The 56,991-nt window shown below is 41.2% G+C and carries 60 protein-coding genes, 1 pseudogene and 3 riboswitches (1 of these 64 cut by a window edge); of the genes and pseudogenes, 42 read left to right on the forward strand and 19 right to left on the reverse strand.

Annotation, left to right across the window (positions count from 1 at the left end; genetic code table 11):
- The 9 genes and pseudogenes from B5354_RS01540 to uvsE form a co-directional block, all read left to right on the forward strand.
- On the forward strand, positions 1 to 162 hold the 3' portion of the coding sequence (locus B5354_RS01540) for a YuzB family protein (protein WP_079525283.1). It extends 66 nt beyond the left edge of the window; only the last 162 of its 228 coding nucleotides appear in the window; its start codon lies beyond the left edge, outside the window; its stop codon occupies positions 160 to 162.
- A gap of 257 nt (positions 163 to 419) precedes the next feature.
- Positions 420 to 1,361 carry a nuclease-related domain-containing protein gene (locus B5354_RS01545; RefSeq protein ID WP_079525285.1) on the forward strand — a complete coding sequence of 314 codons (942 nt, stop codon included), beginning with the start codon at positions 420 to 422 and terminating at the stop codon, positions 1,359 to 1,361.
- Positions 1,362 to 1,610: 249 nt separating this feature from the next.
- Positions 1,611 to 2,435 carry an aldo/keto reductase gene (locus tag B5354_RS01550; RefSeq protein ID WP_079525287.1) on the forward strand — a complete coding sequence of 275 codons (825 nt, stop codon included), beginning with the start codon at positions 1,611 to 1,613 and terminating at the stop codon, positions 2,433 to 2,435.
- A 126-nt stretch (positions 2,436 to 2,561) separates the two neighbouring features.
- Positions 2,562 to 3,164 (forward strand): biotin transporter BioY, encoded by a 603-nt coding sequence (locus B5354_RS01555; RefSeq protein WP_079525289.1) that lies wholly within the window; start codon positions 2,562 to 2,564, stop codon positions 3,162 to 3,164.
- A 12-nt stretch (positions 3,165 to 3,176) separates the two neighbouring features.
- The gene (gene bioB / locus B5354_RS01560) at positions 3,177 to 4,169 is read left to right on the forward strand and encodes a biotin synthase BioB (RefSeq protein ID WP_079525291.1); all 993 of its coding nucleotides are present in this window, start codon (positions 3,177 to 3,179) and stop codon (positions 4,167 to 4,169) included.
- A gap of 22 nt (positions 4,170 to 4,191) precedes the next feature.
- Positions 4,192 to 4,383, forward strand: a pseudogene (locus tag B5354_RS01565) (ABC transporter); the annotation flags it as partial.
- A gap of 133 nt (positions 4,384 to 4,516) precedes the next feature.
- Complete coding sequence (locus tag B5354_RS01570; protein WP_176142377.1) at positions 4,517 to 5,467, forward strand: nuclease-related domain-containing protein; 951 nt, start codon at positions 4,517 to 4,519, stop codon at positions 5,465 to 5,467.
- A 22-nt stretch (positions 5,468 to 5,489) separates the two neighbouring features.
- Complete coding sequence (locus tag B5354_RS01575) at positions 5,490 to 5,999, forward strand: GNAT family N-acetyltransferase (protein ID WP_079525297.1); 510 nt, start codon at positions 5,490 to 5,492, stop codon at positions 5,997 to 5,999.
- A 43-nt stretch (positions 6,000 to 6,042) separates the two neighbouring features.
- Positions 6,043 to 6,999, forward strand: a complete 957-nt coding sequence (uvsE, locus tag B5354_RS01580) for a UV DNA damage repair endonuclease UvsE (protein ID WP_079525299.1) — start codon at positions 6,043 to 6,045, stop codon at positions 6,997 to 6,999.
- A 99-nt stretch (positions 7,000 to 7,098) separates the two neighbouring features.
- Here uvsE and B5354_RS01585 read toward each other — a convergent pair whose 3' ends face one another.
- A complete protein-coding gene (locus tag B5354_RS01585; protein ID WP_079525301.1) occupies positions 7,099 to 7,629 on the reverse strand; it encodes a YceI family protein in 531 nt (176 codons plus the stop codon).
- 350 nt (positions 7,630 to 7,979) lie between these two features.
- Here B5354_RS01585 and B5354_RS01590 point away from each other — a divergent pair, with 350 nt between their 5' ends.
- A complete protein-coding gene (locus B5354_RS01590; RefSeq protein WP_079525303.1) occupies positions 7,980 to 8,555 on the forward strand; it encodes a cell wall hydrolase in 576 nt (191 codons plus the stop codon).
- A gap of 53 nt (positions 8,556 to 8,608) precedes the next feature.
- On the opposite strand, the gene B5354_RS01595 is transcribed toward B5354_RS01590, so the two are convergent.
- The 3 genes from B5354_RS01595 to B5354_RS01605 form a co-directional block, all read right to left on the reverse strand.
- The gene (locus B5354_RS01595; RefSeq protein ID WP_079525305.1) at positions 8,609 to 9,436 is read right to left on the reverse strand and encodes a 5'-methylthioadenosine/adenosylhomocysteine nucleosidase; all 828 of its coding nucleotides are present in this window, start codon (positions 9,434 to 9,436) and stop codon (positions 8,609 to 8,611) included.
- 77 nt (positions 9,437 to 9,513) lie between these two features.
- Positions 9,514 to 11,253 (reverse strand): adenine deaminase, encoded by a 1,740-nt coding sequence (ade, locus tag B5354_RS01600; protein ID WP_079525307.1) that lies wholly within the window; start codon positions 11,251 to 11,253, stop codon positions 9,514 to 9,516.
- An 89-nt stretch (positions 11,254 to 11,342) separates the two neighbouring features.
- Positions 11,343 to 11,444: riboswitch (purine riboswitch) on the reverse strand.
- A gap of 89 nt (positions 11,445 to 11,533) precedes the next feature.
- The gene (locus tag B5354_RS01605; protein WP_079525309.1) at positions 11,534 to 11,944 is read right to left on the reverse strand and encodes an RDD family protein; all 411 of its coding nucleotides are present in this window, start codon (positions 11,942 to 11,944) and stop codon (positions 11,534 to 11,536) included.
- Between the two features lie 125 nt (positions 11,945 to 12,069).
- On the opposite strand from B5354_RS01605, the gene B5354_RS01610 reads away from it, so the two are divergent.
- The 6 genes from B5354_RS01610 (at position 12,070) to B5354_RS20365 (ending at position 16,118) form a co-directional block, all read left to right on the forward strand.
- Positions 12,070 to 12,873 (forward strand): SDR family NAD(P)-dependent oxidoreductase, encoded by an 804-nt coding sequence (locus tag B5354_RS01610; protein WP_245804686.1) that lies wholly within the window; start codon positions 12,070 to 12,072, stop codon positions 12,871 to 12,873.
- An 84-nt stretch (positions 12,874 to 12,957) separates the two neighbouring features.
- Positions 12,958 to 13,060, forward strand: a riboswitch (TPP riboswitch).
- Between the two features lie 127 nt (positions 13,061 to 13,187).
- Positions 13,188 to 13,976, forward strand: a complete 789-nt coding sequence (locus B5354_RS01615) for a thiazole synthase (RefSeq protein WP_079525313.1) — start codon at positions 13,188 to 13,190, stop codon at positions 13,974 to 13,976.
- A complete protein-coding gene (thiH, locus tag B5354_RS01620; RefSeq protein ID WP_079525315.1) occupies positions 13,973 to 15,076 on the forward strand; it encodes a 2-iminoacetate synthase ThiH in 1,104 nt (367 codons plus the stop codon). The genes B5354_RS01615 and thiH overlap by 4 nt, the downstream gene beginning before the upstream one ends.
- Before the next feature lie 14 nt (positions 15,077 to 15,090).
- Entirely contained in the window at positions 15,091 to 15,675 is a 585-nt protein-coding gene (locus B5354_RS01625) for a thiamine phosphate synthase (protein WP_176142378.1), read from the forward strand.
- A complete protein-coding gene (gene thiS / locus B5354_RS01630; RefSeq protein ID WP_079525319.1) occupies positions 15,672 to 15,875 on the forward strand; it encodes a sulfur carrier protein ThiS in 204 nt (67 codons plus the stop codon). Before B5354_RS01625 ends, thiS begins: the two co-directional genes overlap by 4 nt.
- A gap of 90 nt (positions 15,876 to 15,965) precedes the next feature.
- Positions 15,966 to 16,118 carry a hypothetical protein gene (locus B5354_RS20365; protein WP_176142379.1) on the forward strand — a complete coding sequence of 51 codons (153 nt, stop codon included), beginning with the start codon at positions 15,966 to 15,968 and terminating at the stop codon, positions 16,116 to 16,118.
- A 46-nt stretch (positions 16,119 to 16,164) separates the two neighbouring features.
- On the opposite strand, the gene B5354_RS01635 is transcribed toward B5354_RS20365, so the two are convergent.
- Together B5354_RS01635 and B5354_RS01640 are read right to left on the reverse strand one after the other, a co-directional pair.
- The gene (locus B5354_RS01635) at positions 16,165 to 16,746 is read right to left on the reverse strand and encodes a CDP-alcohol phosphatidyltransferase family protein (protein WP_079525320.1); all 582 of its coding nucleotides are present in this window, start codon (positions 16,744 to 16,746) and stop codon (positions 16,165 to 16,167) included.
- Positions 16,747 to 16,966: 220 nt separating this feature from the next.
- Positions 16,967 to 18,373: an alanine/glycine:cation symporter family protein gene (locus B5354_RS01640; protein ID WP_079525322.1), complete on the reverse strand. Its 1,407-nt coding sequence runs from the start codon at positions 18,371 to 18,373 to the stop codon at positions 16,967 to 16,969.
- A gap of 177 nt (positions 18,374 to 18,550) precedes the next feature.
- Here B5354_RS01640 and B5354_RS01645 point away from each other — a divergent pair, with 177 nt between their 5' ends.
- The 5 genes from B5354_RS01645 to B5354_RS01665 all read left to right on the forward strand — a co-directional run bounded on the left by B5354_RS01645 (position 18,551) and on the right by B5354_RS01665 (position 23,064).
- Positions 18,551 to 19,150 carry a flavin reductase family protein gene (locus B5354_RS01645; RefSeq protein ID WP_079525324.1) on the forward strand — a complete coding sequence of 200 codons (600 nt, stop codon included), beginning with the start codon at positions 18,551 to 18,553 and terminating at the stop codon, positions 19,148 to 19,150.
- Between the two features lie 163 nt (positions 19,151 to 19,313).
- Complete coding sequence (locus tag B5354_RS01650) at positions 19,314 to 19,691, forward strand: GntR family transcriptional regulator (RefSeq protein ID WP_079525326.1); 378 nt, start codon at positions 19,314 to 19,316, stop codon at positions 19,689 to 19,691.
- Positions 19,684 to 20,583, forward strand: a complete 900-nt coding sequence (locus tag B5354_RS01655; protein WP_079525328.1) for an ABC transporter ATP-binding protein — start codon at positions 19,684 to 19,686, stop codon at positions 20,581 to 20,583. Before B5354_RS01650 ends, B5354_RS01655 begins: the two co-directional genes overlap by 8 nt.
- A complete protein-coding gene (locus B5354_RS01660) occupies positions 20,558 to 22,513 on the forward strand; it encodes a DUF6449 domain-containing protein (RefSeq protein ID WP_079525330.1) in 1,956 nt (651 codons plus the stop codon). Before B5354_RS01655 ends, B5354_RS01660 begins: the two co-directional genes overlap by 26 nt.
- 23 nt (positions 22,514 to 22,536) lie before the next feature.
- A complete protein-coding gene (locus tag B5354_RS01665) occupies positions 22,537 to 23,064 on the forward strand; it encodes an RNA polymerase sigma factor (RefSeq protein ID WP_079525332.1) in 528 nt (175 codons plus the stop codon).
- 23 nt (positions 23,065 to 23,087) lie between these two features.
- On the opposite strand, the gene B5354_RS01670 is transcribed toward B5354_RS01665, so the two are convergent.
- Entirely contained in the window at positions 23,088 to 23,609 is a 522-nt protein-coding gene (locus B5354_RS01670; RefSeq protein ID WP_079525334.1) for a PCYCGC motif-containing (lipo)protein, read from the reverse strand.
- A gap of 323 nt (positions 23,610 to 23,932) precedes the next feature.
- Between B5354_RS01670 and B5354_RS01675 the strand changes: the two genes are divergently transcribed.
- A complete protein-coding gene (locus B5354_RS01675) occupies positions 23,933 to 24,205 on the forward strand; it encodes a GNAT family N-acetyltransferase (protein WP_079525336.1) in 273 nt (90 codons plus the stop codon).
- Between the two features lie 171 nt (positions 24,206 to 24,376).
- Here the strand turns inward: B5354_RS01675 and B5354_RS01680 are convergent, their stop codons facing one another.
- Positions 24,377 to 25,333, reverse strand: a complete 957-nt coding sequence (locus B5354_RS01680; protein ID WP_079525338.1) for an iron-hydroxamate ABC transporter substrate-binding protein — start codon at positions 25,331 to 25,333, stop codon at positions 24,377 to 24,379.
- 199 nt (positions 25,334 to 25,532) lie between these two features.
- On the opposite strand from B5354_RS01680, the gene B5354_RS01685 reads away from it, so the two are divergent.
- From B5354_RS01685 to B5354_RS01700, 4 genes are all read left to right on the forward strand, one after another.
- The gene (locus B5354_RS01685; RefSeq protein WP_425432082.1) at positions 25,533 to 26,567 is read left to right on the forward strand and encodes a FecCD family ABC transporter permease; all 1,035 of its coding nucleotides are present in this window, start codon (positions 25,533 to 25,535) and stop codon (positions 26,565 to 26,567) included.
- A complete protein-coding gene (locus B5354_RS01690; protein ID WP_079525341.1) occupies positions 26,567 to 27,589 on the forward strand; it encodes a FecCD family ABC transporter permease in 1,023 nt (340 codons plus the stop codon). The genes B5354_RS01685 and B5354_RS01690 overlap by 1 nt, the downstream gene beginning before the upstream one ends.
- A 15-nt stretch (positions 27,590 to 27,604) precedes the next feature.
- A complete protein-coding gene (locus tag B5354_RS01695) occupies positions 27,605 to 28,594 on the forward strand; it encodes an NAD(P)/FAD-dependent oxidoreductase (RefSeq protein ID WP_079525343.1) in 990 nt (329 codons plus the stop codon).
- Between the two features lie 86 nt (positions 28,595 to 28,680).
- Positions 28,681 to 29,184 (forward strand): DinB family protein, encoded by a 504-nt coding sequence (locus B5354_RS01700; RefSeq protein ID WP_079525345.1) that lies wholly within the window; start codon positions 28,681 to 28,683, stop codon positions 29,182 to 29,184.
- Between the two features lie 222 nt (positions 29,185 to 29,406).
- On the opposite strand, the gene B5354_RS01705 is transcribed toward B5354_RS01700, so the two are convergent.
- Positions 29,407 to 29,748 (reverse strand): hypothetical protein, encoded by a 342-nt coding sequence (locus B5354_RS01705; RefSeq protein WP_079525347.1) that lies wholly within the window; start codon positions 29,746 to 29,748, stop codon positions 29,407 to 29,409.
- Between the two features lie 180 nt (positions 29,749 to 29,928).
- Between B5354_RS01705 and B5354_RS01710 the strand changes: the two genes are divergently transcribed.
- Positions 29,929 to 31,137 (forward strand): glycerate kinase family protein, encoded by a 1,209-nt coding sequence (locus B5354_RS01710; RefSeq protein WP_079525349.1) that lies wholly within the window; start codon positions 29,929 to 29,931, stop codon positions 31,135 to 31,137.
- A complete protein-coding gene (locus B5354_RS01715) occupies positions 31,100 to 32,560 on the forward strand; it encodes an SLC13 family permease (protein WP_079525351.1) in 1,461 nt (486 codons plus the stop codon). The genes B5354_RS01710 and B5354_RS01715 overlap by 38 nt, the downstream gene beginning before the upstream one ends.
- Positions 32,561 to 32,592: 32 nt before the next feature.
- Here the strand turns inward: B5354_RS01715 and glsA are convergent, their stop codons facing one another.
- A complete protein-coding gene (glsA, locus tag B5354_RS01720) occupies positions 32,593 to 33,537 on the reverse strand; it encodes a glutaminase A (RefSeq protein WP_079525353.1) in 945 nt (314 codons plus the stop codon).
- Positions 33,538 to 33,687: 150 nt separating this feature from the next.
- Between glsA and B5354_RS01725 the strand changes: the two genes are divergently transcribed.
- Both B5354_RS01725 and B5354_RS01730 read left to right on the forward strand, forming a co-directional pair.
- Positions 33,688 to 34,302, forward strand: a complete 615-nt coding sequence (locus tag B5354_RS01725; protein WP_079525355.1) for a winged helix-turn-helix domain-containing protein — start codon at positions 33,688 to 33,690, stop codon at positions 34,300 to 34,302.
- 74 nt (positions 34,303 to 34,376) lie between these two features.
- The gene (locus tag B5354_RS01730; RefSeq protein WP_079525357.1) at positions 34,377 to 35,639 is read left to right on the forward strand and encodes an MFS transporter; all 1,263 of its coding nucleotides are present in this window, start codon (positions 34,377 to 34,379) and stop codon (positions 35,637 to 35,639) included.
- Positions 35,640 to 35,725: 86 nt separating this feature from the next.
- On the opposite strand, the gene B5354_RS01735 is transcribed toward B5354_RS01730, so the two are convergent.
- On the reverse strand, positions 35,726 to 36,496 hold the full coding sequence (locus tag B5354_RS01735; RefSeq protein ID WP_079525359.1) for a class I SAM-dependent methyltransferase: 771 nt from the start codon (positions 36,494 to 36,496) through the stop codon (positions 35,726 to 35,728).
- 273 nt (positions 36,497 to 36,769) lie between these two features.
- On the opposite strand from B5354_RS01735, the gene B5354_RS01740 reads away from it, so the two are divergent.
- Both B5354_RS01740 and mscL read left to right on the forward strand, forming a co-directional pair.
- On the forward strand, positions 36,770 to 37,600 hold the full coding sequence (locus tag B5354_RS01740) for an ABC transporter ATP-binding protein (RefSeq protein WP_079525361.1): 831 nt from the start codon (positions 36,770 to 36,772) through the stop codon (positions 37,598 to 37,600).
- A 99-nt stretch (positions 37,601 to 37,699) separates the two neighbouring features.
- On the forward strand, positions 37,700 to 38,182 hold the full coding sequence (mscL, locus tag B5354_RS01745; protein WP_079525363.1) for a large conductance mechanosensitive channel protein MscL: 483 nt from the start codon (positions 37,700 to 37,702) through the stop codon (positions 38,180 to 38,182).
- A 25-nt stretch (positions 38,183 to 38,207) separates the two neighbouring features.
- Here the strand turns inward: mscL and B5354_RS20370 are convergent, their stop codons facing one another.
- The 3 genes from B5354_RS20370 to B5354_RS21015 form a co-directional block, all read right to left on the reverse strand.
- Complete coding sequence (locus B5354_RS20370; RefSeq protein ID WP_176142380.1) at positions 38,208 to 38,348, reverse strand: hypothetical protein; 141 nt, start codon at positions 38,346 to 38,348, stop codon at positions 38,208 to 38,210.
- Positions 38,349 to 38,526: 178 nt separating this feature from the next.
- Positions 38,527 to 38,916 (reverse strand): DUF3231 family protein, encoded by a 390-nt coding sequence (locus tag B5354_RS20630; RefSeq protein ID WP_425432083.1) that lies wholly within the window; start codon positions 38,914 to 38,916, stop codon positions 38,527 to 38,529.
- Positions 38,810 to 39,073, reverse strand: a complete 264-nt coding sequence (locus B5354_RS21015; RefSeq protein ID WP_079525367.1) for a DUF3231 family protein — start codon at positions 39,071 to 39,073, stop codon at positions 38,810 to 38,812. Before B5354_RS21015 ends, B5354_RS20630 begins: the two co-directional genes overlap by 107 nt.
- 344 nt (positions 39,074 to 39,417) lie before the next feature.
- On the opposite strand from B5354_RS21015, the gene B5354_RS01765 reads away from it, so the two are divergent.
- Genes B5354_RS01765 through B5354_RS01775 form a run of 3 tightly spaced genes read left to right on the forward strand, consistent with a single transcriptional unit; the run spans position 39,418 to position 43,133 of the window.
- A complete protein-coding gene (locus B5354_RS01765) occupies positions 39,418 to 40,947 on the forward strand; it encodes a spore germination protein (RefSeq protein WP_079525370.1) in 1,530 nt (509 codons plus the stop codon).
- Positions 40,940 to 42,058, forward strand: a complete 1,119-nt coding sequence (locus B5354_RS01770; RefSeq protein WP_079525372.1) for a GerAB/ArcD/ProY family transporter — start codon at positions 40,940 to 40,942, stop codon at positions 42,056 to 42,058. Before B5354_RS01765 ends, B5354_RS01770 begins: the two co-directional genes overlap by 8 nt.
- Positions 42,048 to 43,133, forward strand: coding sequence for a Ger(x)C family spore germination protein (locus B5354_RS01775; protein ID WP_079525374.1), 1,086 nt, complete (start codon positions 42,048 to 42,050; stop codon positions 43,131 to 43,133). The genes B5354_RS01770 and B5354_RS01775 overlap by 11 nt, the downstream gene beginning before the upstream one ends.
- A 319-nt stretch (positions 43,134 to 43,452) precedes the next feature.
- On the opposite strand, the gene B5354_RS01780 is transcribed toward B5354_RS01775, so the two are convergent.
- Positions 43,453 to 43,881, reverse strand: a complete 429-nt coding sequence (locus B5354_RS01780; protein ID WP_079525376.1) for a BrxA/BrxB family bacilliredoxin — start codon at positions 43,879 to 43,881, stop codon at positions 43,453 to 43,455.
- A 14-nt stretch (positions 43,882 to 43,895) separates the two neighbouring features.
- On the reverse strand, positions 43,896 to 45,032 hold the full coding sequence (locus B5354_RS01785) for a conserved virulence factor C family protein (RefSeq protein ID WP_079525378.1): 1,137 nt from the start codon (positions 45,030 to 45,032) through the stop codon (positions 43,896 to 43,898).
- 168 nt (positions 45,033 to 45,200) lie between these two features.
- On the opposite strand from B5354_RS01785, the gene B5354_RS01790 reads away from it, so the two are divergent.
- From B5354_RS01790 to B5354_RS01815, 6 genes are all read left to right on the forward strand, one after another.
- Complete coding sequence (locus B5354_RS01790) at positions 45,201 to 48,626, forward strand: hypothetical protein (RefSeq protein ID WP_079525380.1); 3,426 nt, start codon at positions 45,201 to 45,203, stop codon at positions 48,624 to 48,626.
- Between the two features lie 107 nt (positions 48,627 to 48,733).
- On the forward strand, positions 48,734 to 49,654 hold the full coding sequence (locus B5354_RS01795) for an ABC transporter ATP-binding protein (protein WP_079525382.1): 921 nt from the start codon (positions 48,734 to 48,736) through the stop codon (positions 49,652 to 49,654).
- The gene (locus B5354_RS01800; RefSeq protein ID WP_079525384.1) at positions 49,647 to 50,603 is read left to right on the forward strand and encodes an ABC transporter permease; all 957 of its coding nucleotides are present in this window, start codon (positions 49,647 to 49,649) and stop codon (positions 50,601 to 50,603) included. The genes B5354_RS01795 and B5354_RS01800 overlap by 8 nt, the downstream gene beginning before the upstream one ends.
- Positions 50,604 to 50,625: 22 nt before the next feature.
- Positions 50,626 to 51,075 carry a DUF4064 domain-containing protein gene (locus B5354_RS01805; protein WP_079525386.1) on the forward strand — a complete coding sequence of 150 codons (450 nt, stop codon included), beginning with the start codon at positions 50,626 to 50,628 and terminating at the stop codon, positions 51,073 to 51,075.
- A 161-nt stretch (positions 51,076 to 51,236) separates the two neighbouring features.
- A riboswitch (SAM riboswitch) is annotated at positions 51,237 to 51,333 on the forward strand.
- 235 nt (positions 51,334 to 51,568) lie between these two features.
- On the forward strand, positions 51,569 to 52,657 hold the full coding sequence (sfnG, locus tag B5354_RS01810) for a dimethylsulfone monooxygenase SfnG (RefSeq protein ID WP_079525387.1): 1,089 nt from the start codon (positions 51,569 to 51,571) through the stop codon (positions 52,655 to 52,657).
- Complete coding sequence (locus B5354_RS01815) at positions 52,654 to 53,244, forward strand: NADPH-dependent FMN reductase (protein ID WP_079525389.1); 591 nt, start codon at positions 52,654 to 52,656, stop codon at positions 53,242 to 53,244. The genes sfnG and B5354_RS01815 overlap by 4 nt, the downstream gene beginning before the upstream one ends.
- A gap of 37 nt (positions 53,245 to 53,281) precedes the next feature.
- Here the strand turns inward: B5354_RS01815 and B5354_RS20375 are convergent, their stop codons facing one another.
- Entirely contained in the window at positions 53,282 to 53,458 is a 177-nt protein-coding gene (locus tag B5354_RS20375) for a hypothetical protein (RefSeq protein ID WP_176142381.1), read from the reverse strand.
- A 133-nt stretch (positions 53,459 to 53,591) separates the two neighbouring features.
- On the opposite strand from B5354_RS20375, the gene B5354_RS01820 reads away from it, so the two are divergent.
- Entirely contained in the window at positions 53,592 to 54,485 is an 894-nt protein-coding gene (locus tag B5354_RS01820) for a formate/nitrite transporter family protein (RefSeq protein WP_079525391.1), read from the forward strand.
- Between the two features lie 318 nt (positions 54,486 to 54,803).
- Here the strand turns inward: B5354_RS01820 and katA are convergent, their stop codons facing one another.
- Together katA and B5354_RS01830 are read right to left on the reverse strand one after the other, a co-directional pair.
- Positions 54,804 to 56,267 carry a catalase KatA gene (gene katA, locus B5354_RS01825; RefSeq protein ID WP_079525393.1) on the reverse strand — a complete coding sequence of 488 codons (1,464 nt, stop codon included), beginning with the start codon at positions 56,265 to 56,267 and terminating at the stop codon, positions 54,804 to 54,806.
- Positions 56,268 to 56,515: 248 nt separating this feature from the next.
- Positions 56,516 to 56,986 carry a DinB family protein gene (locus tag B5354_RS01830; RefSeq protein ID WP_079525395.1) on the reverse strand — a complete coding sequence of 157 codons (471 nt, stop codon included), beginning with the start codon at positions 56,984 to 56,986 and terminating at the stop codon, positions 56,516 to 56,518.
- Positions 56,987 to 56,991: the final 5 nt, after the last annotated feature.

Below are 56,991 nucleotides of genomic sequence, written 5' to 3' on the forward strand. Positions count from 1 at the left end.
GTGGCTGTGCTGATGAGCGAGTGTTTATCATTTTGCGGTCTGTGTGCGCTAAAGCCATATGCACTCGTTAATGGAGCGCGCATTTTTGGTAAAACGCCTGAAGAGGCTTTGGACAAGATTAGAAAGAAAATAGAAGAAGAATTAGCGTTATTTGCTGAATGAGTAGAGGCTGCCAAGTGAAGCAGTCTCTTTTTTTTATGTGCACACTTATGTGCGCCAGGGGGCGGAGCGAATTTGGGTGGAGTGTGATCGCTTAAGTCTGGAACAGGAGCTTTTGGGAAGTGAAAGCGAGCTAAAATAGTAAATTCTGAGCGATAAAGTAGGCTATTTGAGCTTTTTGTAAAAGTGACAGGAATAGTGATGATGAGTGTCGAATTGTAATACTCGTTAATCTATCTTAAAAGGGGTTGTGTCATGTCATGGTAATAAAAGAAAGAGACATACCAACGAAAATGAAGGGATTATCGGCACTTTTGAAAAGACTCCCTCAGCAACATTCGAAACATAACCGAGTGAATGAGGACTATTGTTTAATGGAGGCGGGATATAAAGGGGAAAAGTCTATAGAATTCTCCCTAAATTATGTACAAGGTGAGCACTTCATATTACATGATCTCCGTTTATATGATGGGCAACATTTCTTTCAAATCGATACGTTATTGCTGACTGCTCATCTCCTCCTGGTAATTGAAGTTAAAAACTATGCGGGAGTACTGACTTTTGATCGTCGATTCAACCAACTCATACGAATGAAGAATGGAATAGAAGAAGGTTTCCCCGATCCGATTGATCAAGTGGATAGACAAGTGGAACTGCTGAAGAAATGGATGAAACAAAATGTGGGTCAGTATATACCTATTGAAGGGTTCGTCGTCTTTGCTAATGAACGGGCGGTTATCAAAACCTTTGATAAACATGACGAAATCATTAAGGAGAAGGTAGCAAGAAAACATTCACTCCCAGCTTTTATCAAAGCATTTGCTGTAAAATATCCTAAACAATACGTTGAAATTGCGTACCTTAAACGGATTGCCCTGAAATTATTGGATCAACATGTTGAGTTGAATACTGATTTAATTAGCCAATATGATGTTAAGAGATCAGACATCCTTACGGGAGTTCAATGTCCACAATGCCACACTCTACCCATGAAGCGCCTTCATGGAAAGTGGCACTGTCCTTCCTGCTCCACCAATTGCAGGGTGTCCCATCATCAGGCTCTCCAGGATTATGCTCATCTTATCTCTCCCTCCATTTCCAACCAACAGGCAAGGGAGTTTCTTCATATAGATTCACGCCACGTCATGAAACGCCTCTTGAAACAATATTCATTGGAAGGTTTGTTTTATAAACTTCGCTGATCTTTTGATTGATCGCTCATCTTTTGCGTGAACAAGCTCGTCTCTTGTGAAAAGCTCACCTTTCGCTTGAAATCGCTCCCTTCTTATCTGTTTCGCTCCGTTTATGAGGTGAGACGCTCAAGTTTTCCGAAAACCGCTCCAATTGCTTTAATTACGCTCCACCCTAAAATCCCTATAAAGATTCTATAGAGTATGATGTGCTAAACTTGCAGGGTAACCCTTTTATATTAGAAAGGAAGAGATAGCAATATGAACACAGTGAAATTGCATGACAAGATTGACATGCCTCAACTAGGGTTTGGTGTATTTCAGGTTGAGGAAAAAGATGCCGAGCCGGCTGTGTCAAAAGCGATTGAAACAGGATATCGCTCTATCGACACAGCTGCGATTTACGGAAATGAACGCCAAGTCGGAGAAGCAATCGCTAAAAGTAACGTACCGCGTGAAGAGCTGTTTATCACGACAAAAGTGTGGAACACAGACCAGGGCTTTGACAACACAATAAAAGCCTTTGACGTAAGCCTGGAGAAACTAGGACTGGATTATGTAGATATGTACCTCGTTCACTGGCCAACTCCAGAGTACGACGACTATGTTGACACGTATAAAGCTTTAGAGAAATTACAGAAAGATGGAAAAGTGAAAGCTATTGGCGTCTGCAACTTCAATATCGAGCACTTGCAGCGTTTACTTGATGAGTGTGACGTGAAGCCTGCTGTGAATCAGGTGGAGTGCCATCCATATTTAGCACAAAATGAATTGAAAGAGTTTTGTCGTGAAAATGGAATTCTCCTTGAGGCATGGGCTCCGATCATGCAAGGAGGGGACGTGCTGACTGACGATGTCATTCAATCCATCGCGCGTGAGCATAACAAATCCTCTGCCCAGGTCATTATTCGCTGGCATTTTCAAAACGGAACGGTCGTGATTCCTAAATCCATTACACCTTCACGTATTGAAGAAAATTTTGATGTTTTTGACTTTACGTTGAGTGATGTGGAAATGAACAGCATCAATGAGCTCGATCGCGGGGAGCGTAAAGGTCCGGAACCGAGCGAAATGAATGTACGATAAATAGGGTCTTGTTAAAAGGGCGCTGGCAGAGCGTCCTTTTTTATGTCTAATATGTTAACCTAATATATATTTAGTTGACGTAAATTGAGTTATTACTTTATGCTATAAGCAGAGAGGAGGTGAAACATGGAACTTAGAAGAAGATGGAGTCCTTTGGATTTAACGATGGGAAGTTTATTTGTTGCGATGATGGCGATTGGAGCAAATATTACATCAATTGCTCCCTTCATGGTCATTGGAGGCGTCCCCATCACGTTACAAACTTTTTTTGCGGTTTTGGCAGGGTTGATCCTTGGGAGTCGATTAGGGGCGCTGTCTATGTTTACGTACATGGTATTAGGGTTAGCTGGTGCACCAATTTTTGCCCAATTTAAAGGGGGCTTTTCAACATTGTTGTTTCCAACTTTCGGTTTTATTGTGTCATTTATTTTCATTGCTTATATTGCCGGTAAGATGGCAGAAAAGAAACGCAGCTTACCCATGTATATCTTAGCTTCCTTAATGGCCATGGCAGTTAACTATATTTTCGGAACGAACTGGATGTATGCAGCATATGTCCTCTGGTTTGATGCACCGGAAGGGTTTACCTATAAGATGGCCTGGTATTGGATGATCTTTCCACTGCCAAAGGATATTGTTCTATCCGTTTTTGCGGGAGTCATGGCTTACCGGCTTGAGAAAAGCATCGTTTCAAAAAGTGCCTTTCGCCAGCAAAGGGAAATTGCTTAAAGGAGGAATCACATGCCGAACTGGAAGCTATTAGCTGAACAAGTTTTTCGAGGTGAAGATATAACGGATCAAGAGGCACTTGCTGTCTTAGATAGTCCGGATGAGGAACTCTTGGAGTTGTTACATAGTGCATATTTGGTCCGTAAACAATATTACGGTAATCAAGTAAAATTAAACATGATTATCAATACAAAATCAGGATTTTGCCCGGAAAACTGCGGGTACTGTGCACAGTCTAGAGATTCAGGTGCCCCCATACAAAAATACCGCATGATGGACAAGAACACCATTATTGAAGGGGCTGAACAAGCCCATCGATTGAAGTCAGGGACGTATTGTATCGTAGCGAGTGGGCGTGGACCATCAAAGCGGGAGTTGGATATTGTTACGTCAGCGGTCAAAGAAATTAAAGACAATTATGACATGAAGGTTTGTGCTTGTCTCGGATTGCTGAAACCCGAACAAGCACGACAATTAAAAGAGGCCGGAGTTGATCGTTACAACAATAACATTAATACCTCCGAACAGCATCACGACAATATCACCACAAGCCACACTTATCATGACAGGGTTTCTACCGTAAATCATGCAAAAGAAGCTGGGATCTCTCCATGTTCAGGAGTCATCATCGGAATGAAGGAGTCTAAGCAGGATGTCATTGATATGGCGCGTGCACTAAAAGAACTTGACGCTGACTCCATTCCCGTTAATTTTCTTCATGCCATCGATGGAACATTGCTGGAAGGAACCGATGAATTGACTCCGACCTACTGTTTAAAAGTACTCTGTTTATTTCGCTTTATTAATCCAACAAAAGAAATCCGGGTCTCAGGCGGAAGAGAAGTTAACTTGAGGAGTCTGCAGCCGCTCAGTCTTTATCCGGCAAATTCCATTTTTGTGGGAGATTATCTGACTACTGCAGGGCAGGAAGGAACCAAGGATCACCAAATGCTCGAGGACCTTGGGTTTGAAGTTGATTATGTAACAACAGAAGAAACGGTATAGTTTGCTTAAAAGGACGCACTTCATTGACCGCGGAGCTGTCGTTGGCGGACAATCATCTGCAAAACAAGTAGTGGAGAATCAGCTTGTTAAGAAGACGGATGCCTATAAACATGACAATATCATCTACCTTAACCCTGAATATTGGTACCTATCCGGTGGGGGGGTACAATCCGTGTCGGCGATGGCTGAGGAAATAGAAGCCAGCTTAGAATAATCATTAAAAAGACGCGCCTGGCGCGTCTTTTTAATGTAAGCGACGGAATATGAAGAGTAAGCATCAGATTATAAAGTTCTTTTCACTTTTTTTAAACGGGAGTCTATAATTATATGTAGAAAGGATGATGGATATGATTATAAAACCCCGATCTTACCCGATTAGATTGAGAAACTTAGAAGCACTTCACAGACGACTCCCTCCCAGCCACCCAAAGAGGTCGCTAGTCCAAGATTCACTTGCCCGTGTGCGAGCCGGTTACCAGGGCGAAAAGTCAATAGACTTTCACCTCAAATTTATCCCCCAGAAAGATTACCTCATTATTCATGATCTTCGCTTATTTGACGGGCAGCACTTTTTCCAAATGGATACTGTTCTCGTCTCCCGGAAGTTTATCCTTATACTTGAAGTGAAAAACGTTTCAGGATCTTTATGTCTAAACAGTGATATTCACCAATTAACCCGCACCTCAAACGGAAAGGAAGATACGTTTCCTGATCCCATACTCCAAATTGAACGTCAACAGATGCAGTTATCAAAGTGGATAGAGAGCTATTCCTCAAAATTACCTATTGAAGCATTTGTATTATTCACAATAAAAAGTGCTATTCTCCATTTAAAGAACGATAAAGATTCAGAAAGGATCTTGAAAAGTGAAGGATTATTAAGCCGGTTTAATATGATAGAACAACGGTATTCAGAAGAAAAAATCAATTCGGCAACGTTACATTTAATAGCTTCTCAAATGGTTCGAGAACATACGGATGTTCATCAGAAAATTTTAGGGGCTTTTGGGATCAGGGAATCAGAATTATTATCCGGGGTTCACTGTCAAGCATGTTCAGGGAATATGGTATGGAAAAGAAGAGCATGGGAGTGTATATCATGTTTCTTAAAGTCTAAAGACGCACATATCCAGGCATTACAAGCTTATGCTTGTCTTCGGCATCCTTATATTTATAATCGAGAGGCAAGAGCGTATTTACATTTTGATCCAGAACACATTGTTAAGAGAATGCTTGTCAATTTGGGTGGAAAAAAGATAGGTGCGACCAAGAGTAGAAAGTACGAAATACCGCTATGATTTCCGAAGAGGTGAAAGAGCTATGATGGTACACATTAGAAGGTTCAACCAAAGCGATTGGCCTGAAGTAAGAGAAATCTATCAATTAGGTATTGAAACAGGTAATGCTACACTTGAGCCAGTTGTTCCAAGTTATGAGAAGTGGATTTCTTCTGGAGATCCTGCGTGTACCTTTGTTGCATATACAGGACAAAAAGAGAGCATCTTAGGATGGAGCAGGATAGCCCCGGCCTCTACACGCAAAGTATACGAGGGTGTAGCTGAGGTCAGTGTGTATGTTCATCCTTCTCAAACTGGTAAGGGTATCGGAGGACTGTTGCTGGAAAAATTAATTCACGCTTCAGAGCAACAAGGATATTGGACATTAACGGCCGGCATTTTAGTGGAAAACCACAGCAGTATTGCATTACATAAGAGGTATGGGTTTAAGGAGTTGGGCGTGCGTGAGAAAATAGGTAGTCTAAATGGGAAATGGCGTGATGTCCTTCTGTTAGAAAGGAGAAGTCGGGTCGTGCATTGGACTCCTTTTTAAAAAAGAGCTCTAGGGGTATAAATAGTACAGAAAGGAGTTCATTATGATCATTCGATTTGGATATGTGTCGATGGCCACTGCATTATATGATGCAAGTCCATCTAAAACCATGACTTTTTCTCGCTACAAACAACTCGGGAAAGAGGAGAGAGCCAAACAGCTTAGGAACATTACGAAAGCCAATTTAGAACATACGAAACGCGCGTTGCACTATAATATTGCGCATCAGATCCATCTATATCGATTCTCATCTTCACTCGTCCCCCTCGCTACTCATGAAGAAGCTCAATGGGATTATCTGAGCTCTTTTCAGGAAGAGTACAAGGAAATCGGGGAGCTTGTAAAAAAGTATCAAATGCGGACAAGCTTTCATCCCAATCAATTTACCCTTTTCACAAGTGATAAAGAGCACGTAACTGCCAATGCAATAAAGGATATGGAGTATCACTATGCTTTGCTTGAAGCGATGGGGCTTGAGAAAGAATCCCACATCAATCTTCACGTAGGGGGAGCTTATGGAGATAAACCCTCAGCTGTCGAACGGTTTCATGAAAACCTAAAGCAGCTGCCTCCACGGATTAAAAAGCAAATGACGCTTGAGAATGACGATAAAACCTATACAACCAGCGAAACGCTAGCAATTTGCGAAGAAGAAAACATTCCGATGATGTTTGATTACCATCACTATATGGCTAACTATGAGAAGGAAGAAAAGCTGGGAGATTTTTTGCCACGTTTCTATCAGACATGGTCAAAGAATCCCTTTCCTCCAAAACTGCACGTTTCCTCACCAAAATCAGAAAAGGCTTATCGAAGTCATGCAGACTTTGTTGATCTTGAGTTTATTAAGCCGTTGCTCAAAGAACTGAAGTCACAACAAGTGGATGTAGATTTCATGATTGAGGCAAAGGAAAAGGATAGAGCGGTTTTACAGCTTGTTGAGGATGTGGCAAAGATCAGAGGAGTGAAGCGGTTAGATGGAGCTACGCTGGAAATGTGAGGAGCTTTCAACTTTATTGCTCTTTAGGTTGATGTAGGACTTATATAAAAAAATTGACCCCTGGATTATCTCTTAGGATAATCCAGGGGGTTGTATTTATTAACCTTCTACAATAAACTCAAAGTCGCCTTCGAATTTAACATCTTTACCAAGAAGCATACCGCCAGTTTCAACAGCTGCATTATAAGTCATGCCATAAGCTTCACGGTTTACTTTTCCTGCAACCGCAAAACCAGCAACTGTACTTCCATCAAGCGGGCTCTTAGAAGTTCCGTTGTATTCTACAGTAAAGGTTTCTTCATTTGTTTCACCTTTAATTGTAAAATCACCAGTTACTTCATACTCATCGTCAGATACCTTTTTGATGGATTTACTTTGAAAAATCATATTTGGATATTTCTCAGCTTCAAAGAAATCACCTGATTTAAGGTGTCCGTCTCGGTCTTCATTACCTGTATCAATAGAAGTAACAGGAATTGTTACTTTAAAGCTTGCTGATTCAAGGTCAGAAAGATCACCGCTGAAATCAACGTCGAAATCTTGGAACTCACCTTTAGCTTTAGAAACTACCATATGCTTGATTGAAAAATCTAAACTGCTGTGTACCTTATCTAGTGTTAATGTTGACACTCTTATTCCTCCTATTTATTGGATAAACCAATGTTTTTAATATCTTTCTCTTTAGTGTGGAGATTATCCCCTAATCACTTACCTTATGTAAGTAACTTTACAATACATATCGATAATCGTCAAGAGGAATATCTCGAATTCGAGTAAAAATTTTTGAGCTTCCTTAAACAACAAGTACCGATACCAATATATTACCTGTTGTCAGTTATTTTTAAACCATCCTGAACGTGAGTTGTATGAAAAGAAGCAGCTATATTAGGCTGAGATGGAAACAATGGAAATAATTAATAGTGATATTCTCTCCAGACCTGTGTTAACTTGTAAAAGATTAAACATCAAGGAGGTAAATCATGTTAAAAAGAATGATGGTTGCAGCGATTGCAATCGCCTGTTCATTGACGTTTACAAGTCAAGTTTTTGCTCAAAACCATGCTCATACCGTTCAAAAAGGTGAGTCTTTATATATAATTGCAAATCAATATGGAATTTCGGTAGATCAGCTTAAAGCCATGAATAACATCAATAGAAATGAAATTTATCCTGGTGAGCAGCTGGAACTTCCTGTTCGCCCTGATGTATCTGGGAAAGATCTGCTTGCCAGGTTAGTAGAAGCGGAGGCTAAAGGAGAAAGCTATGCCGGTAAGGTAGCCGTAGCAACGGTCGTTCTTAACAGGGTAACAAGTGATAAATACCCTGACTCTATTTATGGGGTTATTTACGATGGATATCAATTCTCTCCTGTTTTAAATGGAACAATTAATCAGCCGGCAGGTGAAGAGTCTAAGCGTGCGGTGGAAGAGGCACTAGATTATCAAGGGTATGACCACGAGTCTCTATTTTTCTATAATCCTGATAAGGCGACTAGTGAATTCCTGAGTAATCAGGAAGTAACGACAGTGATTGGCAACCATGTTTTCCTAAGATAGCTCATTTAGTATTAAGAAAGGCACACTCTCAATACAGGGAGTGTGCCTTTTGGCTATTCCATATTTTTTAGCATATTTTCGATAATGAAAGAGGAGTTGTTGATAGCTTGTTGTTTGAAATCTTCCCATTTCATAACGGCTTCTTCCCCTGCATCATCTGAAGCAGAGCGAATGACAATATAGGGGACATCATTTAGGTACGCTACTTGTCCAACTGCTGCTCCTTCCATTTCGACTACATAGGCGTTAAACGTTTCATAAATCCATTCTTTTTTCTCAGCACTGGCGATAAATTGATCTCCTGTGGCGATCAGTCCCTTAAAAACGTCGACCTTCTCTGGCAGCTTTTTCGCTGCTTGTTCTGCAAGGGCAATGAGGTCCTTATCTGCTTTAAAGTATCCTTTGTCTAAACGCGGTATAATTCCTGGTTCATAACCTTTTGCGGTTTCGTCCATGTCATGCTGCACCGTTTCGGTAGAGATCACGATGTCCCCGAGGCTAACATCTGGATGAATGGCTCCAGAAATTCCGGAATTAATGAGTTTGTCTGCATTAAAGTGACTGACTAATAATTGGGAAGCCATGGCGGCATTCACTTTACCGATGCCTGATTGTACGAGAACAATATGTTGTCCCTTTAATGTTCCTTCGTAAAAGGTCATGCCTGCAATTTCTTTCGTTTGGTTTACTTCCATATCGGAATGTAAGATTTCAATTTCTTCTTTCATTGGGCCGATAATACCGACGATTGTTTCATCTGTTTGCTCTTCTGAATCATTTGTTTCTGCTGTTGCCTGTTGTTCCTGTTGCGAGCAGCCAATGAGCAGGATGCTTAATAACATAAATAAGATAGGATAAACGCTTTTCTTCAAAAAGTTCATGATAGGTCTCCTCCAAAGATGATTTTTAGTTTATATAAAAGTTGTATAACTTACTGAGCTGTAGGTAGCTGTTTTGTTTAAACCCCTACTTGAATGTGTTGAAAAGTTTCTACATCGAAAAGTCCTAAATCCGTTAATTTTAGTGATGGAATCACAGGCAGGGTAAGGAACGAAAGAGTTAAGAACGGATCATATTCACCAGCAAATTCTAAAGTGGACAGGGCTTGTTTTAATTTGATGAGTTCCTGATTTACAGTTTGATAGTTTCTGTCGCACATTAATCCAGCTATTGGAAGCGAAAGGGAAGCAATCGTTTTCTCGTTCTTACTAATAGCCAAGCCGCCATCCATATCATGCACCACCTCAATCGCCTTGAGGATGTCTGTATCGTTTGTACCTGCTGCGACAATGTTATGGGAGTCATGGGCGATTGTAGTTGCGATCGCTCCTGCTTTAAATCCGAATCCTTTTACTGCCCCTAACCCGATGTTCCCTGTATGATTGTGTCTTTCTACCACTACTATTTTAAGTTGGTCCTTATCAATGGAAGGGGTAAAATAACCGTCTTTAACATCTACGTTTTCTATTAATTTATTGGTCGTTAATTGGTTAGGGATCACCTCGATAATATTCCCTTTTCCTGATTGACCGATCGGAATTTGCAGATCCTTTTGACTTAAATCAGGAATGTGCACACTATGTTTGAAGGGCTGATTTGTCTTAACTTTTGCTGGGAAATCGCCCGCATAGTCACCGTTATGGGCGACTAGCTGTCCTGATTTATAGACTTGCTCGATTGTAATAGATTCCAACTCGTCCAAGAGTAAAAAGTCTGCATCATAACCAGGTGCAATCGCTCCTTTATCTTGTAACTTGTAACATTCAGCAGCGTTTAAAGAGGCCATTTGAATAGCAGATAGGGGTTCAATACCGTGTTGAATAGCTAAACGGACATTATGGTCAATACTGCCTTCCTCCACTAAATCATCCAAATGTTTATCATCCGTACAAAACAAGCAGCGTCTTAAATTACTGTTATTTACGACAGGGATTAGTGTAGATAAATCCTTAGCAGCGGATCCTTCTCGAATCAATAGGTACATTCCGCGCCTGAGGCGTTCTAATGCTTCCGAAGCAGTATGGCATTCATGATCTGTTTGAATTCCTGCTGATTTATATACATTTATGGTATTTGTATCTAATCCAGCCAAGTGACCATCGATTTGCTTGCTATTGGAAGAGGCCGATATGATTTTATCAATGATCGAATCGTCGGCGTTTTGCAAGGCAGGATAATCCATTACCTCAGCTAAACCGAGAACTCTGTTATGGTTGTAAAAAGGTTCCAAGTCCGCAGCGGTTAACTCGGCACCGGAATTTTCGACTGAGGTAGCCGGTACACATGAGGGGAGCATAAAGAATACATCGAGCGGGATATGATCAGAATCATCCAGCATAAACTGAACTCCATCTTTGCCCAAAACGTTCCCTATTTCATGGGGATCTGTCACAACGGTGGTGACACCATGAGGAAGAACGACTTTCGCAAATTCAGAAGGCGTTACCATGGAAGATTCGATATGTACATGCCCATCAATAAATGAAGGGCAAATATACAGGCCTTTGGCATCGATAACTTGTTTTCCTCGATAGTCCCCTACCCCAACAAACATTCCATCAGAGATGGCAAGGTCGCCTGTAATAATTTCCAAGTTGAATACATCGATGATCCGCCCGTTTTTAATGACAATGTCGGCAGGAATTTGTTTATTGGCAACTGCAATTCTTTTTGTTAATTTTTCTTTGTTTGCATTCATGGATATCTTCTCCTTAAAAATAAAAAACCCCAGGAATCCCCAGGGTTTGACATAGAGAAGGAGACTGGAGACTATACCAAATGATTGCATAAAACTCCAGTCTCCCTCGTAGTCAAACCATTTACGGTAGTTTGGTAGAAACTTATGGACCCTATCTCCAATATTATACGAGTGAATTAGTATAAATTTTTTAATGATATATTCACATTTTATAAGGCTTGTATAAAGACGTCAATGCTTTACTAAAAGTTGAAAAATTAGGTGTATTCCTTTGTAAAGGTTAGAGTTCTCCAGGTTTTGCTTCCGTAACATAGGTGCCTGCGATGAAGTCATGGATGGAGCGATTATCTTCTCTTAGTCCAACCATAAAGGCGCTGACAATGAGTCCGATTCCAAGTGTTAACACATAAACGAGGCCAGCCACGATTAAACGCATGAACATCGTCCAGAGCCCAACATTTCTTCCGTCTACTTTCACGATTCGAATGCCCATAATTCTTTTCCCTACCACATATCCTTTCCAAAGCACGGGTACTATTAATGAATAGGGAAGAATAATAAGGTCGGTGTATGAACTGTCGAAATCCCAGCCAAACAGAATCATTCCTAATATAGCAATCGGTGTTATTACAAGGAGGGAGTCAAGTACATTAGCACCAAGCCGCTTCCAAAATCCTACTGATCGATCCATAAAATCTTCCTTTCTAGTAACATAAGACTATTGTACGGTTTCGCGTGATTGTAATGCAATATAGACAGTTTCATAACTCGTATAAAAAGGTACTGAAAGACATAGCTGAAAAGGAGGCGGAATTTGTGAGTAATATTTTTTCATGTGAAGCTCTTAAGGAAGGACATATACTGATTACTGGTGCTACAGGAGGAATAGGGTGTGCCACAGCCAAAGCTGCTGTTCAAGCTGGTGCCCATGTAACGATCACTGGCAGGAGAGAGAAGAATTTAAACGAGCTTAAGGATGAATGTGAACAGTTAAACGAGTCTGTACATGTATATGTACAGACCGCTGAACTTAATGATGAGAAAAATCGGTATCACCTAGTTGAACAGGCGGTGAAGGAGAACGGGCCGATTACAGGACTCGTTAATTCTGCGGGCGTTGTCGGCGGTGGTACTCTCGACACTTTAATAGAACAAGACCTTCGCCAGGTGATGGAGTTAAATTACTTTTCTACTGTACTTTTCACACAACTTGTCTATGAAAAAATGAAGCCTCAGAAGGCAGGGGCCATTGTCAATTTATCCTCTTTATCAGGACTTCGTGGTACGCATGCAAACACATCCTATAGTGCCTCGAAGTTTGCAATAACAGGATTTACTCAATCATTTGCTGTGGAAGCAATAGAACACAACATTCGGGTGAATGCTGTTTGTCCTGGGTATGTCGATACCGATATGGGCAGGGGCTCAATTGCCTCCAAAGGCGAGCGGAACAATCGGAGTTATGAGGAGCAGTTAAAGGTGGCGGAAAACGGGATTCCTTCCGGGAGGATATCTACGGCTGAAGAAGTGGCAAATACGATTTTGTTTTTGTTGTCCGAGGCAGCCGGTAACATTGTCGGTGAGTCTATGAAAATTTCCGGTGGCAGTGTGATGAGGTAAAAAAATCCAGGTGGGCTGTTCCCAAACTGGAATAGTTTTGCTATCCTTTAAATACAAGTTCAAATAATTTTCAACAAATTGAATAGGAAAAGCTAGGGGTGCCAGGCATGTGGCTGAGAGGAATAATTCCGACCCTTTGAACCTGATTTTGGTTAGAACCAGCGTAGGGAAGCTTTCGAGGAAACTGCATGTATCGTGTATTGCATAAAGTAATTCGAAGCTCACCCTGGCGCGGGGTGAGCTTTTTTTATTGTCTAGCTTTCCATAGGGGAGCTTGCGCATGACTTTGGAAAAATTAACGAGGAGGAGATGTCATGAAGGATCCGTTAATTATCGCAGGGGAAGAAATCGAAAGTCGTTTATTTACAGGAACAGGGAAGTTTGCGAACCACAGCGAGATGCGGGAAGCGATTGAGCGGTCTCATTCACAAGTGGTGACAGTCGCGATACGAAGGGTGGATTTAAGCGGTTCTGGCAAACATATCGTCAGCGATATCCCTGATGAAGCGACCTTAATGCCGAATACTTCAGGAGCAAGGACGGCTGAAGAAGCAGTACGGATTGCCCGGCTTGGAAAGGCTAGCGGAATGGGCAATTGGGTCAAAATTGAGGTCATTTCTGATCAAAAATATCTCCTTCCCGATAACGAGGAGACGATTAAAGCAACGGAAATCCTGGTGGATGAAGGGTTTGTTGTGCTGCCTTATATGAGTCCTGATTTAATGGCAGCAAAGCACATGGAAGAGGCCGGGGCAGCAGCCATCATGCCCCTGGGATCCCCAATCGGTACAAATAGAGGGATCCGTATGAAAGAAATGATTCGGATAATGATTGATGAAATCAAAGTGCCCATTGTAGTGGATGCAGGGATTGGAAAGCCATCTGAAGCCGCAGAGGCGATGGAAATGGGGGCGGATGCTGTGCTTGTAAATACAGCGATTGCAACGGCGGCAGCCCCTGTGGCTATGGCAAAGGCTTTTGATATGGCGGTTAGAGCTGGCAGGTTAGCTTATACGACAGGGCTTGGTCAATCATCGATTCAAGCGAATGCCTCCTCGCCGCTGACCGGATTTTTAACACCTACAGGAGGTGATCAATCATGAGTTTTTATAGCGTATATGAAAAGCTGAAAGATCATCCGATTCAAACAGAGTTTGACGAAGTGACTACGACTGATGTTGAAAGAGTTTTGCAAAAAGACAGGCTTACGAAGTTGGACTATTTCACTTTACTGTCTCCTGCTGCAGAAGGTTATTTAGAAGAAATGGCTCAGAAGGCACATCAAGCCACATTGCAGCACTTCGGCTATACGATGCAGTTGTTTTTGCCGCTGTATGTGTCTGATTACTGTGTTAATACATGCAAATACTGCAGTTTCAGTGTCGATAACGTTTTTCCTAGAAGACGGTTAACGATGGAAGAAGTAGAGGAGGAAGCCAAGGCGATTGCAGAGATGGGCATCGAACAAATAATCATCCTGTCAGGAGAATCCCGTATTCATTCGTCTGTTGATTACCTAACGAAAATTATGAAGGTGCTTAAGAAGTATTTTTCTTCAGTGGGACTTGAGGTTCAGCCGATGGATCAAGAGGATTATGAAAAATTGGCAGCGAGCGGAATTGATGCGCTGACGGTTTTTCAAGAAACATACGATGAAACGATATATCGTGACTTGCATACGAAAGGGCCAAAGCGATTTTACAAGTATCGTTTGGACACGCCTGAGAGAGGGTGTCAGGCCGGAATGAGGTCTGTCACGATTGGGGCTCTGCTTGGTCTTGATGATTGGCGTAAAGAAAGTTATATCGCCGGATTACATGGGCATTATCTTCAAAATAAATATTTAGAAACAGAAATTGGCATGTCATTCCCGAGGGTTCAGCCGAATGCAGGAAGTTTTCAACCGGAAGTTCATGTGACAGACCAAAATATGGTCCAAGCTATGCTCGCGTTCAGATTATTTCTACCAAGGGCAGGAATTGTACTCTCAACACGTGAAACACCTCAATTACGCAATGCACTGATTCCGCTAGGGGTGACAAAAATGTCAGCTTCCTCTTCGACTGAAGTTGGCGGTTATGCTCAAGCTGAGGATACTCAAAGCCAGTTTGAGATTTCTGATGAACGTTCTGTGGAGGAGATTCGTCAACTGCTTCATACCAAAGGATATCAACCCGTTATGAAAGACTGGCAAATCGTGTAGAGATGGAACTTCATGTGATCTCGAATGGCATTTGGCCAGTAAAGAAGTTTGTCGACAGCATCGCACCCCTTCAAAGTGAAGATGTATTCGTTCATTTTAGGGAAAAGCAAAAGCCTGCAGATGTTGTGGCGGAAGGAATAAACGATTTGCAGAAACTAGGGTTTGCAGCTGGAAGAATTGTGGCGAATGACCGGGTGGATTTGGCCTGCTGCCTAGGGATAGGTGGCGTCCAGCTCTCCGGACAAGGTTTGCGGGTATGGGATGTCCGGCAGAACTTCCCTGACTTGCGAATTGGAAAGTCTGTACACTCAATTGGTGAGGCTGAGCAAGCGGAATGTGAGGGAGCAGATTATGTGATGTTCGGTCACATTTTTCCGACGTTATCAAAAAAGGGCAAAAAGCCACAGGGGTTACAAGCGTTACATGAACTTACAAGTGCTGTGAAGGTGCCCGTCATCGCCGTAGGTGGAATCAAACCGAGGCATATGTCAGAGATAAAAAGGGCAGGAGCTGCAGGAGCGGCCGTTATTTCAGGATTGCTTGAAGCGGATAATGTGCAAGAAAAACTTGAAGAATATAAGAAAGGACGTGTCCAATGACTATACGTGTTAACGGTGAATCTTTTGCATGCCCAGAAAGTGTTGTAACGGTGACTGACCTTCTTGACTTTTACAAATTAGATGGGCGTATGGTTATTGTTGAATATAATCAAACGATCATTCAACGTGATTACTATCCGATCGTCCACTTGAAAAACGACGATCAAATTGAACTGGTTCATTTTGTTGGTGGAGGATAAGGTGTCTCACAAATTAGGGGCTTGCTGCATAAAGAAGAGCCAAAAATCAAAAGCTAATACAAATCGTGCCAGCAGAAAGGAGTCAAAGCCATGAAGAATAAAGATAAGAAAGTGGACAACCAATTTAAAGAAAACAAGAATCACGGAGAGCATCGAAATGGCCGCTTGAGCCAATTTAAGAACCATAATGATAAAAACGGAGAAGAGCCAAACGAATATATCAGCCATCAAACAGATGAGTAAAACAATGTTAAAAACAGACCCCTGGAGATTAGGTAGGGGTCTGTTTTTAATGTAAAATCTTCCTGGCTTCCATAAATCGCTGAACACCAGTGAATAGTTCAACAGCAAAGAAGGCAAACGTCGTCCAATATAGAATGCCAGGGAATAATAGCATCATGCTGAATAGGATGAACCCTTCCGACCGTTCAGCAAGCCCAGCTTGATAATAAAAAGATTTGACTCCGGCTTTTTCTGAAACTGCTCCAACCACTAAGAAAATGGTCATTGAGATAACAATGGAGACGCTTAATAGGAGGAGCGGCCACATCACCTCTGGATGAATATACGCAAGAGCAACAATAATAGAAACTTCCACAACACGGTCAAAAGTAATATCCATCACTGTACCGAATGAGGAGGTCTTTGTATGTCTAGCCATAGTACCGTCTACAGCATCTAGAAATCCAGAAAGCCACAATAAGCCCAATGCGATGACAGGCTGACCCATTATGTACAAAATGCTCGTAGAAATTCCCAGTATAAAGGCTAGGATCGTAATTTGATTGGCTGACAGCCCTTTCTTCAGCAACCAGGTGGCCGTGTGATCGATGGAAGGCTGAACCATTTTTCGCGCATGTGTATCTAACATAATAAGCTCCCCCTCAAACCCCCATGTAACGTTATTACAGTATAAATACAACCCTCGGCTATATCAAGGCACCACTCTTATCATCCATTATTCGGAGTACCAGCTATTCAGATTATCCATTATTTGGATGACCTGAGGTGGATGAATTTGTAATTTGAAATTTGCAAACATAAAAGAGGCTACTTCCCTTTACGGAGGAAGCAGCTTCCTTTTTTGGCTGTTAGTCTTCTTCTACGAAAAGTTTAACCTTTCTTTCTGTTGTTTTTTTCTTGAGTACTCTGTTTACATAGTCATCACTAATTGCTACGATTTCTTTATGGAGGAAAATGAGCGGTATAATGTTGGCCAATACGACAAAAGCAAGCATAATATCGAGGAATTGCCATATTAATTGAAGTCCTCCTATTGCACCGATAAACGCTGAAACAATATAAACGACTCTCATCACTTTTGCTGCTTTTAAACCATACAAGTACTCGGCCTGTTTCTCACCATAGAAGACCAGCACGCCTACTGTAGTTATAATGAAGAATAATAGAAAGATGGACACGAAAGCGCCGCCAAATACATCACCTAATTCAGTTGCAAAAGCAACATTAATCATATTAGATGCATTCTCTGCGCTAATCTCCTTCCAGGCGCCTGTTACTAAAACCACAAGTCCAGAAACTGTACAGATTACAATTGTATCGACAAATACACTAAAGATTCCCCACAATCCCTGTTTAGAAGGATGGTCCGTTTGTGCAGCTGAATGGGCAATTGGGGCAGTACCGATTCCAGCCTCATTAGAGTAAAGTCCACGCGCGACTCCCCAACGCAGTGCTTCTGCAATTCCCGCTCCTGCAAAGCCTCCGACAGCTGATATAGGTGTGAATGCGTTAGAAAATATTAAACCGAACACGTGCGGGATTTGATCAATATTTACGAAAATTACGAATAGAGCTACTCCTAGATAAATGATTACCATAGCTGGGACAATCTTATCCGTTACCTTGGCAATCCGTTTAATTCCTCCAAACACAACAAGTGCGATCAAGGCACACATAGCAAATCCAGTTATATACACGGGCCAGCCAAAAGCACCTTCTGTCTGTGTCGCAATGGAATTGGACTGCACCATAACGCTGGGGATCAATTCGATCATTAGGAAAAAAGCAAAAGCTGAAGACACCCATTTCCAGCCGAGAGCCTTCTTTATGTAATATTGCGGTCCGCCGACCCAGACATTATCCTTATTCTTTTCACGGTACTTGATCCCGAGCATAACTTCCGCATACTTTGTGGCCATCCCAATCAATGCCACAAACCACATCCAGAATAGAGCTCCCGGTCCTCCTAAAGCAATCGCTACAGGGACCCCGACGATATTTGTGGCACCTGCTGTTGAGGCTAAGGCTGATGTAAAGGCTTGAAAGGGAGAGATTGTTCCGGGATGTTTGTTCTTCTTAAAAATTTGCCCAACGGTTTGCTGAAGTACGTGACCAAAGAAACGGAATTGGAAAAACTTTAAGCGAATAGTAAGAAAAATCCCCCCGAAAATGAGAATAATGGATAGAAGATAAGTCCATAAAAATGCTGATACGTCTGCTATTGCTGCTTCAAATAAACTCCAAATTTCAACCAAGAAAAGAGCCCCTCTCTAAAGATGTTATGCCCGTATATTCCCTATTTTTAATTCCATAAAACAGAATTGTGACAATTTTCTGTTTGGGTAATCCTTCCACCTCAGGTCATCCATTTTATGGATGACCTGAGGTGGAAGGATTTGGGTGTGGTATGATATGGGAGAGGGAGGACGTATATGATTATTCAGCAGGATCAGTTTCATGAACATAATATGAGTAAGCTTATAAAGGGGGCTGTTGTTCCACGGCCGATTGCCTGGGTATCCAGTATTTCCAGCAAAGGGGATCAAAATTTGGCGCCGTTCAGTTTTTTTACCGTCGCTTCCATGAACCCTATAACCCTTTGCTTTTCCGTGGGAGCAGAAGGCCGGACAAAGGATACATTGGTGAACATCAGAGAAACAGGACAGTTTGTCGTCAATATCGTATCCGAATCGCTCGCCAATCAGATGTATGAAAGCAGTAAAGCCTACGATTACCAAGAAGATGAATTCAAGAAAACAGGTCTAAAGGCAGCTGAGAGCAAGAGGGTTCAACCACCTCGGGTAAGTGAAGCACCAGTTAATATAGAATGTGAACTTGACCAGATCATTGAAATTGGAACGAATCATCTCATTCTTGGAAAAGTGGTGTGCTATCATATCCAAGAAGATGTTTATATGGAAAGAGACAAAGTGGATCCCTTCAAACTTGCACCTGTCGGCAGGATGGCTGGTGATTACACATATATCAAAGAGTTCTATAACTTGCCAACAACAGATAAGGATAATTCATAATCACCTGCATCTTTTAGTAGATCAGGTGTTTTTTTACGGATTTTTTCTCTCAAATCGAATTTCTTAAAAAAAATACTTCTCAAACTTCATTTTGTTATATATACTATCACTGTACTATGGTTATTAATACAGTTAGTACAGTGAGGTTTGAGGAGGTGTATTTATGTTCGAGTTAGATATAAGGAGCCGTAAACCCATTTATGAACAACTTGTAGAAAAACTTAAACATCTTATTATTAATGACATTTTACAGGAAGATGAAAAGCTCCCGTCTGTTCGTGAACTGGCTCAACAGCTGACCATTAATCCCAATACTATACAAAAAGCTTATCGAGAACTCGAAACACAAGGATACACCTATTCTGTTAAAGGGAAAGGGAGTTTCGTTAATCCCGCTTCCCCATTTAAGGACAAGCAAAAAATAGGAGAAGTGCGGGCAGAACTAAAGAAGCTGTATGCAGAAGCGATATATCTCGGTATGACGGTACAAGACATAAAGGCATTAGTTGATGAAGTAAAGGGGGGACCTGATCATGATTGAGGTGAAGAACATCACTAAATCTTTTGCAAAAGATTTGGTTGTGAGCGATGTAAGCTTTCATGTGAAACAAGGGTCGATTTATGGGCTTCTTGGTTCAAATGGTGCCGGTAAAACGACTCTCATGCGTTTAATAAGCGGAATTCTAAAGCAGAACTCAGGTACGATACACATGTTTGGTGAAGACGTATTCGAGAATTTACGTGTAAAAAGCAGACTCGTCTTTATACCGGATTCTCTTTATTTCTTTCCACAATACAATGTAAAACAGCTTGCCAAGTATTATAAGGAAATGTATCCAAATTGGAGTGAGGAACGCTACGAACAGCTCAAGAAGATCTTTAATTTGGATGAGAATAAGAAAGTACATCAGTTTTCGAAAGGCATGCAGAGACAAGTTGTGTTTTGGTTGTCAATGTCAGCAATGCCCGACATTTTAATTTTGGACGAACCGTTCGATGGCCTTGATGCCGTGATGAGAAGGAAAATTAAGAGTCTAATCATTCAAGATGTAGCAGAGCGTGCCATGACGGTCCTTATTTCTTCTCATAATCTGCGGGAAGTAGAAGATATTTGTGACTACATAGGCATTTTGCACGAAGGGGAAGTGTTACTTCAGAGGGACTTAGACGATTTAAAAACAGACATCCATAAAGTTCAGGTTGCCTTTAAAGACTTCGATATAGCTCCGCTTAAGCGCAGGCTGGATATTTTATATCATGAGAAACGGGGGAGTGTCTATCTTCTAATTGTTAAGGGAAATGAGGAGGAAATAAGCCATACGATTGAAAAGTATTCTCCTGTTCTGTACGATCGCCTGCCTCTAACTCTAGAAGAAATCTTTATTTATGAATTGGGAGGTGCAGGATATGCCATTGAAAACATCACCGTTTAAAAAAGAGGTCATCAAACAAGATTTTAGAAATGTCGGCTGGATTGGAATCGTCTACTTAATCGGATTACTATTCACCTTGCCTCTTCAACTGGTGATGGACATGAACAATGAACACAGTAGAGAAATGTATTATGAAAATGGATTATTTGATCCAGTTTTCCTGTATGGAATTCAAATGATTTTACTATTTGTTCTGCCTGTACTAATGGCCATTTTTCTATTTCGTTACGTTCATGTCAGGGGATCAGCTGACTTCATTCATAGTTTGCCAATTAAGAGAAGTTCATTATTTAACTATCATATTATCTCAGGAGCGCTTCTTTTAATTCTTCCGATTTTAATTACAGGCGCCATTCTCTTTGTCTCTTATTTTATATGGGATGTAGGAAACTACTATACTCTCAGCGATTTAGGCTACTGGGCTTCTGTTTTTGCGGTATTCTCACTCTTTCTATTTATAACAAGTATTTTTGTTGGATCTCTAACCGGATTATCAGCTGTACAGGGTGTATTAACGTATGTTCTATTGTTATTCCCAGCTGGTATGTACGGATTAATTTCCTATAATCTGGAACTTTTCGTGAAAGGCTTTTCTGTTGATAAGGCGATGGCACAGGCTATTGAAAAATATTTGCCTCTTCTAGATTTTTTAATGTATCAACCTAGAACTCCGATCGGTATGGAGGTCAGTCCACCTGTCGATTCCACAAGTATAGTAGTTTATTTAGGTTTAACTATTTTGTTATACGCGGCTTCCTTATTAATCTATCAAAAACGTAATATCGAGAACGGTAACCAGGCAATCGCTGTGCTCACTCTTCGGCCCGCTTTTAAATATGGAGCTACCTTTTGTTTTATGCTGCTTGGAGGTATGTATTTTAGCGAATCTCAATTAAGCTACTCTTGGTTGTTTATCGGCTATGCTATTGGAGCAATCTTTGGTTTTATCCTATCTGATATGCTTCTACAAAAAACATGGCGTGTTTTTCATATTCGTAAGTTGAAAGGATTAGGCAGCTATGCTGCAGTAGTTGTCATTCTCATATTAGCCCTGCCGATTATTGCCAGAGGGTATGAGTCGGCTGTACCAGCTAAAGATGAGATTAAAAATGTGTACATGGGCAGTAGTTATTCCGATTACCAAACGAAACGTGAATTAAGTGCTCCTCTAATTCACGGGTCAGACAACGTTGAGGCAGTAAGAAGAGTGCATGATGAGTTAATTGATGCAGCAAAACCGATGGAAGAGGGAAAACGTACAATCTTCTTAGCCTATGAATTAAATAATGGTGATAAGGTTTTTCGTGAATATCAGGTGAACCAACAACGAAGAATTCCCTACATGGAAAAGGTCTATAGCAGTGAAGAATATAAACGGATGACTTATGATGTATTTCAATTAGCTCCTTCAAAAGTAGATCAGTTAACGCTGCATCCCCCCATGTCGGAAGAGGGGCCAGTAAGAATTACTGACAATGAAGAAGTAACCCGTGCCTTACAGCTAATCAAGAAAGATATCCTAAGCCAATCCTATCGAAAGCCTAACAGGTTTGCTACAGGTCTGGATATCGGGATAGGCTACGAGAATTATAACGTTCAACTCTCCACAAGTTTTACGAACTTTAACCAATGGCTTAAGGATGAAGGTTTATATGATCAAGCGTACCTGCAAGCGAAGGACGTGCATAAAATAGAAGTCCTCAGGGTGAGTTCAGAAGCGAGAAAAGGGGAAAGTCCGTTTGATATCTTACTAAGGGAAAATGGTTTAGAAACATCGGACAAAGAAAAGATTGCTGATGTGATTTCTGCCGCAAATGATGTAGGTGACGGTTACCTGATTGGTTTTTACCAAAGCGAGGATGAAATTTCTACGATCGCTAATCTAGAAGCAGGTGAAGCACCAGATTGGATTACGAATCATTTTAAATAATTGTGAAGAAAGGAAACATAAAGATGGAAGAAGATTTTGATGGAATCTATCTGCACTATTATAACAGAGTCTATTATGCAGCTTACCGAGTGACAAAGGAAAAACGCTCTGCAGAGGACGTTCTTCAGGAAACGTTTATAAAAGCCTATCGAAATCTTAACCAGCTTAAAGATGGGGAGAAAATCGGGGCATGGTTGTCTACTACTGCTACCCGAACGGCTATTGATCTTTTGCGAAAAGAGAGAAAGTACGTTGTAACAGAGGTCGAAGAAGTGTCACCCCCAGCAGGTGAAGCTGCTTTGCTTCGTTCGACCGTAGAAGAATCTTGTGAGGAGCGTGCAATAGAAGAAGAGGTATGGCAAAAAACTAATACCTTGTCTCCGAAATTGAAGGAGATCTTTAAGATGAAATATTACTTTTATTATAAGGAGGCTGACATTGCTGAACAACTACAGTTATCACTTTCGGCTGTGAAATCAAGGCTCCACCGAGCAAGAAATTACATGAAAAAACATATGGAAGGTCTGATCGGACAAGATCAAACGGCATAAAAAAACCCGCTTTTGGCGGGTTTTTAAATTTCAGGAGTCGGCGTGGGTTCGGCATAACCTTGTTTGTATTGAGCATCGATGTCCTCTCGGATTTCCTCCACTGATTTGCCGTTTTGGTAGTCAATCATAGCCTGAGCGGCAATTTCAAGACATACTCCACACTTTGTTCCATGTTCGTCCCAAACAATGGCCCCGTTTTCTTTGTTTTCATGTATAAAACAGTCGTAGTTATTTTTATGGCCGACAGATTCACCACAGCCGCAATAACATGGCATTTGTTCTAATAATTCTTTATGCTGAGAAGCTGATGTATAGATAAGCTGCATATTTTCAGGTTTGCTTTTTAAAAACTCCGGCATCACTTCGTAACTCGGTGTTTCAACTCGTTTATCCCCCATTACCATGTGGCTGGAATGTTGTTGGGACTGAGTTTCAGGTTGCGAGGGGGATGAGGTATGCTGTGATTCTTCTGTATGATTGCTTGAACAACCCGTTAGTAAACTGCCTAACAAAAAAGCGCCTGCGATCAAAAGCTTTTTTTTCATTCATGCATTCTCCTTTCAGGTAACACTCGCTTCTATCTTAGACGCTATCAAGCTGGAGAGCAAGCAGGTAATCAAAAGTTCGAAAATTAGACATGGAGGAATTTCTAACCTTAGCTGCCCATTTATCATACAAAATGAATCAGGCTGATAGAAAAAAACGATCACCTTATGTGGGCCTGGAAAGTCGGATGCCCACTATAAATTCAATATGTATATTTGGGGAATAATCAAAAAGGCAGGAGGATTTGTATTACGGACAGATGTTCAATCATGCAAATATAAGGGTATAACAACTAGACAAATCATAAGGAAGAGGTGAATGTATGCGAAACATCCTAAAAGAGGGCGATCAATTTGTGATGAGGGAAGAAGGCAACCGTATTGCAGAAATTTCTGTTGTTCCCTCGGGGAGTGACCGGCTTATTCTAGATCATACCTTTGTTTCGGAAGCGCATCGTGAGGAAGGGATTGGCGAAAAGCTCGTGGAAAGGGTTGTCGAATTTGCCCGTGAGGAGAATAAAAAGATTATCCCATTATGTTCTTTTGCAAAGAGTGTGATGGAGCAAAATAAGGCTTATCAGGATGTTTTAAATTAGTCCTTTTTCAAAATAAGAAACCTCCCCGAGCTCTTCAGCATGCAGGGAGGTTTCTTTAGGCCCGCAGGACGCGGGATAGTTCGGTGTTTCCATGCATTTTGAACTTAACCGAACTTTCTTTATCTCGTTTTTAAACTAGCTTCCGCAGTCGTGTCCATCAGCGCTTAATCCTTATTTAGTCAGAGTTTTGACGATTTTATCAATCGACATACTATGAGCGATTACGCCATCAATCGTCCAGTGACTAGGTTTATTCATGATATAAACTTGATCGTTTTTAGCAGCAGGAATACTCTGCCAGACGGAACTGTTCTTCAGAGTTTCTAATCCTGCTTCTCCTTCAGAGCCAATTAAAAATACATGATCTGCTTTAAGCTGGCCTAACTTTTCTAGTGATATAGGCTTCCATTGTTCGCCTGCCTCAGGGAGGTTTTTAACAAATTTGGGTTGGGTAACTCCCATTTCGTTATAGACTACCTCGGCAATATAGCGGTTATTTTCAAATACAAAAAACTGGTCTCCTATCGTCCATACGAAGGCGACTGATTCATCTCCGATTGCTTTCTGCAGGCTTGCTTTAGCCTCTTCCACTTTCTTGTCAAAATCAGCAAGTACTTGTTCAGCTTTATCTTGTTTTCCTAAAATGTCACCCATTTGTTTCAACTGCTTTCTCCAGTTTGAACTCACCTTCTCTTTGTATACATAAGTTGGGGCAATTTTGCTGTAATCTTCGTAACTGCCGTTTTGTAATGAGGATGGGGAACTGAAAATTAGCAGATCCGGGTTATGTTTAAGTACTTGTTCGAGCGGCATATCCCAGGCAATCTTAGGAACTCCTTCAAGCTGTGGCTGCAAATAGTCTAGAACGTCGTTACCGATGGACCATTGAGCAGCGGGAGTCACTCCAAGAGCTAGTAAGGAATCTTCTAAGTAGGGAGCGATAATTCTTTCTGGCTCAGCCGGGATAGTGACTTTACCGGATGCATGTTCAAGGGTACGTTCTTTACTGGCATTTTCCTCCTTCTTAGTTGAATCAGATGAACCTTCCTCACTGCCGCTTCCGCAGGCTGTGATGAAAGTTAAAACAAATAACAAGCTAAACAATAGACTTATTTTTTTATTAAACATGAGGTTCCTCCTAAGTAATGATGGTCATATACGATAATGATAATCATTTTCATTTGATCAGTCAAATCTTATTTTAGTATGGGGATAAAACCTTGAATTATGAGAAAGAGAATTATATACTAGTTTAAGTGATAATGATTCTCATTATAGATAAAATAAATGATTTAATGGCTGTTGGAACTAGAGAGGGTTGAATGAAGTGGGAGAAATAGATAAGGCTCACATAGAAGGGCTAACGAGCCGCTTTTTCCGAGCGGGAATAATTTTCGTGGGTGGTTTTTTCGCCCTGATTTTATCACTGGGGGTTTCAGTGGCACTGGGTGTAACAGATATCAAGCTAGCAACGGTGTGGCAAGCTGTCTTTGCTTTTAATCCAGAGCTGACAAACCATCAGGTCATTAGAGAGTTAAGACTGCCGAGGGCGATTGCTGCTGCCCTTACCGGAGGGTTTCTAGCGGTTTCGGGGGCCGTGATGCAGGGGCTCACTAGAAACCCGCTTGCCTCTCCTTCAATTATGGGCGTGACTCACGGGGCTGCTTTTGCTTTGATCATAGCGCTTGTCTTTTTCCCGGCTGTCAGCAATCTGGGCATGACGCTTGCCTCCTTTATTGGAGCTGGAGCAGGGGTGATTCTCGTGTTCGCCGTCGGTTCCTTTTCAAAAGGGGGACTTACTCCAGTTAAGCTGGCTCTTGCTGGTGTAGCAGTAGGCGGTATGCTTAGCTCGCTTTCCACAGCTATTTCACTACATTTCCAAGTCGCAAAACAAATGAGTTTCTGGTATGCAGGGGATCTATCCAGTACCAGCTGGACATCCGTGCAGCTATTGTTGGCAGCTGGGGCTGTTGGATTACTATTGGCGGTAATCATATCGAGAGCTGTGACCATTCTAAGTTTAGGGGAAGAGGTCTCAAAAGGATTGGGACAGAACACGCTTGTCGTTAAGGCACTTGGGGTGATCGTCGTGCTTGTCTTGACGGGTGCAGCTGTGTCAGTAGCAGGAACTGTTGGGTTCCTCGGACTGGTGATTCCTCATATAACTCGTTTTCTCGTTGGAACTGATTATCGTTTAATTATACCGGTATCAGCTGTGCTTGGCGGTTTGCTGCTCGTGCTTGCTGATATGGGCGCTCGACTGATAAATGCTCCGTATGAAACACCGGTGGGAGCCATTACGGCTTGTATTGGTGTGCCTTTCTTTCTTTATCTGGCCCGCGGAGAAAGGAGCGGGTTATGATGGAACAGCTTTCCTTACAAAACAGAAGCCGCTTTTGGTGGACGATGGGCAGTTTACTTGTACTAATTGTGGTCATGCTGCTAGTCAGCTTAAATACTGGAGTTGTCCAAATTGCCCCGATGGATGTCATGCGGACATTGTTTGGATTCGGGAATGAAAGGCAGGAACTGGTGTTATTTGATTTCAGGCTTCCAACTATTACTATTGCTTTGTTAGTTGGAGCTGGGTTTGGAATTTCCGGTGCCATCCTGCAAGGAGTCACCCAAAACGAATTGGCAGACCCGGGGATATTAGGAATTAACACGGGAGCGGGATTGGCTGTTGTCGTGTACATATTCTTTTTTCAAAGCTCACTGGCCAATATTAGTGGACTTGGTGTTTATATTCTCCCTTTATTTGCATTGATCGGAGCGTTTGCAGCGGCTGTGCTCGTGTATCTTTTAGCATGGAAAAAAGGAGTTAACCCTGTAAGGTTGATTCTAGTTGGGATTGGGGTTAACGCGGGATTTAGCGCTGCTTTAATTATTTTTCAAATAAAAATGAATCCGCAAGATTTCACGCAGGCTTTAGTCTGGCTGTCAGGAGACATTTGGGCTTCAAACTGGAGCTTCGTCATCGCTCTATTTCCTTGGATTATAGGTTTGATCATATACAGTATGTATAAATCGCCTGTTATCAATATATTAAATTTAGGAGATCAAATGGCTGTGGGGCTGGGTGCGCGAGTTGAACGAGAACGTCGGCTGCTTCTTTTGCTGGCGGTAGCCATCGCGGGTTTATGTGTAGCGGCAGCAGGAGGAATTGCATTTCTTGGCTTGATTGCCCCACATATTGCCCGGAGGATAGTTGGTCCTAAGCATCAACAGCTGCTCCCAGTCACAGCGTTACTAGGAGCTCTCATATTACTTGCGGCTGACACGATTGGGAAGAATATTATTGCTCCTGCTGAAATCCCGGTTGGTATTGTAGTCACCATTGTTAGCACACCTTATTTTCTCTATCTGCTTATGAAAACGAAATAAAAGGAGACTGGACGTATGAGTGAACTTTATGATGTAACAATAATTGGCGGAGGAACGACAGGGCTTTATACGGCTTTCTATAGCGGCATGCGTGATTTGAAAACGAAAGTCATTGAATATCAGCCGGAACTTGGCGGCAAAGTCTCCTTTTTCTACCCGGAGAAAAAGCTCTATGATGTAGGCGGCTTTCCTGGGGTGCTGGGAGAAGATTTGGTTGTCAATGTGAAGGAACAAGCGTTAAGCGTTCAGCCGACCATCGTAACGGGGGAGAAAATTACAGACTTTGAGAAGCAGGAGGATGGGACAATCGTGTTGACGGCTTCTACTGGTGAACAGCATTACACAAGAACCGTGATTGTGGCATCAGGATTAGGAACGTATGACATGCGTCCTCTAGATGTGGAAGGAAGTCACTTTTATGAAGGTAATCATATCCACTATACGATCCAGAACCTTATGCAGTACACAGGTCAAAAAGCTGCTGTCATTTCGGAGAATCGGGTTGGTTTAGATTGGGCTCTAGCTCTTGAGAACGTGGCTGCTGAAGTTCATCTCATCAATCGCGGGGCAGAATTTAAAGCTGTTTATGAAAATGATTTGGAAAAGCTGAAGCAATCAGGCGTCCATGTTCATATGGAAGCGAAAGTAGAAAAGCTGGAAGGTACAGAATCGGAACTGGAAGGAGTTATTCTCGACAACGGGAAGCAAATTCAGACGAACCATTTACTCGTTTATGAAGGGCTTCAAATTGATAAAAGTTTGTATGACCAATGGGGGTTAGTCACAGACAAGGGACGACTTCCTGTAGGCACTGATATGGCAACTTCAATGGAAGGTGTATTTGTTGCAGGGGATGCAGCTGTTTATCCGAGTAAAACGATGTTGATTGCTTCCGGTTTTAATGAGGCCATGACGGCCGTAAACAGTGCCAAATCATTTATTGATCCAAAGGCTAAATCGCAAGTATATAGTACGGTGATATATAAACATGGCAACAACGAGTAATATTTCTCCTAATCTTCTGTTCTATTAAAGGTACTTAAGGTAGTGTAAAGCTATACAATCTTTAGTAGTAAGAGAGGAATGAAGTAATGAATCCATTATTGTCAAAGCAGTACGAGTTTCATATCTGGGCTTATGAAAAAACGTTTAGGCATATAAAGGGTCTCCCGGAGCATATTTTCGACAAGGAAATAGAAAATGGATTTCCTTCGTTATCTCAGGTGTTTGCCCATGTGTACCTCGTCGATAACATTTGGCTTGGAACCATCACAGAAAAAAGCTTTGATGAAATACGCAGCTCTATCGGGCAGTGGACAGAAGAAGCCCAGGTGAACAGCATCGTTGAAATGGAGAAATGGTTTGGTCATCTTGCTCAACAGTACAGGAATTTTCTCCATGATAAACAAGGAGATAGGGTGATCAGGGTTGACCACCCTGAGTTTGGAAGTTTGACCGCAACCTATTCCGACCTTCTCCAGCATGTTGTTAATCATGGTACCTATCATCGGGGAAATATTACTTCCATGCTGCGCCAGATAGGTTATGAAGGTGTGTCGACTGATTATCTATTTTACTTATATGAGATAGAGTAGCTTCTATAGGTGATGGTATGGTAAAGAAATATAATACACATAAAAAGGGGACCACAGGCTAATCGGTGGTCCCTTTTTATGTGTGCACTTGCCAGTTAATCATCATTCTGGAAAGCCTGATATACAATCGTTCATAATCTATTAACGTTCTTACTTAAGAAGAAGTTGGACTTGCTACACCTGTTTCGATATAAGAGCGGACAAGCTGCCATTGATTGTTGATCAACTTAAATATGTGAAGTATAGATGAGGGGCCGCTTCTTCTCCTTCGATAACCGGAGAAAGATAGAAGCTGGCCAGCCATTCGTCGTCCTTCAATTTTGTGATAGAGTGATCCGTATATTTCCACTCCATATCCATGTCAGCAAAATGGTCGGACGCCTGCTTCCACCCTTCGATAGACTCTTGGTATGAGTAATCTGTTACTTCACCATCTCTTATTTCTCTAGCTTCTAGATCCCTCGATATAACCTTTCTTAAATATGTAAGATCATGTTGGCTTGAACGGTCTTTAAACTGTTCATAGGCACTACAGGATGTGGGGGTCGTTCGGTGTTGGCACACGACGTGCCGAACTTAACCGAACATCCTTGAACACTGAAAATGATAGTTGCTCGCTCCATTCACTCCTTTCCTTCTATTCTATCATTATTCTCTCATGCTATTTTAATCCAGACCTCATCATAAATTTATTTTCTATTGTTAGATTCAACATGAGAAATATTTTCCACGGAGGGATATAAAATGAAAGTTGTGATGATACCATCGGGTTTCAAAGAGTGTTTGGATCCATGTGATGTAGCCGCAGCAATGGAGAAAGGGGCACGTCGCTTTAATGACGACTTTGATGTTGAGGTTGTGCCAATGGTTGATGGAGGGGAGGGATTTGCGGAAACCCTCATTGGCTTAAAAGGCGGAGAGTTGATTTATAGAGAGGTAACGGGGCCAGTAGGAGAAAAGATCATAAGTTATCTTGGAGTCTTCGTTGAAGGTAATAGAAAAACAGCTGTTATTGAAATAGCAGCTGTAGCCGGATTGAAGCTTGTACCTCAGTTTTTAAGAAACCCATTACAAACAACATCATATGGCGTTGGAGAATTGATTCTTTCAGCGCTCGATCTAGGAGTAGATCATATTCTGATTGGATGTGGAGATTCCGGAATATCTGATGGTGGTGCCGGAATGGCCCAGGCATTGGGGGCAAGGTTTTACGATCAGGAACATCTGCCTTTATCAATTAAAGGTGGGGGCGACCTCATCAAGGCTCGTTATATTGATCCTGGCAACTTAGACAAGCGATTGGGTGAAACCCAGATTGATGTTGCTTGTAACTGGCAGAATGTCTTATGCGGTGAAAAAGGTGTTGCCCGTGTTTTTGGTCCCCAAAAGGGAGCGACAGGGGAGCAAGTTGAACTGTTAGTGGAAGCTCTAGACCATTATGCATGTCTTATTGAGGAGGCGGTATCGAAGGATGTCCGATCGTTGCCAGGAAGCGGCGCCTCAGGTGGATTGGGGGCTGGTCTAATCGCCTTTGCGGGAGCTGTTTTACATCCAAGGTTCGATCTTATCGGAAATTACATTGATATTGAACAAGCGATAACTAAAGCAGATATCGTCATTACAGCGGAGGGCAGCCTGGATTCCCAGACAATATCCGGGAAAGTTCCATCCGAGGTTGCTCGCATTGCTAAAGTTCACAATATACCTGTCATCATTATTACAGGGACAATAGGAAAAGGGGCAAAATTAAATTATCGTGCAGGTATTGATGCGTACTTAAGTATTACTCAAAAGCCGACTTCTCTTAAAAAAGCAATGAAAAAAGCACCACAGTGGATCGAAGAATGCACAGAAACTGTATTAAGGCAGGTCATCATAGGTTATCAATTGGCTGAAAAAAAGGGTGGTGCATTATATGCTCAGCGGAATGGACGGGTATTACAAAAAAAGTAATGAACTCAATGTCTATTCGTTAATGGCTCAATTATCCACTAAAACATTCTTTGCAATTAGTTTACAAATCCTCATTTTCATATTGGTACTGGAGATAGATGATCTGACTTATAAGGGTAAGGTTTCTTTAATAGCCTTCCTATTTGCCATGGTGTATTGGATCACAACAAAAATCCCTGCAGGGTTTGTAGCGATGGCAGCCATTGTCTGCATAATTTTAATGAGAGCGGCAGACGAAGAATTGTTGTATCAGGCACTGGCTCAGGAAGTGGTGTGGCTGATGATTGGAGCATTTATCATCGGGGAAGCGGTTAAAAATTCCGGACTTGGAGATCGGCTGTGTCAATTCATTATGAATAAGGCTAATAAAAAGGGTAACTTGCTTTTTGCTCTTGCACAGATATTACTCGTTTCAGCATTTTTTATTCCATCCACCTCAGGAAGGGCAGCGTTATCCTTGCCCATCGTAAGGCAAATAAGCAAGGGGTTTCATATCGAGGAGAAAAGAGCCTTGGCGATAATTGTACCTGTAGTTATTTTAATGAGCACTTCTGCAACGTTAATAGGGGCCGGTTCGCATTTAATTGGTGTCGCATTGCTTGAAAGCACAACGAATCAGTCAATTTCTTATGTTCAATGGTTGGTATGGGGAGTGCCTTTCACTCTTATTGTGACTCTGTCCACCTACTTAATTGCAAAATGGCTATTGTGGCCAAAAAGTACTGAAGAGGAAGAGGTTCATAGTTATTCTGTTGATCATACTACCAGAAGTAAAAAGCCTATGGATGAAAAGGAAAAAAGGGCATTAACCCTAATTGCAGTACTGACCCTTGGGTGGATGACACAAGGGCTTCATGGGTATGATATAGGATTTGTTACGATAATGGGAGCCTTATTATTTATGGCTCCCAGTTATGGTGTGATTAGCTGGGGGCAAGGTATAAAGTCCGTTTCTTGGCACTTAATTGTATTTGTTGCTGCAGCCACAGCCATGGGAAATGTGCTAGTGGACACAGGAGTAGTAGAATGGATGGAAGGAGAAATGATCTCAGTCTTGCATTTATTTGAGAATGCACCGGAATGGGTCATTATCTTTGTTATTTTACTTGTTACGGTGACAAGTCATTTGTACATTCACTCTCACACTACACGTGCAGTGATTTTTATTCCGAGTTTAATTGTTTTCAGTGAAACGATGGGGTTTAGTCCTTCAGCGGTAGTTTTTTTAAGCCTGGTTGGTATGAATTATTGCCTAACGTTCCCTGTCAGCTCTAAAGCACTGCTAATTTATTATGAAGAAGATGAACTTTCGTTCGATGCTGAGAAATTATTCAAATTAAGCTTCGTACTCATGCTTCCTTATATCTTGCTTATGATGATATTCTATTTTACTTATTGGAAATGGACAGGCATGCACCTATAAATATTCAAAGTTCACAAAGGCTCATCGTCCCCTCATTCGTACTCAGTTCGGAACATATTTAACTGCAGGTCCTTAGATAATTTCTTAATAAGAGCACCCCCAGCTGTACTGTTTCCTTTTTTGTCAATCGCGGGTCCAACAACGCCTATACCCATACGGCCTGGTACAGCTCCAATAATACTGCCAGAGACACCGCTCTTACACGGGAACCCAGCTTCAACAGCGAATTGCCCGGAGGAGTTATACATTCCTGAAGTCATCATAATAGCTTTCACGGTTCGCAAGTGGTGGGGAGGGATTAGCTTTTCGTGGCTGCCGGGTGCTTTTCCACCGCGAGCCAAAAAAAGGCCGACTTTCGCAAAGTCATCGCAGCACATCATCACAGCATTGATGCGGAAATAGAGGTCAAGGGCTTCTTCTACATCTGTAATGAGGGCTCCAGTGCTTTGCATGAAATAGGCTAAAGAGCGGTTCCGTGCTCCGTTTGCGATCTCGGCCTGATATACTTTTTCATCCATTTCGAGGTTTGGATTATTCGTTAGGTTTCTTAAAAAGTGTAAATAACGTTCAAAGCGGTTATCGTTATTGCCGCCTTTTATTAAGGAGCAAACAGCAATTGCTCCAGCATTCACCATAGGATTAAAAGGTTTAACTTCGTCATGAGATTCAAGGGCACTAATGGAATTAAACATCTCCCCAGTAGGCTCCATACCAACCGCTTGAAAGACTCGTTCCTTGCCAAAGTCCTGTAAGGCAAGCATGAGCGCGATGATTTTGGATGTGCTTTGCATAGGGACTTTATGCGATGAATCACCGGCTGTGAATTGATCCAGGGGTGGTGTAATGATAGATATCCCCAATTTATCTCTTAATGTCTCGTCAAAATTAGGAAGTGCCGTATTTACATGTCCATTAACGGCATAAGGTCTGCTGTCTTCAATTACTTTGTTCAAATAGTCGTTTGATAGTTGTTTCATAAGATAACTCCTTAGTTTAGGTGGTAGAGATATGTACCCTATTATGGTAAAACTAATTACTTTTAAAGTTCTCCTAATTTGATTTGACAATTCATGGATTTCATATATCATTTAGTTAAATAATTTTTACCGTAAAAAAGGAGTTAACCGATGAAAGACATACAACTGCTAACCACCCATGATCAGCTCAAAACATTAAGTGATCCTTTTCGTTCTCAATTGTTGCTTCGCCTAATGGAAAAACCCATGACAGGACAGCAATTATCAGAGGTTTTTGACTTATCAAGGGCTCGAATTCATTATCATTTAAAAGAACTTGAGAAAAATGATTTGGTCCATATTGTAAAAAAGGAAGAAAAGAACGGAATTGTCCAGAAATTTTATCAGTCGGTATCACGTGGTTTTGTTGCGGATCGCTCATTGCTGCCTCATACAGAGGAGATGAGTGAATCTATTCGACAGATGATGATTAATATGTTGGATCGCTCGCAAAGACGGGTGTTAAGTGCACCGGAAGAAGCCTTACATGAGGGAACCGGTTCTCAAGACCCAACGGATTGGAAATATTTATCGGCATCATTCGAATTCAAGGCGACAGAAGCTGATTTCAAAGCCTGGCAGAAAAAATATTTTGCGTTGATGGAGGAGTTAAATGATATACAGAAGCAGACTCCATCGCCAGATGCTAAAACGTATTATTTTCATTCATTAGGGATTCAAGTTGATGAACCATTATTTGAAAAAAAGTCTGAAGAAGAAAGCTGACTCAGGCTTTTCTTTTTTCAGCACAGTAAAATTATTTTTACTGAATTACTTTTTTTATCTGAGAGGTGGTTACGATGGAGGGATTGCAAGCAGCGAAGGAATTGGAGTGCTCGAGACGTTCGTTATTTAAGACTAAATCATTTGTTATGTTATGGGTGGCTTCTTTATTTTCTAGTTTAAGCATGTCTATATTTATGTTTGTGCAATCGTGGTATGTGGTGCAAGGATTAGGGCTCGAGACTGCTTTAGGCATAGTACTTATTTCTCTGTCTGTTCCGAGAATCATTTTTATGATGGTGGGGGGTGTGCTTTCCGATCGAAAGGACCAGGCAAGAATTATGTTTTGGTCAGATTTATCTAGAGCTTCCCTTGCTTGTGTGCTGGCTATCTTGTTTGTATTTGCCCATCCGCTCCCCATTTGGGTGTTGGGCGTTAACGCAATAGGGTTTGGAATACTGGGAGGGCTCTTTGAACCTGCGCGGGACTCGATTTTACCAACTGTGGTTGAACCGCAAATGCTCACACGGGCAAATTCGGTTCTTCAAGGGACCATGCAGACAGCTCTTTTTGCCGGACCATTACTTGCCGGTGTCATTCTAGGTATAGCTGGGTACGGAACATTATTCTTACTTATCGGTAGTTTATTGGTGTTGGGATCATTGTGTGTAGTATTCGTCAACACTGATAAAGCAAAAAAAGGGATTACAGAGCAATCCAATAAGCGTCCCGGATTTTGGGTTCAATTAAATGAGGGAATTACGTATTTATGGAGTTCAACACTGCTTAGAGCGTTGTTTATTGCAGCGATTATTGTAAACTTCTTTATGTCAGGTCCGTTGTTCATGGGTCTGCCCATTTTCGTTGAAGGCGTCCTTGATGGCAATGCTCTTGATTACAGTTACGTGCAAGGTGGTTTAACATTTGGGATGATTCTTGGTTCGGTCATCATGGGGATCATTAATCTCCGTAGAAAACGAGGCTCCTATGCTCTATTTTTGATGGCGGCTCAGGGAATTATCATGATATTATTCAGCCAGGTCAACATGGTTTGGCTGGCGGTAGGGGTTATTATCTTCGTTGGACTGCTGAATCCTGCAATCAATATACCGCTAATCTCCATGATTCAAGAATACACTGATCCAGACAAAATAGGCCGAGTGATGAGCCTGATCCGAATGGCCTCCTTTGGATTAATGCCGCTATCTTATGCAGCGGTATCTTTCTTACTTAGACTGGAAATTTCTATTCAAGTGATTCTCTTTTGGAGCGCCTTTCCATTAATGATTAGTGTGGTTGTGCTGTTTGCCTGTTTTCCAGTCCTTCGGAAAGAGAATTAAAATGGTAGACCAGGTCATCCTTACATTGGGTTACATACCAATAATTGTATGACCTGGTCTTCCAATTATTTGCATTAAAGTGAAGCTTAAAGTTTCCTTGCTTTGACCATCCATTCGTCTATTGAGAATTCAGTGATTTCTCCAGCCTTTTGCTGAACAGCAAAGTACGTTTTTACAGCAGCATCTGCGTTCTGTAAATAGTTCGTTACTTGGTCTTTATCAGTTTCATCTTCAAGTGTCCGATTCAACCAATCGGTAAATGGCAGCTTTTTTTTGCGTTGTAATTGATGTTCAAGCTGAAATCCATTTTCTCTAAATAATTTTTCCCATTGAGAAATCTTCAATGCTTTAACATGACTGTGATCTCTCATTTTTTCGAGTGAATTGTAGAAGTGATCCAGTTCATCGTCTTCCGGGGCTATATTATCGATCATAAGAAAATATCCGCCTTTTTTTACTACACGCTGAACTTCTGAAATAAATCGTTCAGGGTGAGGAAAATGGTGTGGGGCAATCCTGCATGTTACGATATCGAAGCTTGATTTGAGAAAAGGCAGTTCCTCTGCGTCGGCAATTACATAGTGGATGTTATCAAATAATGACAAGTGAGAAGCTGTATTCTCAAGCATTTGTTCGGTTAAATCAGTTGCAAACACAGTCTTCACATCAGGGCTTAATTGCCGGGCGACATGTCCCCCGCCTGTTGCAATGTCTAAGGCAGACCATGCAGGATCCGGCTTAAGCCACTCTGTAATTAAATTCAAATCTGTCTGGTTGTTATGAACCTGGCTCTGCACGTAAGCTTCATTATTTTTAGAAAAGGTCTCCTTCACACGTCGTTTAGTCTCATCTTTCAAAATTCGCCACCCGCTTTCGAGAAATGTGTTACTTCTATTGTAAGCAATTGAATAGAATAAGGATAATACACAAATTAAATATAGAATGATAAACAAAGCTTATTGTTAATGAAATGGAAATGAATGGATGACCTGGTCTGGAAATTGGAAGTTGGATACTATCAATACGTCTTGCACTTGTCGGAAAAATACTTTATACTTTTCAATGATAATGATTTTCATTATCGTGATAAAAATAATTCTCATGTTTACATATATAGGGAGGATTTTTGCATGGCAAAGCTAACAACTAAACATGTAGATATTGCTTATGGTGACCATCGAGTGGTGGAAGATTTAACATTGGATATTCCTGAAAATAAAATTACATCTATTATAGGACCAAATGGATGTGGTAAATCCACCATCTTGAAGTCACTTGCAAGGATCCAATCTGTTAACAGTGGCTTTGTATATCTGGATGGCAAGGCTATTAAGAAAGAGTCATCGAAGCAAATAGCAAAGAAGATGGGGGTATTACCTCAGTCACCTGAAGCTCCTAATGGGCTGACGGTTGCGGAACTAGTTTCTTATGGACGCTTTCCCCATCAAAATGGTTTTGGCAAACTAACCAAACATGATTTTGAAATCATACAGTGGGCGATTCAAATTACAGGAGTTTCCGAATTTGAAAACCGTCCCATCGACTCCTTATCCGGAGGGCAGCGTCAACGTGTATGGATAGCTATGGCTTTAGCTCAGGAAACGGAAATTCTAATCTTGGATGAGCCAACGACCTATTTAGACCTTGCTCACCAGCTCGAGGTCCTCCAGTTGCTTGAACGGTTAAACAAAGAAGAAGGCCGGACGATTGTGATGGTCATTCACGATTTAAATCAGGCCGCCAGATTTGCTGATTATATTGTAGCCATTCATAAAGGGGAGATCATCAAAGAAGGTACACCCGAAGAGGTTATCGAGAAAGACGTGCTTCGAAACGTATTTCAAATTGATGCAGAGGTCGTTACGGACCCAAGAACAAAGAAGCCGGTCTGCCTTACTTACGATTTAGTAACTGAACAATCGCGTACCTATACAGAAGATAAGGTCGTTGCATTTATGTAAATGAGAAACCCCTGGGCTGACAACAAGGCCCAGGGGTTTCTCTGTATTCACTTCATAGCTTATTTCTCTCCTCATATACTAGTCCAAGGGGGAAAAACTATGCGATTGCTGCAGGAATTTAGGGAATTTGCTGTCAGAGGAAATGCGGTAGATATGGGTGTTGGAGTTGTTCTGGGAGCAGCCTTCAGCGGGCTGATCGATTCGTTTGTTTCGGATATATTATTACCACCCATCGGGGTGATTCTAACGAAAATGAACTTTGAGAATCTCTACATTAGTCTTACAGGGGAAACGTTTGCATCGTTAGCTGAAGCGAAAGTTGCTGGTGCAGCTACCATAAATTATGGAATATTTATTACAGCTTCCATTCGCTTTCTTCTCGTATTATTTACCGTTTTTCTCGTAGTAAGGCAAATCAATCGTTGGAGAAAACCACATAAGAGTCCAATGGATTCTTTGATGAAAAAGGAATGCCCTTATTGCTGTTTGCCAATTCCTCAGCCTGCTATTGTTTGTCCAAATTGTGCTAGTACATTATCTAATGAAGAATCAGAGCAAAGTCCGCGTTGGTTTGTTAGATAATTAACGTTCATGAGGCCTCAGCCTTCTAGTTAGTATGGTCTTCACACTTCTTTGAGTGTTCTTCGGCTATCCAATTAATAAATTGTAATTCTTCCTTTTTCAGTGATCTCTCAAGTTTAGACTCGAATTCTTCAATCAGAGATTGATAAAAAGCTTCCTGATTCACAATTGGGTCACCTCTCAGGTGTTAATGTTTAATAGTGCTTCGTGCTTACTTTAACATAAAATGTGCATAAATAGTGCATCCTTATTAATTGTTTATATAAAGTTTAAAGTATGGAAAAAACCCCCACCTCAGGTCATCCAATAATTGGATGACCTGAGGTGGGGGTTTTTGGTAATTTCTACTTTTTTTGGTTGGATGGTTCAGGTACTTGGAATAGTTCCTCGAGCCAACCGTTTTTTATCATTAAATCTACTCCGTCCTTGGCATAAAGACCAATTTCCACAGACAACCTTTGGTAGGTAAACATCAGATCATATCGCATGCTTGCAGTTGATGCGGACGAATAATTAGCTTGTCCCGCTGAGCTCAGCATCGTCATTAAGAAAACGATTAATCGGTTGGTAAACACAGGGGTAGTTGATTTTGTAATCATACAGCTTGATGGAAGAGCAGGGTTACTATCAGATTCTTCTAAGGTATTGGCAAAAGGTTTTTCTATGTCTTTTTGAGATTTGCTTTCCTTTTTCCATATAAGGTTGTATCTCTTTCGATGTCGTTGTTTGTGCAAATGCCTTGCATAATACTTCACCGATCAAGTTCGTTTTTGTATTTTCAAACAAGTGAGTGATTTCAACGGTATTTAGGGAACGCTTGTGGAAAGGGCTAAAATATTTATGGGATTCTACATATTTTGTCTCATTCTCTAGCCCTGAGCAGGCTACCATATTTCTTCTTCAGTTTCCGATCGTTTCTTAATTTTAACTTCCTCCCTGAACAGCAGAATGAAAGGTATAATCATAAGCCAAAAAATATAAATAAATATAAAAAATTTCGCAAACCCTTCCAATAGAAAAAATACACAAACGAAGAACGCTGTGAGTATTAATAATGGGCTGGTATATATCAGGACTTGAAACATTGGTTCCCTCCTTATCATTTTCTCCTATTATCCTTTCCTTACTGGTATAAATTATTACTATGGGGTGAAAGATAAATATAGCTAATTATGTACCATTCATACGTGCAACATAAGTAAAAGACAGCATGGTGTAGAAGAAGGAGATTTCTAATGTTTAACTGGTTGAAGAAAAAGAAGGGGAAAAAAGACAATCGAGATACTCAAAAAGAGCTGCTCAAAAATAAGCAGCAAGAGCAGTCCTTTCAAGGGTTATTTGAATTGGCGAACCATTCTAAGGATTTTGTCGTTTATCATCATACTGGACGGACTAAATGTGTTCTTTCCTATTATAAGACTCTTAGTGGCTCTAAATTTCTCAATGACTCTATTTTACCCCCCTTAAAAAAACATACGTTATTCACGTTAGAAGACATAAAAGAAAAAGTGCCTGTCGAAAACGCCTATATCACAAATGATTTGAAGAAGATTAAAGAAAATATCACCCAGGGATTCGTCATAATTAGATTGAATGAAAAGGATGAAGAAGTTCTTCTTATCCCAGCCACGAAAAATGAGGGGCGATCCATTAGTATTCCGGAAGTAGAGTACAGTGTGGTGGGGCCAAAGGAAGCGTTTGTAGAAAATTTGGATCAGAATATGAATCTTATTCGAAAACGTTTGCCCATCCCAGAGTTAACGATGAGGGAAGTATCCGTTGGGAACCTAACTAAAACACGGATAGCGGTTGTGTACGTCGATGGGATTGCTAATAACGAAAACGTTAATACCGTTCTCCAGCGTTTAGACGATATTCAGTATGATCAGATTATTGACAGTTCTTTTATTACCCAAATGATATCGGATAACTCTAACTCTCCCTTTCCGCAATCATTAGATACTGAACGACCGGATCGTGTAGTTGGAACGCTTGTAGAAGGAAAGATTGGCATCGTAGTAGACGGATCACCGCATGCTTTAACCGTGCCGACTACAATCACTGAATTCTTCTCATCTTCAGATGATTACTTTTTACCATGGCATTTAGCAACAGCCTTCCGTTTGATCCGACTATTTGCAATTTTTTTCTCCGTATTAAGTACACCTTTATATGTAGCCATCTTAACGTATCACCATGAAATGATTCCTCAGGAGCTTCTAGCGACGATAAGTTCCTCAAGAGCTGATATCCCTTTTCCACCAATTCTTGAGGTAATCATCCTCGAGCTAACGATAGAATTATTAAGGGAAGCCGGGGCACGTCTCCCAAGTAAAATCGGCCAAACCATTGGTATTGTTGGCGGTATCGTTATTGGGACAGCCGCAGTTGAGGCCGGCCTTACTAGTAATGTGCTGTTAATTACAGTCGCATTAGCAGCGCTCGCGTCGTTTACAACACCGGTCTATCAAATTGGTAATACGGTCCGTCTTGTTCGTTTCCCTTTTATCGTTGGAGCACAAATGTGGGGATTAATTGGGGTTTCGATGTGTATGGGGATATTTCTAGGGCACCTTATGAATTTGCAGTCGATCGGAAGACCCTTTTTCGCACCTTTATATCCGCTTAGGTTTCATGACTTGAGAGATGCATTTATACGTTTGCCATTTAACCAGCAAAAGAAACGGCCTATGCAAATGCGACCGGTCCATTCAGCCCGATTTAATCCGGAATTGGTTAAGGGAAAGAGGGATATTGATGAATAAACATTCGAGCTCTATTGAAGGCCTCTCCATCCCTGAAAACCTCCTGATCACACCAACATATGTCTTTTTCTTAATCCATGCGATGCAAGTTGGCGTGGGGATATTGGGGTTTGAAACATATATCGCCAAATATGCTGGTTTTGATGCATGGATTTCGATACTACTAGGCGGTTTAGGGATTCATGTACTGTTATGGATGATTTACCATATTCTTCAGGATAGTAAAGGAGATATCGTATCAGTTCATAAGAATATATTCGGTAAATACCTTGGCGGTTTTTTCAGTTTAATGTTTAGCCTCTATTTCCTGCTGCTAACTTTAACAGTACTCAGATCATATATAGAGGTAATTGAAGTATGGATTTTCCCTGAGTTGCAGCTTTGGCTATTTACATTTGTATTTGTTCTAATTGTCTATTACTTTGTGAAAAGTGGATTCCGTGTCGTTACCGGTTTATGTCTGATCAGTGTTATTTTGGCGCTTCCCATTTTACTCCTAAAATTCTTTCCCATTTTGGAGGGAGATGTGATGAATCTCTATCCAACCGTTGACCATAGTGTTGGAGAGATTCTTCGAGGCACGCAAAAGAGCGTGCTTAGCTTTCTCGGGTTTGAATTATTATTAGTTTTCTATCCCTTCATAAAAAACCCGCATGCTTCTAAAAGTTGGGCCCATTTCGCTGTGTTTTTTACAGTCTCTATATACTTAATCACAGCCATTGTATCGTTTGTTTATTTTAGTGAAGGTCAGCTGCAATATGTCATCTGGGGGACTATCACCCTTTGGAAAATTGTTGAGTTTCCATTTATTGAACGGTTTGAATATATCGGTATTGCCATGTGGTTCTATGTTGTCTTGCCGAATATAGCTTTGGCACTATGGGCAGCAAGCCGGATTCCAAAACGTGTTCTAAAGATTAAACAAAAATATGTGCTGGCCCTATTTAGTATCATTCTTATTGTGGTATGTTGTATGTTTACGGATCGTCAGGCTATTGACAAGCTCAACAGTGTGACCAGTAAAATCGGGCTTTACGTATTGTTGTACATACCCGTTTTATTCGTTCTATCGAAAATCATGGTTAAAGTGAGGAATCGAGATGAAGCATAAGTGGTTATGTCCAACAATCATCGCATCGTTAATGTTACTTACAAGTTGTATGCCTAATGTCAGTGTGGAAGATGCAGCAATTGTCCAAATAGCCGGGTATGATTTTGTTAATAAAGATAAAGTAAAAGGAACTTTTGCGGTTGCCCAGTATACTAAAAGTGAGCAGAAGACATCTGCTAACGAAGTCTCCCTAACGACCACGGCTAATACTATTAAAAATGTCCATGCTAAGCTCCAAAGACAATCTTCCAGGCCAATATCGACCGGGAAGTTGACGATCGTTTTATATGATAAGGAACTTGCTAAGAACGATATGTCCAAGTTTATTGACTCCTTAAGCCGCGACCCAAGAATTGGCAGAGATATTCTACTCGCGATTGTAGATGGAAATACGGAAAAAATGATTAAAACAGAATATAAACAAAACAATACGACAGCAGCTTATATGAAGGGTATGATCGAGCATAATATGTATAGCAACTTCCCAAATACAAACTTGCACAATTTCATGCAATCCTATTTTGGAAAGGGGGTTGACTCCTTTCTTCCTCTTCTAGAGAAAGTAAACAGTCATATAAAGATTAAAGGAATTGCATTTTTGAGTGACGGTCGTTTAGTTCATTCGGTCCCTTATTCAAAAAGCTTATTCTTTAAAATGATGAAGGAAGATGTAAGAGAGGGAATGCAGGAAATGAACTTCCAGGGGGAAGGAATTATGATGGAAAGTATCAATTCAAATGTGGATATTCATATTAAAGGAAACACAGAGAACCCTGAATTTATAGTTAAAATCAAGGTGAGAGGCATTATCAACGAAATTTCGAATTTGGCCAGTGCTTCAACCCCTCCTCTCGTTGAGAAAATGGAGAAGAGCTTCACCAAATTCTTCGAAAAGAATTGCCAGGCGTTAATTCATGAGTTTCAGGAACAAAATATTGACCCTGTTGGTTTTGGGAATGTCTTAAAGAACCGCAGAAGAAATGTGGATATGAAAAAATGGAAGGATCAATACCCTGAAGTACCGATTGACGTGAAAGTAGAATTAGAAATTACCGAAACAGGAATATCATCTTAAGCAAAAGTGGACACAATTTACTAAGATATTGTGTCCATTTCTTTCGGAAGTGTTAAAAGTCAGCTTAAACATTTCCCGGGAAATAACGACTTGGTTTAACAAAATTCGAAAAGAGGCTGAAATAAAATGGAATGAAGCATAAAATGATCCGAACTTATTAAAAATCAGTTCGGATCATTTGTGTGTCAAGTAAGGACTTTTACCATAGCTCCGGCAAAACACTTCGCTTTCCGAGGAAGCTGAGGCTTGTGCTTTTCTCGCAGGGTATTCCATAATTTGATATCATTGCTTAACTTATGTCACAGCCTCCGAAAACTAATTAACAGTATTGGTTATAGGCGGTAGTTAAGTTGTGAATAATGTCCTCTACATCATGGTCTTCAATTTCTTCACGAGGTATGAAGTGAAGGACTTGTCCGTTCTTTAAAAGGGCCATGGATGGTGAGGAGGGTTCATACCCTTCTAAATAATCGCGCATGCGGCTAGTTGCTTCCCTGTCTTGACCAGCAAATACGGTTACCAGGTGCTCGGGTTTCTTCTCATTTTCCAGCGACTCTCTTGCGGAAGGGCGCGCTAACCCGGCTGCACATCCACACACGGAGTTGATAACGACGAGGGATGTTCCTTCTGTTGAACTGATAAACTCATCGACGGACTCCGGTGTCGTTAACTCGGAAAAACCAGCATTGGTCAACTCATCTCTCATAGGTTGGGATATTTCCTTCATATAAGCTTCATACGGATTCATTAAAAAACCTCCAATTATTTTTGTTTTGTAGCTTGAGTCATTTGATGCCACACAGAACCTTTTGCTTCTTTACCGCCTTCAATCCGTTCAATAGCCATATTGATCTGCATGCGAACTTCAAATTCAGGATCTTCCGCAGCCTTTTTCAGGGCGGGCAGAGCAGATTCATCGCCCAACTCATAGAGGAACATGGCTGCTCGCCATCTTACTAAGCGGTTACGGTCGGCCAATGAGTCGATCATTTCAGGAATTGCTTCTTTCAAGCCTAAATCAGATAAGCAGTCTCCAGCAGTTCTTCTCACCGTCACGGTCTTATCTTTCAAGGCTTTGTATAGATAGGGGAGAACTTCTGGTTCCTCAATCATCCCTAAATACGCTGTGGCTAGGCGTCGAATGGAGGATTTCTCATCACTTAGAGCTTTATCTAAAACAGCTAAATCCTCTATTGTCGGATCCATCCGGTCAAGTGCTGCATAACGCACTTTCCAATCAGGGTTATTCAGAGCGGCCAGAGATACTTCCTGACCTTTGGCGGTCTCAGGTTTACTCGGATTTTCTTCGAAAGCTAGTGTAACTAACGTCTTCAATCGTTCTTCATCGTAACTAGCTGTAAGTTCTTCTTTAACCTGCTCGCCAACTTCGCCTGGATCACCATAACGCGGACTTTGTTCCACCCACTTCCGTTCCATAATCATATTGGGAGATGCTGGTGCGGCTTCCATAGCTGCTTCCGTAAACATCTCAGGCAGTCCAACACGTATTTCTTTGTCGCCGTCTTCCAGCTTTACTTGCATGGGAATCCCGCGAAACATTTGAATAAACACTTTTACTTCTCCAAAAGAATCGTCAAGAGTTTCCTCGTCACTTTGACTCGTATCATCTCCTGTTTTCTCTGAGCCGAAAACGGCCCGAACTTCTGGCAAAATGGTCTCCCAGCTTACTTTAGGGTGTCTTTCTAACGCGATAAAATCGGCCACGTGATACAAGCCCTTAACTCCTTCAATCTCAAAGAGCTGTGAGATGAAGGCAGGAGCAGTATCGAAATTATCTCCTTGTTTATAGTTACGGGTATCGCCGCTTGGCAGTTCCTCATTTAGGTTGATCTTCATCGAGTTAGGGCTGGGTGTCGGCTCGATCGACACGATCTTCATAGTTTAATCCCCTCCAGACATTCTTTACATTGATTTTATCAAAGAAGTATAGCCACTTCCATTGATAGGCATGTGGAAGTATTGGAAAAAATAGGTTGATATTCAATTTGCAAGGGTGTTATATTACACGGGTAGAGGAATAAAATGGAACGAGGGGGGGACGAGCGGATGAGGGAGCTTTCTCGTGAGCAGCGTGAAGAAGAATTTCGTAATGAATTAAGAGAATTGAGGGAGAAGCTGTACATAAATGCGGATGAGTACAGACGAGTACTTGAAGCGCACGAACAATATGTGAAGAGTCAATACATAGAAGATGAAACCGTTGATAAACAGATGAAGGTACCGGAAGAATTAGTTTCAAAACCGATAGTAATAAAGGAGAAACCAGTAAAACCGGCTAAACCAAAAAAAGAAAAGACAAAAGAGCAAGTGCGTGAGAGAAACATCACGTGGTCTTTAATTCTGGGTGTTGTTCTTTTACTCATTAGCGGACTAGTTGTAGCGACTAGTCAGTGGGATCAAATGGGACCAGTAATGAAAGTGTTCTCTATTTCTTTTGTTTCTCTGTTCTTCTTGGGTTTAAGTTATATTTCAAGAAAATATTTACGAATCGAACAAACTGCTTTTGCCTTTCTCACGCTTGGAAGCCTGCTTGTGCCCATTGTAGTCCTTGCAATTGGCTATTTTGAGCTACTTGGTAGTTATTTGTCTCTCGATGGCCAAGGACGATATATTTTAGGAATAATGGGAGCGGCAATTCCGCTGCCACTTTATATTAAAAATGCTTTTAATCATCAATCTCGATTATTCGTATGGATCTCGTTTATATTCCTATCCCTTACGGCTGGTTTTACTCTTGGGGCTTTAAATCTCTCGGTAGATGCCTTTTACCTGCTATTAATGCTGTTTAACGCGGTTTTACTATTTCTCTATCATCGTTTCAAAAAGAAAAGCATATGGAAGTTGTTTACAAAGGAAATGCCATTATATGCTCAGGCTAATATGATTTTGTCCACATTGCTGATGCTTATACTGTTTGAAAATGAATTGATGTACAGCTTTAATCTTTTTCTGACTGCAGGACTCTATATGGCTATGGTTTTTGTATATAAAACGAAAGAGTATCAATTTGTTTTTTCAATATTATTTGCCTACGGAGTGTATCAACTGGTAGAACATTCGCCTTTGCAAGCTGCTGATTATGTGGTTTATACCTCTGCTGGTATGCTCTACCTTGGATTTGCCTACGCTGCTCGCCATCATGCGTTTATGAAGCAAGCCTTTCTGTACACGAGTGGGGTCATCTCATTCTTCGCTTTTATTTATGTGAGTTATGAAGGAATCTTACTCCAGGCAGAAGAGGGGTCGGTTTTGCTTCTGTCAGCTTATCTGATTGTAGCTATTAATTATGGAATACTTGCTTATTTAACGAAACAACAAGTTTTTGAATATCTCACACCAGTGTTTATCTTTGCGGCTGCCTGGCAGCTATGGGTGGTTATTAATCTGAGCTGGCTGAGTATAGAACTGTTTATGTTTCTAGTGGCAGGGGCTATGCTGCTTTACCTTGGTTTATGGACGAAGCTTAAGTGGTTCCAGCCTATTAAAGAAAGCAGCTTTTATGAAGCTGTTGTCATCATGGTAATTTGTATTGGCTTTGGAGCTCAAACGAATGAATACGGTGCGACAGCTGTTATGTTGTTTCTATTCGGAGTATGTGCTTTTTTATCATTTAAGAAATCTGCCGGTAAAGAAGTGTTAGAGTTCGCAGAATGGGGATTTCCAGTGAGCTGGCTTTTATCTCTTGTTATGATTTATTTTGTTTTGGCTAATCACATTACTGGACTAAGGGATGGATATGGGGAAGCTGCTCATTTAGCCCTTAGCGGACTGTTATTATTAGCCGTAAGTGTCGGATTGGGATTGATTAAAGAAGAAAAATTGTCTACGTCCATGTTTTATATTGGTCAATCTGCGTATGCCTTGTCTATCTTCTTCTTACTTAATGGTACAGTCGCAGAGTCAGACTGGTTACGTTCGTTAATTCTGTTGGGAGGGGTCAGTGTATTTACGTGGCTGGTTCGACGATCAGCTGTTTCTCAGCTCTGGATTATCGTTTCATTAACGGTATTATCGTTTTATGTATCGCTTATTCCATTGTTGTCATTACAAGAGCTGCCTGACCTATTAATGTTTCTAATTGGTGCTCCTGTGCTGCTTATTGGGATCGGGTATTTTGGTGCTAAAAAATGGTCTGAAGTGAACTCGTATTTCTTCTGGGTCGCTCACGGTGCTATGGTGGTTCTAATTGGTATTATTTTGCTGGAACAGACCATTTCTATGAGGTTAACACCCTTTATTCTAATTATACCAATAGCAGTTTATCTCTATAGCTGTTTGATTAATAAGCAGGAATGGCAAGTGAAATTGTTCCTTTATGCCAGCTTCACAGTCTTGTTCTTTCTGATTACTAATACAGGTCTCTATTATGCTTTATTTGAATTCATGTCGATGGAATATACTTTCTTGATTACGAGCGTTATCCTCTCCCTGGTTTGGTATGGTACATCTGAGGTATGGAAAAGACGAATAGAATGGTATGTTATCCCTTTTTCCATCTTGGGATTGTTTACCTTAATTTATCAGACCGCTCAACTTCATATCATAGAAATAGTACCGATTCTTGCCTACGTAGTGTTAATCTGCTTTTTTACAAGGGTTCGAAAGTGGTCAGTTATTACGATTTTACCTCTCGCAGGGACCATGTCCATGTGGGGAGAATACCGTGATGGAATAGAAACTCCTATCTTGCTCCTTCTTTTAGTTATCAGTTTCGCTTTGCTTACTGGATTAGGAAGGTTCTTGCATAGTTACTTAATTGTAAAAAAGGAAAAAAGATTGGTGGTAGATAGCTTTTCATGGGTAGCTCTCCTCTATATTCCCTATTATGCTATGTTCTTGGAGAGGGGTTTGACGATTTGGCTTCAAGTTCTGCCGTGCTTCCTGCTGAGTATTTGGCTGATTTTGAACCGGTCCAGTTGGGAGTCTCGACGGGTATCGCCTTTTTTTGAAACGTTAGGTGTATTGAGTATCTATCCTGCTTACTTGCTTATTATGGAGGAATACGGTCACTTATGGACTGATTTAATAGACGCCGAGCTGCAAGTTCTGCCGCTTATCGGGGTATTGGTTTTCCTGAGTCGGCATACTTGGCCCGAATATAAGAAGGTGATGAATCATGTACAGCTTGGATTATTGTTGGCCATCTCTGCGTTTTTAGTAGTAGATGCTATATGGAGTCATACCATCTGGGATGCATGGATTATTGGCAGTCTCTCCCTGATTTCTTTGGTGATTGGAATGCAGCTCAGAATTAAATCCTACTTTTTCGTGGGCTCAGGAGTATTGATTTTTAACGTGATCTACCAAACCCGTCCATATTGGGGGAACTTACCTTGGTGGGTTTACCTGCTTCTCGCCGGTTTCCTGTTGATAGGGATTGCCAGTTACAATGAATGGCAAAAACAGAAAGACCATAAACCTCTGGAAGAAAAGGTTAAACGAGTTCTTGCCGCTTTTAAAAAATGGAATTAGAAGCAGCTTCGACAATATATTTCATGAAATTAGAAGATCTGTGAAACATAATTAAGCCTTGTTCGTAGAATAGGTGGACATGGAAAGAAAGGGAGGGGTTTTTGGTAATGTCGGAACCCGTAATGAAGTTAAAAAATCTTAAAAAAACGATAAGCAATAAACCGATTATTAAAGGGTTGGACTTTGAGATTTATAGTGGTGAGGTATTTGGTTTCCTTGGACCGAATGGGGCAGGGAAAACGACTACTATCCGAATGATGGTTGGGCTTATGAGCATGACAGATGGAGATGTCATGATTAAAGGTCACAGTGTGAAAACCGATTTTAAAAATGCAGTTCGTCATGTGGGGGGAATTGTAGAAAACCCGGAAATGTACCCATTTATGACAGGGTGGAAGAACCTCGTTCATTACTCAAGGATGATCCCGGGTATTAGCAAAGACAGAATACAGGAGGTTGTACGTCTCGTTGGGCTTGAAAAAAGAATTAAAGATAAAGTATCCAAATATTCTTTAGGGATGAGACAGCGACTTGGGATTGCCCAGGCTCTTTTACACAATCCTTCCATTCTTATTCTTGATGAACCCACTAACGGATTGGACCCTTCAGGAATTCGTGAAATTCGTTCCTACATAAGAAGACTGGCGGCTGAAGAAGGTGTGGCTGTTATTGTCTCCAGTCACATTTTATCTGAAATGGAAATGATGTGTGACCGCATAGGTATTATTAAAAACGGGGAGCTTGTTTCGATTCAGTCTGTACAGGACGCTTTGCAGCAATCAGATCAAAAAGAAGTAGCGCTTGAGGCAGAGCCTATGGATCAAGCCTTTCAGGTGCTGCAGCAACTGTTAGAGGGAACTGTAAGTCAAGGCGGAAGTGAGTTACTGTTTTCAATCGAGAGAACGGAGATTCCGAATGTTATCCAGAAACTTGTCGAACAAAATATTAATATCTACAGCGTGAACGTGAACCGTTCTACCTTGGAAGATAAATTTCTAGATTTGATCGGAGAGGGAACCATTGAGTAATTTTATCCAGTTAGTTAAGAATGAGCAAATGAAAACATATTCCCAGATAGCTACATGGGTTATGTATATCGTATTAGCGGTCTTTATTATTGGGTTTGGTGTTTTTATGAAGGTAGATCAAACTATTATGGATGATGGGCAAACCACAGATGGAAATTGGAAACAGGAATTGCAAGCTGAGAATGAACAGCTTCGTCAACAAGCTAAGGAACAGGAATTTGTCGCATCCATGAATGAAAAGCAAATCGCAATGAATGAATATCGGATCGAAAATAGTGTGGAGCCGGGCGGATATGATGTTTGGAATTTTGTTCAGGATAATAGGACGAATATTTCCATTATCAGTCTTCTGACGATTATTGTGGCAGCGGGTATGATTGCGAATGAATTTAAATGGGGTTCCATTAAATTACTGCTTATCAGGCCCATCTCCCGTACGAAAATATTAGCCTCTAAATATGTTTCTGTGCTAGTATTTGCCATGACCATGTTATTATTTTTATACGTACTATCGTTCCTGACAGGTTCTGTTTTATTTGGCTTTGAAAACTTTATGGAACCTTATTTATACTGGAAAGGGGAAGACATTCAACAAGCCCCGATCTTCCAATTTACGTTGGCGCAATACCTGCTAAGCTCTGTGAATTTAGTTATGATGGCAACTTTTGCATTTATGATTTCTGCTATATTCAGAAATAGTTCACTTGCGATAGGGGTCGCCATTTTTCTGATGATGGCAGGAAATTCAATTGTCGGTTTCTTTAGCGATAAAGAGTGGGCCAAATTTATTTTGTTTGCTAATACAAATTTGAATCAATTTTTTACAGGAACACCAATTATTTCAGACTTAACCTTGTCTTTTTCTGTATCAGTGCTTATGGTTTACTTAGTCTTGTTCCTTGGTTTATCCTGGTTTTTCTTCTCCAAGCGGGACATCACGAATGCTTAGTCAATAAAGGAGTGTAAGTCATATGAAAAGAATTGTAGAAACCGTGTTTGTAGTAATCGGATTGCTTATTTATGGAATTACTACTGCTTTGAGCTTTGTTTTCCTCAATATACAGGATAATGAAGGATGGAGAGCAGAAATGCAGAGTATGTTGGATTCAGATCCCAACCTCGAACAAGCTCAAATCTCTGTTGATCAAATTATGGAAGGTGTAGCTTCTGTGACTTGGTTGATTATCATTTCTGCTTTAGTGGCAATTATCCTGGGAATCCTAGCTATTGTTTTCCTTAAAGGAAATAAGAAGCCGAAACCAGCCGGCATTATCCTGATCATTACAGCTGTCGTTACAACAGTTGGGACAATCGGATTTGGATTGTTCGGAGGACTTGCTTTCCTAATTGCCGGAATAGTTACTTTAGCAAGAAAAGGAAAGAAGCCATTGGAAGAGGAAAGCTCTTCTGTAAATTACTAATGCATAAGACCTGTACTGCGGAGAGAGGGTTTTACCCGAACTTCCTGATAGGAGAGCAATTTCTCGTGGTCACTAATTATGTAAATATTTAAAAAACGGATTGACAGGAGATAGTATAGCTATTATGATAGGGTCTAATCATTCAATTAAATAACGATATCTTCTTATCAAGAGAGGCGGAGGGACTGACCCTATGAAGTCTCGGCAACCAGCGTTTGCATGGTGCCAAATTCAGTGGATTGCATCCGAAGATAAGAAGGTCGTGTTAGTACGGATGTTTGCCCTCTGCTATATACGCCCTTTCTTGCTTCGTGAAGCAGGAAAGGGTTTTTTAATTGAATGAAAAAAGGCAAAAGGTGCTGCAACACCTTTTGCCGGACTGATCATTTAAGTCCTTCCCGCCTAAGGGAAATACGGACATTTACGACCATTATTCTTAATGTATCATGGCCGTATTGTGTCCGTCTACTTTAAGAGAGGAGACGGTTTAATTATGGGAGATTTAAAATTTGCTTATTGGGTTCCAAATGTAAGTGGAGGGCTAGTGGTTTCAAAGCTGCCCCAGCAAACGGATTGGAGTTTTGAGGCGAATAAAAGATATGCTCAAATTGCTGAGGATTCGAACTATGATTTAGCTTTATTACAGACGAGGTTTTTTGCAAGCTATGGAGCTGAAAACCAGCTTGAGGCAATTACATTAGCTTCAGCGCTGGCAGCTGTTACAGACCGTTTACAGCTGATTTCTGCGGTTCATCCTGGTTTATGGCATCCGGCCGTGTATGCGAAAATGTTGTCGACGCTGGACCAAATCAGCGAGGGGAGAGCCGCAGTTAATGTAGTGAGCGGTTGGTTTAAACAAGAATTCACTGGATTCGGTGAACCTTGGCTAGAGCATGATGAACGGTACCGCCGTTCAGAAGAATTTATTCGTGTGCTGCGTGAATTCTGGACTAAAGAAAAAGCTGCGTTTAGCGGTGACTTTTACAAAATAAATGATGCACCATCCAAACCAAAACCTGTTCAAGGAGGGGAGCTCCCTATTTTCCAAGGGGGGAATTCTTCAGCAGCTAAACAGATGGCAGCGCGTGTTTCAGATTATTACTTTATGAATGGAAATACACTAGAAGGATTCAAAAAGCAAATTGATGAGGTGCGTGAACTGGCACAACAAGAAGGACGCGAGGTGAAATTCGCTGCACATGGTTTTGCAATTGTGAGGGACTCTGAAGAGGAAGCCTATCAACAGTTAAACGATATCGTTCATGCTGCAGATGAGGACGCTGTTGAGGGGTTTAAGCAATCTGTAAAAGAAGCGGGGCAATCCACACAGGACAAGCAAGGGATGTGGGCTAATTCCAGTTATAAAGATCTGGTGCAATATAATGACGGCTTTAAGACGGGATTGATTGGTACCGCTGAACAGGTAGCGAATCAAATCATCGAGTTGAAGAAAATCGGAGTCGATCTGATTCTTACCGCACACTTTCATTATGAACAAGATCTTGAGCGCTTCGGAAAAGAAGTGATTCCGCTTGTAAAAGAGAAGGAAGCAAAGCTTAAAGCTGAAGGAGTTTTGGCATGAAGGTTTTAGGCTTGTCAGGAAGTGTGACGTTGAGCTCGAAGACGTGGATTTCCGTTAAACAAGCTATTGAAGCGGCTAAAGAAGCTCTTCCTGGTGCTGAAACAGAGATTGTGCATCTCGGTGAATACGATACGGTGCTATGTGATGGACGTGATCCCTCATTATACGAAGGAGATACAAAAGCACTCATAGACTTAATTGTTGAAGCTGATGCACTGATCATTGGAACACCTGTCTATCGAGCTTCATTGACAGGGGCTTTGAAGAACGTCTTTGACATAATACCAAACGACTCGTTAAGAGGAAAGGCAATTGGTTTTATTGCGTCTGGAGGCAGCTATCACCATTATTTAGTGATTGACCACCAGTTGAATCCGCTTGCTAATTATTTCCGAGCCCATGTTATACCAGGCGGAGTGTATGTTCATAATGGTCATTTTAGTGAAGGGGAACTGGTGGATGAAGATGTCAAAAGCCGTTTATATCAATTAGGTAAAGCAACTGTTCAATTAACGGGTAACCTTCAAAATAAAGACTTTGAGATTCAACAGCCTTCAATTCCAAGGCGAAGACTGCACCAAACTTAAAAAAGAAGTGCTGGACTCATGCCAGCACTTCTTTTTTCTAATCTAAGATACGGTTTGTGTCATCTACATCGGCTGGCTGTCGATTAGCTACATTTGTACCCTGAGGCATGAATCCATCACCATTACAAATTTTACAAGTATAATGCCATTCTTCATCGTCCATAAGCAGTCCTCGACCGTCACACGCTAGACAAGCCTGATCTCTACTAGGCACAGGATCTCCTCCTTGATAAGGGTATTGTGATTAGTAATGTGCGCTTCTAGTCCCAAAAATATACCCAAGAAGAGAAAATAGGTTATCCGTTTCGGGAAATCGGGTATAGCAGAAGAATTGGAGGGTGAGACCTATGGCTAATGAAGATAAAAATGAACAGGATATTACATCTAGCGGGCCTGTAGATCGCCCAAGCCGTCAATTCTATATTCCATCCCAAATCATCGAAGAGTTTGGAGAAAAGGGAAGGGATCATTTAAATAAACCATTTAGCGGTCAATTTTTACTGGCTATGACGGCGGGTTCGTTTATGACATTCGGAGCTGTTTTTTCCATCCTATTAGCAGTAGGTGTGGAAACGAAAGGGATCTATCACTTACTGTCCGGTTTAGGATTCGCAGCAGGTTATGCGATGGTTTTCATTTCAGGAGCCGTACTGTTCACGGAAATTAACGTTCTCCTGCCATCCTATTTGTTTAATAAAGCCAATCTTATGAAAAAGACCATCTATCGTTTCTGGGGCGCCACTTATATTGGCAACATTATTGGAGCTTTCTCAGTTGCGGTATTAATTCAAATGTCAGGATCGCTCGCACCAGAATTTTATTCAGAGCTTTCGGTGTATTTGGATCATAAAATGAAGTTTTTAGACCATGGCGTGAAAGGTTGGTTTGAAGTGGTTATATCAGGAATATTGGCCAACTGGCTTATCGGCATGGCAGCTTTTTTGACAACTGCAGCCCGGGATTTTACCGGTAAAGTTTTAGGAACTATGCTCCCGGTAGTCTTATTCGTTGCAGGTAATTTCCAGCACAGTGCTGCCAATATGGGATACTTTAGTATGGGGGTTCTGGCTTCGGATCAATATACGTGGTATCAATATATTCTCTTTAATCTTATTCCGGCAAGTATTGGCAACCTAATTGGCGGTGCCATACTGGTATCACTATTATTTTCATACGCCTACAAGGAAGATATCCAAACTTCTTTGGGACAAGGTAAACAAAAAAAGAAACAAAACCATTAAAGTAAAGTTTTTCATAAACTGAGGCTAGGACAAAATTGAATAAAGCATCAAATAATCCGAACGATTCGTTCGGATTATTTGTGTGCTAAGAAAGGATTTCTGCTTCGCTCCGTCAAAACACTTTGCTTTCCGTGGGCGGCTGTTGAGCCTCCTTGTGCTGGCGCCCAAGGAGGTCTCACCTAGGCCTGTCCTCCTACAGTAGTCTACGTATTTTGACTACGCTAATGATCTGCATTTATACTATTCATCTTTTTATCGTTCGCTTTTGAAATCATTACTTTACTTATGTCTCAGATCTTATGGTTTGATTGAGAATGGTTAAGCCTTTTGTGGAACTTGTAAACCTAAACCTTGTGCTACCCGAGTTCCGTATTCAGGGTCTGCTTTGTAGAAATGTTCAATCTGGCGAAGTTTCACTTCATCTCTTTCTACAGGCTTCATGGAATCAACAATGTTTTGAACGAGACGAGTTTGTTCATCTTCACTGAGTAAACGGTAAAGGTCTCCGGCCTGAGTGTAATGGTCATCATGGTCATAACTCACACTGTCCGCAAGTCCAGAAACCTCATAGGCAGCTTGTTTGTTTTCAGGTTGTTCAGCAGGCCCTCCGAGGCTGTTTGGTTCATAATTCGGAGCACCGCCTCCGTTGCCATCAAAACGCATAAAGCCATCTCGCTGATAATTGTGTACCTGAGCTCTCGGCCGGTTAACAGGAAGTGCTTCATGGTTTGCTCCAACACGATAGCGGTGTGCATCAGAGTAAGCAAACAGTCGGCCTTGCAGCATTTTGTCAGGAGAGACATCAATTCCAGGTACCAGTGCACCAGGTGAAAGAGTTGCCTGTTCTACTTCTGCAAAGTAATTCTCCGGATTCTGATCAAGAACCATACGCCCCACCTCAATAAGAGGATAATCTTTTTGTGACCATACTTTCGTTACATCAAATGGGTCAAAGCGATACGTGTTTGCATCCTCAATCGGCATAATTTGTACATATAACTTCCATGCAGGATAGTCGCCATTTTCAATTGCTGCATACAAGTCTTGTGTATGGAAATCAGGATTTTCCCCAGCTAGACGTGTGCCAGTAGCTTCGTCCATATTTTTTACTCCTTGTTCTGTTCTGAAGTGGTATTTTACCCAAACAGAATCGCCATCAGCATTTGTCCATTTGAACGTATGGCTGCTGTAACCATGCATATGTCTATACGTAGCTGGAATGCCACGGTCAGAATGAAGAACCGTCACCTGGTGCAGCGATTCCGGTGAAAGCGAGAAGAAATCCCAGACTGCATTTGGGTCTTTCAGGTTCGTAGCTGGGTTCCTTTTTTGTGTGTGAATAAAGTCCGGGAATTTAATAGCATCTCTTAGGAAAAAGACTGGTGTATTGTTCCCGACCATGTCGTAGTTGCCGTCTTCTGTATAAAACTTTAATGCAAATCCGCGAGGGTCACGTACGGAATCGGCAGAGCCTTTCTCACCGGCAACTGTTGAAAATCGTGCAAACATCGGAGTGCGTTTGCCGACCTCGTCCAAAAACTTGGCCTTCGTGTGAGCAGTTACATCATTGGTCACTTCAAAATACCCGTGAGCTCCTGCACCTTTTGCATGGACAACGCGTTCAGGAACACGTTCGCGGTTAAAGTGAGCCAGTTTTTCTAATAAATGTACATCTTGTATTAAAGTGGGTCCTCTTGACCCAGCTGTGATGGAGTTCTGGTTGTCACCGACTGGTGAGCCGGCGTTGTTTGTTAAATGTGGTTTACGATTATGATCTGTCATTATTTCGGTCCCCTTTCAACATTTGCTACACTAATTATTATAATGTAAATTTAGTAAAAATCAATATTTATTTATAATAATTTTAAATAGAGTGATGGGCGAATTGGTGAAGGTGCTTTGTGGAAGGTTTTTAAAAGTTATGTGGAAAAAATTGATAAATATCTTAACTCTGCAATGTGTATTGACTATCAATTAGTCTTGTATATTTTCAATTGTACATAATGTTATTCATAAGAAAAACAAAGTGCTTATTCAAATAATAAAACTTCCGGGTCCTTGTTATAAGTATGAACAAGCATAGCATGAAGTTGTCCGCGATGGTGGTACATATGCGCGATAATTTCAAGAAGCCACTCAAAACGTGTGTAGGCAACTCCCCACCAGGAAGTCGTTTGTGTGAATAAGTCTTTTTCTGAGTAGCTATCAAATTGCTCTTTTAGTAATGAGAAATGTTCATATAAAGCATCTGATATTTCGCTCTTTGTCGTTAATGTAATAGAACTGTACAAGATAATCATGTCTTCCTCGGAAGATTCCTCCAGTACTTTACCATCGGCGAAGGGGATCATAGCTAAATGTGCAAGGGTTTCACCAATTGAGAACTTACCCTGCGTAGGTCGAAACGCCAAATCTTCTTCTGATAACTGACCAATAATTTCAGAAAGGGAAGCAATGACAACTTCTAATTGATGAAAAGCATTATGGCAATATATATTCATGGGAG

Origin of the sequence: Halobacillus hunanensis (assembly GCF_900166655.1) — a bacterium.
GTDB lineage: Bacteria > Bacillota > Bacilli > Bacillales > Halobacillaceae > Halobacillus_A > Halobacillus_A hunanensis.

Bases quoted from the DNA above. Each gene is read 5' to 3' on its own strand.
- B5354_RS01615 (WP_079525313.1), top strand. From the start codon at position 13,188: ATGAAGGATCCGTTAATTATCGCAGGGGAAGAAATCGAAAGTCGTTTA.
- B5354_RS01545 (WP_079525285.1), top strand. From the start codon at position 420: ATGGTAATAAAAGAAAGAGACATACCAACGAAAATGAAGGGATTATCG.
- B5354_RS21015 (WP_079525367.1), bottom strand. From the start codon at position 39,073: ATGGTAGCCTGCTCAGGGCTAGAGAATGAGACAAAATATGTAGAATCC.
- B5354_RS01695 (WP_079525343.1), top strand. From the start codon at position 27,605: ATGAGTGAACTTTATGATGTAACAATAATTGGCGGAGGAACGACAGGG.
- uvsE (WP_079525299.1), top strand. From the start codon at position 6,043: ATGATCATTCGATTTGGATATGTGTCGATGGCCACTGCATTATATGAT.
- thiH (WP_079525315.1), top strand. From the start codon at position 13,973: ATGAGTTTTTATAGCGTATATGAAAAGCTGAAAGATCATCCGATTCAA.
- B5354_RS01740 (WP_079525361.1), top strand. From the start codon at position 36,770: ATGGCAAAGCTAACAACTAAACATGTAGATATTGCTTATGGTGACCAT.
- B5354_RS01570 (WP_176142377.1), top strand. From the start codon at position 4,517: ATGATTATAAAACCCCGATCTTACCCGATTAGATTGAGAAACTTAGAA.
- thiS (WP_079525319.1), top strand. From the start codon at position 15,672: ATGACTATACGTGTTAACGGTGAATCTTTTGCATGCCCAGAAAGTGTT.
- ade (WP_079525307.1), bottom strand. From the start codon at position 11,253: ATGAATGCAAACAAAGAAAAATTAACAAAAAGAATTGCAGTTGCCAAT.
- B5354_RS01575 (WP_079525297.1), top strand. From the start codon at position 5,490: ATGATGGTACACATTAGAAGGTTCAACCAAAGCGATTGGCCTGAAGTA.
- B5354_RS01710 (WP_079525349.1), top strand. From the start codon at position 29,929: ATGAAAGTTGTGATGATACCATCGGGTTTCAAAGAGTGTTTGGATCCA.
- B5354_RS01590 (WP_079525303.1), top strand. From the start codon at position 7,980: ATGTTAAAAAGAATGATGGTTGCAGCGATTGCAATCGCCTGTTCATTG.
- B5354_RS01815 (WP_079525389.1), top strand. From the start codon at position 52,654: ATGAAGGTTTTAGGCTTGTCAGGAAGTGTGACGTTGAGCTCGAAGACG.
- B5354_RS01805 (WP_079525386.1), top strand. From the start codon at position 50,626: ATGAAAAGAATTGTAGAAACCGTGTTTGTAGTAATCGGATTGCTTATT.
- B5354_RS01635 (WP_079525320.1), bottom strand. From the start codon at position 16,746: ATGTTAGATACACATGCGCGAAAAATGGTTCAGCCTTCCATCGATCAC.
- B5354_RS01605 (WP_079525309.1), bottom strand. From the start codon at position 11,944: ATGGATCGATCAGTAGGATTTTGGAAGCGGCTTGGTGCTAATGTACTT.
- B5354_RS01715 (WP_079525351.1), top strand. From the start codon at position 31,100: ATGCTCAGCGGAATGGACGGGTATTACAAAAAAAGTAATGAACTCAAT.
- B5354_RS01775 (WP_079525374.1), top strand. From the start codon at position 42,048: ATGAAGCATAAGTGGTTATGTCCAACAATCATCGCATCGTTAATGTTA.
- mscL (WP_079525363.1), top strand. From the start codon at position 37,700: ATGCGATTGCTGCAGGAATTTAGGGAATTTGCTGTCAGAGGAAATGCG.
- B5354_RS01830 (WP_079525395.1), bottom strand. From the start codon at position 56,986: ATGAATATATATTGCCATAATGCTTTTCATCAATTAGAAGTTGTCATT.
- B5354_RS01660 (WP_079525330.1), top strand. From the start codon at position 20,558: ATGCCATTGAAAACATCACCGTTTAAAAAAGAGGTCATCAAACAAGAT.
- sfnG (WP_079525387.1), top strand. From the start codon at position 51,569: ATGGGAGATTTAAAATTTGCTTATTGGGTTCCAAATGTAAGTGGAGGG.
- B5354_RS01555 (WP_079525289.1), top strand. From the start codon at position 2,562: ATGGAACTTAGAAGAAGATGGAGTCCTTTGGATTTAACGATGGGAAGT.
- B5354_RS01655 (WP_079525328.1), top strand. From the start codon at position 19,684: ATGATTGAGGTGAAGAACATCACTAAATCTTTTGCAAAAGATTTGGTT.
- B5354_RS01550 (WP_079525287.1), top strand. From the start codon at position 1,611: ATGAACACAGTGAAATTGCATGACAAGATTGACATGCCTCAACTAGGG.
- katA (WP_079525393.1), bottom strand. From the start codon at position 56,267: ATGACAGATCATAATCGTAAACCACATTTAACAAACAACGCCGGCTCA.
- B5354_RS01675 (WP_079525336.1), top strand. From the start codon at position 23,933: ATGCGAAACATCCTAAAAGAGGGCGATCAATTTGTGATGAGGGAAGAA.
- B5354_RS01700 (WP_079525345.1), top strand. From the start codon at position 28,681: ATGAATCCATTATTGTCAAAGCAGTACGAGTTTCATATCTGGGCTTAT.
- B5354_RS01820 (WP_079525391.1), top strand. From the start codon at position 53,592: ATGGCTAATGAAGATAAAAATGAACAGGATATTACATCTAGCGGGCCT.
- B5354_RS01680 (WP_079525338.1), bottom strand. From the start codon at position 25,333: ATGTTTAATAAAAAAATAAGTCTATTGTTTAGCTTGTTATTTGTTTTA.
- B5354_RS01765 (WP_079525370.1), top strand. From the start codon at position 39,418: ATGTTTAACTGGTTGAAGAAAAAGAAGGGGAAAAAAGACAATCGAGAT.
- B5354_RS01770 (WP_079525372.1), top strand. From the start codon at position 40,940: ATGAATAAACATTCGAGCTCTATTGAAGGCCTCTCCATCCCTGAAAAC.
- B5354_RS01595 (WP_079525305.1), bottom strand. From the start codon at position 9,436: ATGAACTTTTTGAAGAAAAGCGTTTATCCTATCTTATTTATGTTATTA.
- B5354_RS01670 (WP_079525334.1), bottom strand. From the start codon at position 23,609: ATGAAAAAAAAGCTTTTGATCGCAGGCGCTTTTTTGTTAGGCAGTTTA.
- B5354_RS01785 (WP_079525378.1), bottom strand. From the start codon at position 45,032: ATGAAGATCGTGTCGATCGAGCCGACACCCAGCCCTAACTCGATGAAG.
- B5354_RS01665 (WP_079525332.1), top strand. From the start codon at position 22,537: ATGGAAGAAGATTTTGATGGAATCTATCTGCACTATTATAACAGAGTC.
- glsA (WP_079525353.1), bottom strand. From the start codon at position 33,537: ATGAAACAACTATCAAACGACTATTTGAACAAAGTAATTGAAGACAGC.
- B5354_RS01645 (WP_079525324.1), top strand. From the start codon at position 18,551: ATGATTATTCAGCAGGATCAGTTTCATGAACATAATATGAGTAAGCTT.
- B5354_RS01795 (WP_079525382.1), top strand. From the start codon at position 48,734: ATGTCGGAACCCGTAATGAAGTTAAAAAATCTTAAAAAAACGATAAGC.
- B5354_RS01725 (WP_079525355.1), top strand. From the start codon at position 33,688: ATGAAAGACATACAACTGCTAACCACCCATGATCAGCTCAAAACATTA.
- B5354_RS01690 (WP_079525341.1), top strand. From the start codon at position 26,567: ATGGAACAGCTTTCCTTACAAAACAGAAGCCGCTTTTGGTGGACGATG.
- B5354_RS01650 (WP_079525326.1), top strand. From the start codon at position 19,314: ATGTTCGAGTTAGATATAAGGAGCCGTAAACCCATTTATGAACAACTT.
- B5354_RS01790 (WP_079525380.1), top strand. From the start codon at position 45,201: ATGAGGGAGCTTTCTCGTGAGCAGCGTGAAGAAGAATTTCGTAATGAA.
- bioB (WP_079525291.1), top strand. From the start codon at position 3,177: ATGCCGAACTGGAAGCTATTAGCTGAACAAGTTTTTCGAGGTGAAGAT.
- B5354_RS01730 (WP_079525357.1), top strand. From the start codon at position 34,377: ATGGAGGGATTGCAAGCAGCGAAGGAATTGGAGTGCTCGAGACGTTCG.
- B5354_RS20365 (WP_176142379.1), top strand. From the start codon at position 15,966: ATGAAGAATAAAGATAAGAAAGTGGACAACCAATTTAAAGAAAACAAG.
- B5354_RS01780 (WP_079525376.1), bottom strand. From the start codon at position 43,881: ATGAATCCGTATGAAGCTTATATGAAGGAAATATCCCAACCTATGAGA.